This window comes from Massilia aurea (genome assembly GCF_040790145.1).
GTDB classification, from domain to species: domain Bacteria; phylum Pseudomonadota; class Gammaproteobacteria; order Burkholderiales; family Burkholderiaceae_D; genus Telluria; species Telluria aurea_C.
In genome coordinates this window covers 56,432-114,102 of record NZ_JBFMMP010000006.1, presented here as the reverse complement: position 1 = coordinate 114,102, position 57,671 = coordinate 56,432, and the positions used below count along the sequence as shown (strand labels likewise).

Annotated in this window: 46 protein-coding genes (2 of these 46 running past the window's edge); 7 read left to right on the top strand and 39 right to left on the bottom strand. The window is 63.5% G+C overall.

Annotated features, from left to right (window positions below; all coding sequences use genetic code 11):
- The 18 genes from purF to AB2N08_RS11270 form a co-directional block, all read right to left on the bottom strand.
- On the bottom strand, positions 1-1,065 hold the 5' portion of the coding sequence (gene purF / locus AB2N08_RS11355) for an amidophosphoribosyltransferase (RefSeq protein WP_367610754.1). 456 nt of this gene lie to the left of the window's left edge; the window shows 1,065 of its 1,521 coding nt (coding positions 1-1,065); it begins with the start codon at positions 1,063-1,065; its stop codon lies beyond the left edge, outside the window.
- A gap of 68 nt (positions 1,066-1,133) precedes the next feature.
- Positions 1,134-1,622 carry a CvpA family protein gene (locus AB2N08_RS11350; RefSeq protein ID WP_367610753.1) on the bottom strand — a complete coding sequence of 163 codons (489 nt, stop codon included), beginning with the start codon at positions 1,620-1,622 and terminating at the stop codon, positions 1,134-1,136.
- A 22-nt stretch (positions 1,623-1,644) separates the two neighbouring features.
- Positions 1,645-2,634 (bottom strand): SPOR domain-containing protein, encoded by a 990-nt coding sequence (locus AB2N08_RS11345; RefSeq protein WP_367610752.1) that lies wholly within the window; start codon positions 2,632-2,634, stop codon positions 1,645-1,647.
- 12 nt (positions 2,635-2,646) lie between these two features.
- Positions 2,647-3,945 (bottom strand): bifunctional tetrahydrofolate synthase/dihydrofolate synthase, encoded by a 1,299-nt coding sequence (folC, locus tag AB2N08_RS11340; RefSeq protein ID WP_367610751.1) that lies wholly within the window; start codon positions 3,943-3,945, stop codon positions 2,647-2,649.
- A gap of 99 nt (positions 3,946-4,044) precedes the next feature.
- Positions 4,045-4,917, bottom strand: a complete 873-nt coding sequence (accD, locus tag AB2N08_RS11335; protein ID WP_367610750.1) for an acetyl-CoA carboxylase, carboxyltransferase subunit beta — start codon at positions 4,915-4,917, stop codon at positions 4,045-4,047.
- A gap of 409 nt (positions 4,918-5,326) precedes the next feature.
- Positions 5,327-5,614, bottom strand: coding sequence for a hypothetical protein (locus tag AB2N08_RS11330; RefSeq protein ID WP_367610749.1), 288 nt, complete (start codon positions 5,612-5,614; stop codon positions 5,327-5,329).
- A 310-nt stretch (positions 5,615-5,924) separates the two neighbouring features.
- Positions 5,925-6,725, bottom strand: coding sequence for a tryptophan synthase subunit alpha (gene trpA / locus AB2N08_RS11325; protein WP_367610748.1), 801 nt, complete (start codon positions 6,723-6,725; stop codon positions 5,925-5,927).
- A gap of 115 nt (positions 6,726-6,840) precedes the next feature.
- The gene (gene trpB, locus AB2N08_RS11320; protein ID WP_370662413.1) at positions 6,841-8,121 is read right to left on the bottom strand and encodes a tryptophan synthase subunit beta; all 1,281 of its coding nucleotides are present in this window, start codon (positions 8,119-8,121) and stop codon (positions 6,841-6,843) included.
- On the bottom strand, positions 8,063-8,770 hold the full coding sequence (locus AB2N08_RS11315) for a phosphoribosylanthranilate isomerase (protein WP_367610746.1): 708 nt from the start codon (positions 8,768-8,770) through the stop codon (positions 8,063-8,065). Before AB2N08_RS11315 ends, trpB begins: the two co-directional genes overlap by 59 nt.
- Before the next feature lie 8 nt (positions 8,771-8,778).
- Positions 8,779-9,579: a tRNA pseudouridine(38-40) synthase TruA gene (gene truA / locus AB2N08_RS11310; RefSeq protein ID WP_367610745.1), complete on the bottom strand. Its 801-nt coding sequence runs from the start codon at positions 9,577-9,579 to the stop codon at positions 8,779-8,781.
- Positions 9,576-12,584 (bottom strand): FimV/HubP family polar landmark protein, encoded by a 3,009-nt coding sequence (locus tag AB2N08_RS11305; protein WP_367610744.1) that lies wholly within the window; start codon positions 12,582-12,584, stop codon positions 9,576-9,578. The genes truA and AB2N08_RS11305 overlap by 4 nt, the downstream gene beginning before the upstream one ends.
- Positions 12,585-12,872: 288 nt before the next feature.
- Complete coding sequence (gene asd, locus AB2N08_RS11300; protein WP_367610907.1) at positions 12,873-14,000, bottom strand: aspartate-semialdehyde dehydrogenase; 1,128 nt, start codon at positions 13,998-14,000, stop codon at positions 12,873-12,875.
- A gap of 27 nt (positions 14,001-14,027) precedes the next feature.
- Entirely contained in the window at positions 14,028-15,098 is a 1,071-nt protein-coding gene (gene leuB, locus AB2N08_RS11295; RefSeq protein WP_367610743.1) for a 3-isopropylmalate dehydrogenase, read from the bottom strand.
- Between the two features lie 27 nt (positions 15,099-15,125).
- Positions 15,126-15,773: a 3-isopropylmalate dehydratase small subunit gene (gene leuD / locus AB2N08_RS11290; protein WP_367610742.1), complete on the bottom strand. Its 648-nt coding sequence runs from the start codon at positions 15,771-15,773 to the stop codon at positions 15,126-15,128.
- A gap of 14 nt (positions 15,774-15,787) precedes the next feature.
- Positions 15,788-15,910, bottom strand: coding sequence for an entericidin A/B family lipoprotein (locus AB2N08_RS11285; protein WP_367610741.1), 123 nt, complete (start codon positions 15,908-15,910; stop codon positions 15,788-15,790).
- 41 nt (positions 15,911-15,951) lie between these two features.
- Positions 15,952-17,352: a 3-isopropylmalate dehydratase large subunit gene (leuC, locus tag AB2N08_RS11280; protein WP_367610740.1), complete on the bottom strand. Its 1,401-nt coding sequence runs from the start codon at positions 17,350-17,352 to the stop codon at positions 15,952-15,954.
- Positions 17,353-17,622: 270 nt separating this feature from the next.
- The gene (locus AB2N08_RS11275) at positions 17,623-19,506 is read right to left on the bottom strand and encodes a chemotaxis protein CheA (RefSeq protein WP_367610739.1); all 1,884 of its coding nucleotides are present in this window, start codon (positions 19,504-19,506) and stop codon (positions 17,623-17,625) included.
- A complete protein-coding gene (locus AB2N08_RS11270; protein ID WP_367610738.1) occupies positions 19,506-20,384 on the bottom strand; it encodes a protein phosphatase CheZ in 879 nt (292 codons plus the stop codon). Before AB2N08_RS11270 ends, AB2N08_RS11275 begins: the two co-directional genes overlap by 1 nt.
- A 384-nt stretch (positions 20,385-20,768) precedes the next feature.
- On the opposite strand from AB2N08_RS11270, the gene AB2N08_RS11265 reads away from it, so the two are divergent.
- From AB2N08_RS11265 to AB2N08_RS11255, 3 genes are all read left to right on the top strand, one after another.
- Positions 20,769-21,233, top strand: a complete 465-nt coding sequence (locus AB2N08_RS11265; protein WP_367610737.1) for a universal stress protein — start codon at positions 20,769-20,771, stop codon at positions 21,231-21,233.
- Positions 21,234-21,376: 143 nt separating this feature from the next.
- A complete protein-coding gene (locus tag AB2N08_RS11260; RefSeq protein ID WP_367610736.1) occupies positions 21,377-22,021 on the top strand; it encodes a response regulator in 645 nt (214 codons plus the stop codon).
- 423 nt (positions 22,022-22,444) lie between these two features.
- The gene (locus AB2N08_RS11255) at positions 22,445-23,239 is read left to right on the top strand and encodes a Crp/Fnr family transcriptional regulator (protein WP_367610906.1); all 795 of its coding nucleotides are present in this window, start codon (positions 22,445-22,447) and stop codon (positions 23,237-23,239) included.
- Positions 23,240-23,304: 65 nt separating this feature from the next.
- Here the strand turns inward: AB2N08_RS11255 and AB2N08_RS11250 are convergent, their stop codons facing one another.
- The 20 genes from AB2N08_RS11250 to AB2N08_RS11155 form a co-directional block, all read right to left on the bottom strand.
- On the bottom strand, positions 23,305-24,066 hold the full coding sequence (locus AB2N08_RS11250; protein WP_367610735.1) for a hypothetical protein: 762 nt from the start codon (positions 24,064-24,066) through the stop codon (positions 23,305-23,307).
- A gap of 242 nt (positions 24,067-24,308) precedes the next feature.
- Positions 24,309-24,959 (bottom strand): ligase-associated DNA damage response endonuclease PdeM, encoded by a 651-nt coding sequence (pdeM, locus tag AB2N08_RS11245; RefSeq protein WP_367610734.1) that lies wholly within the window; start codon positions 24,957-24,959, stop codon positions 24,309-24,311.
- Positions 24,956-27,415 (bottom strand): ligase-associated DNA damage response DEXH box helicase, encoded by a 2,460-nt coding sequence (locus AB2N08_RS11240; protein ID WP_367610733.1) that lies wholly within the window; start codon positions 27,413-27,415, stop codon positions 24,956-24,958. Before AB2N08_RS11240 ends, pdeM begins: the two co-directional genes overlap by 4 nt.
- Positions 27,412-29,046, bottom strand: a complete 1,635-nt coding sequence (locus AB2N08_RS11235) for an ATP-dependent DNA ligase (protein ID WP_367610732.1) — start codon at positions 29,044-29,046, stop codon at positions 27,412-27,414. The genes AB2N08_RS11240 and AB2N08_RS11235 overlap by 4 nt, the downstream gene beginning before the upstream one ends.
- Positions 29,039-30,121: a ligase-associated DNA damage response exonuclease gene (locus tag AB2N08_RS11230; RefSeq protein WP_367610731.1), complete on the bottom strand. Its 1,083-nt coding sequence runs from the start codon at positions 30,119-30,121 to the stop codon at positions 29,039-29,041. Before AB2N08_RS11230 ends, AB2N08_RS11235 begins: the two co-directional genes overlap by 8 nt.
- Positions 30,122-30,132: 11 nt before the next feature.
- Complete coding sequence (locus tag AB2N08_RS11225; protein WP_367610730.1) at positions 30,133-31,839, bottom strand: RecQ family ATP-dependent DNA helicase; 1,707 nt, start codon at positions 31,837-31,839, stop codon at positions 30,133-30,135.
- A gap of 472 nt (positions 31,840-32,311) precedes the next feature.
- Positions 32,312-33,880, bottom strand: a complete 1,569-nt coding sequence (gene ahpF / locus AB2N08_RS11220) for an alkyl hydroperoxide reductase subunit F (RefSeq protein ID WP_367610729.1) — start codon at positions 33,878-33,880, stop codon at positions 32,312-32,314.
- A 102-nt stretch (positions 33,881-33,982) separates the two neighbouring features.
- A complete protein-coding gene (ahpC, locus tag AB2N08_RS11215; protein ID WP_258835175.1) occupies positions 33,983-34,546 on the bottom strand; it encodes an alkyl hydroperoxide reductase subunit C in 564 nt (187 codons plus the stop codon).
- 148 nt (positions 34,547-34,694) lie between these two features.
- On the bottom strand, positions 34,695-35,897 hold the full coding sequence (locus AB2N08_RS11210) for a hybrid sensor histidine kinase/response regulator (protein WP_367610728.1): 1,203 nt from the start codon (positions 35,895-35,897) through the stop codon (positions 34,695-34,697).
- A complete protein-coding gene (locus tag AB2N08_RS11205; protein WP_367610727.1) occupies positions 35,894-36,499 on the bottom strand; it encodes a chemotaxis protein CheB in 606 nt (201 codons plus the stop codon). Before AB2N08_RS11205 ends, AB2N08_RS11210 begins: the two co-directional genes overlap by 4 nt.
- Positions 36,496-37,287 carry a CheR family methyltransferase gene (locus AB2N08_RS11200; RefSeq protein ID WP_367610905.1) on the bottom strand — a complete coding sequence of 264 codons (792 nt, stop codon included), beginning with the start codon at positions 37,285-37,287 and terminating at the stop codon, positions 36,496-36,498. The genes AB2N08_RS11205 and AB2N08_RS11200 overlap by 4 nt, the downstream gene beginning before the upstream one ends.
- Before the next feature lie 35 nt (positions 37,288-37,322).
- The gene (locus tag AB2N08_RS11195; protein ID WP_367610726.1) at positions 37,323-40,832 is read right to left on the bottom strand and encodes a response regulator; all 3,510 of its coding nucleotides are present in this window, start codon (positions 40,830-40,832) and stop codon (positions 37,323-37,325) included.
- Between the two features lie 164 nt (positions 40,833-40,996).
- Positions 40,997-43,531 (bottom strand): excinuclease ABC subunit A, encoded by a 2,535-nt coding sequence (locus tag AB2N08_RS11190; protein WP_367610725.1) that lies wholly within the window; start codon positions 43,529-43,531, stop codon positions 40,997-40,999.
- Between the two features lie 73 nt (positions 43,532-43,604).
- Positions 43,605-43,913 carry a type II toxin-antitoxin system TacA family antitoxin gene (locus AB2N08_RS11185; protein WP_367610724.1) on the bottom strand — a complete coding sequence of 103 codons (309 nt, stop codon included), beginning with the start codon at positions 43,911-43,913 and terminating at the stop codon, positions 43,605-43,607.
- A gap of 108 nt (positions 43,914-44,021) precedes the next feature.
- The gene (locus AB2N08_RS11180; protein ID WP_367610723.1) at positions 44,022-45,269 is read right to left on the bottom strand and encodes a glycosyltransferase; all 1,248 of its coding nucleotides are present in this window, start codon (positions 45,267-45,269) and stop codon (positions 44,022-44,024) included.
- Between the two features lie 19 nt (positions 45,270-45,288).
- Entirely contained in the window at positions 45,289-45,825 is a 537-nt protein-coding gene (locus AB2N08_RS11175) for a pyridoxamine 5'-phosphate oxidase family protein (RefSeq protein ID WP_367610722.1), read from the bottom strand.
- A gap of 144 nt (positions 45,826-45,969) precedes the next feature.
- Positions 45,970-46,863 carry a PIN domain-containing protein gene (locus tag AB2N08_RS11170; RefSeq protein ID WP_367610721.1) on the bottom strand — a complete coding sequence of 298 codons (894 nt, stop codon included), beginning with the start codon at positions 46,861-46,863 and terminating at the stop codon, positions 45,970-45,972.
- A gap of 12 nt (positions 46,864-46,875) precedes the next feature.
- Positions 46,876-47,052 (bottom strand): PIN domain-containing protein, encoded by a 177-nt coding sequence (locus tag AB2N08_RS11165; RefSeq protein WP_367610720.1) that lies wholly within the window; start codon positions 47,050-47,052, stop codon positions 46,876-46,878.
- Between the two features lie 12 nt (positions 47,053-47,064).
- Positions 47,065-47,547, bottom strand: coding sequence for a cyanophycin metabolism-associated DUF1854 family protein (locus AB2N08_RS11160; RefSeq protein WP_370662412.1), 483 nt, complete (start codon positions 47,545-47,547; stop codon positions 47,065-47,067).
- On the bottom strand, positions 47,544-49,823 hold the full coding sequence (locus AB2N08_RS11155; protein ID WP_367610719.1) for a cyanophycin metabolism-associated ABC transporter: 2,280 nt from the start codon (positions 49,821-49,823) through the stop codon (positions 47,544-47,546). Before AB2N08_RS11155 ends, AB2N08_RS11160 begins: the two co-directional genes overlap by 4 nt.
- A 257-nt stretch (positions 49,824-50,080) precedes the next feature.
- Between AB2N08_RS11155 and AB2N08_RS11150 the strand changes: the two genes are divergently transcribed.
- From AB2N08_RS11150 to AB2N08_RS11140, 3 genes are all read left to right on the top strand, one after another.
- Complete coding sequence (locus AB2N08_RS11150) at positions 50,081-52,258, top strand: cyanophycin synthetase (RefSeq protein WP_367610718.1); 2,178 nt, start codon at positions 50,081-50,083, stop codon at positions 52,256-52,258.
- An 87-nt stretch (positions 52,259-52,345) separates the two neighbouring features.
- Positions 52,346-54,919 carry a cyanophycin synthetase gene (gene cphA / locus AB2N08_RS11145; protein ID WP_367610717.1) on the top strand — a complete coding sequence of 858 codons (2,574 nt, stop codon included), beginning with the start codon at positions 52,346-52,348 and terminating at the stop codon, positions 54,917-54,919.
- A 120-nt stretch (positions 54,920-55,039) separates the two neighbouring features.
- On the top strand, positions 55,040-55,834 hold the full coding sequence (locus tag AB2N08_RS11140) for a MaoC family dehydratase (protein ID WP_367610716.1): 795 nt from the start codon (positions 55,040-55,042) through the stop codon (positions 55,832-55,834).
- Positions 55,835-55,855: 21 nt separating this feature from the next.
- On the opposite strand, the gene AB2N08_RS11135 is transcribed toward AB2N08_RS11140, so the two are convergent.
- Positions 55,856-56,917 carry a hypothetical protein gene (locus tag AB2N08_RS11135; protein WP_367610715.1) on the bottom strand — a complete coding sequence of 354 codons (1,062 nt, stop codon included), beginning with the start codon at positions 56,915-56,917 and terminating at the stop codon, positions 55,856-55,858.
- A 263-nt stretch (positions 56,918-57,180) separates the two neighbouring features.
- On the opposite strand from AB2N08_RS11135, the gene mutS reads away from it, so the two are divergent.
- A protein-coding gene (gene mutS, locus AB2N08_RS11130) for a DNA mismatch repair protein MutS (RefSeq protein ID WP_367610714.1) crosses the window boundary here: on the top strand, positions 57,181-57,671 show its 5' end (the start). 2,188 nt of this gene lie beyond the right edge of the window; 491 of the gene's 2,679 nt are visible here — the first part of the coding sequence; it begins with the start codon at positions 57,181-57,183; its stop codon lies off the right edge, out of view.

Genomic DNA, 57,671 nt, shown 5'->3' with positions numbered 1-57,671 from the left:
GGAAATGATCGCGTTGAGCTTCTGGCGCACCGATTTCTTGCGCATGCCCTGCCCCGGCATGATGAAGGTGCGGCCGATGTAGCGGTTCTTGATGAAGCCTTCGCGGTATTCCACGCCCAGTTTCAACGCCAGCTGGATCGCGGCCGGGCGCGACGAATCGGGAATCGGCATGACCACGTCGATGTCTTCCACCGGGATCTCGCTGCGTACCTTGTCGGCCAAGTATTCGCCCATGCGCAGGCGCGTGGCGTAGACCGAGGCGCCGTCGATCACCGAGTCCGGACGGGCCAGGTAGACGAATTCGAAGGCGCACGGATTGAGCGTCGGGTTCTCGGCGCACTGGCGCTCGGACAACTGGCCATCGTTGGTGATGAAGACCGCTTCGCCCGGCGCGATGTCGCGCACGAAGCGAAAGCCCAGGCCTTCCAGGGCGACCGACTCGCTGGCCACCAGGTATTCCTTGCCGCCTTCGGTTTCGTTCACGCCCAGGCACAGCGGACGGATGCCGAACGGGTCGCGGAAGGCCAGCATGCCATGGCCGGCGATCTGCGCGACCACGGCGTAGGCGCCGCGCACGCGGCGGTGCACGGCGGCGACGGCCTTGAAGATGGCGTCGGCGTCGAGCGAGAAGCCATCGGCCGCTTCCTGGATTTCGTGGGCCAGCACGTTGAGCAGCACCTCGGAATCCGAATCGGTGTTGATGTGACGGCGGTCGTTGCGGAACAGCTCATCCTTGAGCTGGGCCTGGTTGGTCAGGTTACCGTTGTGCGCCAGCGTGATGCCGAACGGCGCGTTGACGTAGAACGGTTGCGCCTCTTCTTCGCTCGACGAACCGGCGGTCGGGTAGCGGCAATGGCCGATCCCGGTATTGCCCTGCAGCGAACGCATGTTCCGGGTACGGAAGACGTCACGTACCAGGCCGTTGGCCTTGAACATCGAGAACATGCTGCTGTGATTGGTCGCAATGCCCGCCGCGTCCTGGCCGCGGTGCTGCAGCAGCAGCAATGCATCGTACAGAAGCTGGTTGACGGGAGAGTGCGAAACGACGCCGACGATGCCACACATGAAGTGCTCCTAAAAGCTTGGGTGCTAAATGACAGAAAACTGCGAAAACTACAAATACTGGTACTGGTTCAGTAATTAATGTGCTGCGCAAAGGCAGCGGGCAAGAACGGTTTGACGGTGCGCGCGCCGGTCTCGGCAATGGGCGAGAACAGCGCATCGCGCCAGAACGCCTGCTGCGGGATCGACGTCAGCCCACACAATATGACGGCGGCCAGCACGATTACAATGCCGCGCGCCAGGCCGAACAGGCCGCCCAGGCCCCGATCGGCCAGCGAGAGGCCGGTGGCGGCGACGACCGCGCCAATGGCCATCGACAGCAGGCCCATCAAGATTCGTACGCCCAGGAACAGCGCGATAAAGGCAACCATCAGGCGCGCCGTCGCGCCCGGGATCACTTCGGGCAGCAACGGCGCGAGCTGGGCGCCGTAGGCATTGGCCACCACGAAGGCGACGATCCAGCCCACCAGCGACAGGATTTCTTTCACCAGGCCGCGCAGGGTGCTGATCACGACGGATGCAATCAGCACGAACAGCACCAGGTAATCGAAAATCGTCACGCGCCAGTCGCGATCAAAGCGGTCAGAGCGGCACCATCGTGCCGGACAAACCGATGCCGCCCAGCTTGGCGCGCACTTTCTCTGCTTCTTCCTTGCTGAATGGGCCGACCCGAACGCGGATCAGTTCGCCAGACTTCTGGGTGAACGACGCGACACCGGCGGCGCGCAGGCGGTCTTGCAGTTCGGTGACTTTTTCCTGGCTCGCCAGCGCGGCGACCTGCACCACGAAACGTGGCGCCGGGCCTTCGGCCTTGACCTGTTGCGGCTCCGGCTTGGCGGCCGGCTTGTCTTCGAGGATCGCGATGGCGCGGGCGGCATCGTCCTGGCGGGCTGGTTTGGCGACCTGCTCGGCCTTCGGGTGCGACTCGGCGGGCTTCGTCTCGGCGACTTTGACCGGCTTTTTTTCTGGCTCGGGCTTGCGCTCGACTTTCACGGGCTCGGGCTTCGTGGCCGGCTTCGGCTCGGCCTTGGATTCCGGCTTGACCTCGGGCTTCGGCGTCGGCTTGGCTGCCTCGACCGGCTTGGCCGGCTCGAGCATGCGCATCGGGGGCGGCGGCTCGCTGGCGACCGGCGCGGCGGCAACGACGACCGGCGGGGTGCGCGTGCCCGCGGGCGGCGCCGGGACCGGCTCGATGATTTCTTCGTCGCTGTCGACGCTGGCCGTTGGTGCGACCTGCTCGGACGGCACCGGGAGCGGCGCAGCCTTGTCCTTGTCGGGGATGTGGATGGCGATGTCGGTGGCCAGCGGCTTGGGCTCGGAATCGAGCAGCATCGGCAGGGCCACCACGGCGGCCAGCACCAGCGCGATGGCGCCGACCAGGCGGCGGCGCGCGCGTTTTTTCTCAGGCAGGATCGGATCGCCACGGCTCGAGCGGCGACCGCCCTCACCGGCCGAGCTGGCGCGCTTGGAGCGAGCGCGCTCGGTGTAGGCGGCGTCGTCGTCCTTGACGAAGTGGCCGCTGTCGCGAACAGTTTCTTGCTTGTTTTTAGTGCCGAACGAGAACAAGCCCATGCGATTGAGGTATCAGTGTAGTGAGGATTTACGGGCCGCCATCACGCCAGCAACCGTGTAGAACGAACCAAAGACCACAATTCTATCATTCTCCTCAACCCGGCTCAGCGCATTCGCGTAGGCGTCCTCGGGCGAATCGAACGTGGTGACCGAAAAATCGTCGGCTTTCGCGCCTGCAGGCTTGAGCTCGGCGATCTGCTCGGCCAGCCTGGCCGGGTCGGCCGAGCGCGGCGAATCCAGGCGCGTGACGCACCAGTGATCGACAATCGACGCCATCGGCGCGATCACGGCATCGATGTCCTTGTCGTCCATGATGCCGAACACCGCGTACGTGAAGCGGTGAAAACCCATATTGCCGAGGTTCTGCGCGAGCGTGGCGGCGGCGTGGGGATTGTGGGCGACGTCGAGCACCTGGGTCGGGCGACCGGCCAGCACCTGGAAGCGGCCCGGGAGCTCGACCATCGCGAGGCCCGCGCGGGTTTCCTGGGCGCCGCAAGGCAAGGTCATGCGCAGCGCCTCGAGGGCGGCCAGCGCGGCCGATGCATTGAGCAATTGATTAGCGCCACGCAGCGCCGGATACGCCAGCGAATTGCGGCGCCCGGTGCGGCCGGCGAAGCTCCATTGCTGCTGGTCGCCCTGGTAGTTGAAGTCGCGGCCGAGCAGCCACAGGTCGGCGCCGATGCTGTTGGCGTGGTCGATCAGCGATTGCGGCGGCACCGGGTCGCTGCAGATCGCGGTCTTGCCGGCGCGGAAGATGCCGGCTTTCTCGAAACCGATTTTCTCGCGCGTGTCGCCGAGGTATGCGGTGTGGTCGATGTCGATGCTGGTGACGATGGACACGTCGGCGTCGATCACGTTGACGGCATCGAGACGTCCGCCCAGACCGACTTCGAGAATGGCGACGTCGATCTCGCTCTTGGACAGCAGGTGGCTGATGGCCAGCGTGGTGAATTCGAAGTACGTGAGATCGGTGTCGCCGCGCGCAGCTTCGACCGCGTTGAAGGCGCTGACGAGCACGTCGTCGGACGCCATCTCGCCATTGATCCGGGCGCGCTCGTTGAAGTCCAGGAAGTGCGGCTTGATGTACAGGCCGACGCGGTAGCCGGACTGCAGCAGCACCGACTCGAGCATCGCGCAGGTCGAGCCCTTGCCGTTGGTGCCGGCGACCATGATCACAGGACACGTGAAGGCCAGCTGCAGGCGCTCCTTGACAGCGCGGACGCGGTCCAGGCCCATGTCGATATGGGTTTCGGCATGACGCGATTCGAGCAGGGCCAGCCAGTCGGGCAAGGTAGTCGGAAGTGGGGACATGGTGCTCAGGGAAGAGGAACGTGGCGGGCGGTGCGGAGAAGCTGAAAGGCGACCGCCGGGGCCGCCATCTGGTGCCCGTGCCGGTCGCCTTCGAGAAAATCAGGCCAGGACTTCGGTCGCCTGGTTTTGCAGCAGGGCCAGCAGGCGCGCGATTTCTTCGCGCATCTTGCGGCGGTCAACGATCATGTCGACGGCGCCCTTCTGGACCAGGAACTCGGCGCGCTGGAAGCCTTCCGGCAACTTCTCGCGCACGGTGTTCTCGATCACGCGCGGCCCGGCGAAACCGATCAGGGCTTTCGGCTCGGCAATGACCACGTCGCCCATGAAGGCGAACGAGGCGGAGACACCGCCCATGGTTGGATCGGTCAACACGCTGATGAACGGCAGCTTCTTCTCGGACAGCTTGGTCAGCATCGCGGTGGTTTTTGCCATCTGCATCAGCGACAGCAAGCCTTCTTGCATGCGCGCGCCGCCTGTGGCGGTGATGCAAATGAACGGCACCTTTTGCTCGAGTGCAATCTGGGCGCCGCGCACGAAGCGCTCACCGACAACCGAGCCCATCGAGCCACCCATGAATTCGAATTCGAAGCAGGCAACGACCACAGGCAAGCTCATGATCGAGCCACCCTGGACGATCAGCGCATCGGTCTCGCCAGTGGCTTCCATGGCGGCCTTGAGGCGGTCTGGATACTTTTTGCTGTCCTTGAACTTCAGGGTATCGACCGGCAGGGTATCTTGCCCGATGTCGTAGCGGCCGCCTTCATCGAGCAGCGAATCGAGACGCGCACGGGCGCGGATGCGCATGTGATGGGAGCACTTCGGGCACACGTGCAGGTTGGACTCGATGTCCGCCCGGTACAGCACCGACTCGCACGACGGGCACTTGACCCACAGGCCCTCGGGCATGGTCTTGCGGTTAGCGGCATCGGAGCGCTGGATCCGAGGGGGCAGCAGTTTTTCCAACCAACTCATATTCTCTCCTTTGCGGCAAATCTTACAGTGGGGCGTAGTGTAGCCGCTCAAGCGCAGCTTGTCGAATCGTAGCAAGCCATCAATATTGCCAATCTAACATTCCCAACCTCCCGCCACCCCTTGCTTAGAGTTAACAAAGAAACAATTAGGGTCAGAGTAGAATTGAATGACAACTTTTGAATATTTCCTAATAAATAGCACCGATCCAAAGCAGAATTGGCACAATGATTTATCCGAAAATGAATATTGGGGACAAGGTCAGCGCGGCCATACCGCCGGGAAATTACCCAATAATTAGGGTCAGAGTAAATTTATTGGGCAATTATCCAAAGTTGTCAAACAATTTGACTCCGACCCTAATTAATGAGGTTGAAAATCGTACGCGAAATACACTTCCGACTTTCCTTCTCTACGGCGCGAGTTCGCTTGTCGTGTATTCAAAGCCTCCCAGGCGCGAGGCGACAATGTTATAGACCCACGCACTCAGCACGCCGCCCAAGTACATGAACAACGCATAGATGAGCGGGAAGATAACGAGGAAGCCGACACCCGGTCCGGCGCCAAACGGCGCCTCGTCCTTACCCAGCAACGTGGGGACAAGCAGGATCACGACGATCGGCAATGAAATGACAAAATACATCGCAGCCAACATTTTCCCACACTGCGCCACTGCAATATGCTTAACACGTTTTTTCATTCAAAACTCCTCTCGGTTGACATGCAAAGAAGTCAATTTACCTAAAGAAATTGATGTTTTATTGCGATAGATTAACCTTGGATCAAATAATCAGCAAGACGAATATCGTCTACGCAATTTTCATGTGCATTAAATAGGATCAGGTATTCCTGCAATAATTAAAAAATATAAAGTTATCAAACAATTCGACTCTGACCCCAATTGGATTGCAAGAACCTGCAAGCATTCACAATGAGGATCAGAGTCGAATTAAGTGACAACTTTAATTAGGGACATTGCAAATTAATTCTACTCTGACCCTAATTGGGGGTCAGCGGGTGTCGAGGGCGGCGCGGATGGTGGTGGTGAAGGTGCGGACGGCTTCCACGGCCTGGTCTGGCGGGCTGTTTTCGATTTCCTGGATGATGCGGCTGCCGATCACGACCGCGTCGGCCACTTCGGCCACCGCGCGCGCTGTCGCGCCGTCTCGGATGCCGAAGCCCACGCCGATCGGCAATTTGACGTGCTCGCGAATCGCGGCCACGCGGCGGGCGACGTCGGCGGTGTCGATGCTGCCTGAGCCTGTCACACCTTTCAGGGACACGTAGTAGCTGAAGCCGCCGCCGTATTGGGCCACTTGCTTCACCCGCTCCGTCGTCGACGTCGGGGCCAGCAGGAAAATCAGGTCCAGGCCGTTCTCGCGCATGGCCGTCGCGAACTCGGCGCATTCTTCGGGTGGATAGTCGACCACGATGGCGCCGTCGGCACCGGCTTCTTTTGCGCAGCGGATGAATTCGGCCTGGCCGATGCGTTCGATCGGGTTGGCGTAGCCCATCAGGACGACCGGGGTGTCCTTGTCGTTCTTGCGGAACTCGCGCACGAAACCGAAGACGTCTTTCAGGCCAATATTGAATTTGAGGGCGCGCTCGCAGGCGCGCTGGATGACCGGGCCTTCGGCCATCGGATCCGAGAACGGCACACCCAGTTCAAGGACGTTGGCGCCGCCCTGCACCAGGGCGTGCATGAGCGGGACGGTCAGTTCGGGGCCCGGATCGCCCGCGGTGATGAAGGTGACGAGGGCAGTTTTATTTTGCGCCTTGAGCGCGGTGAAAGTCTGTTCGATGCGGGACATGCTGTTATTCCTGTGAAGATCTGAGGTACGGTGGCTTCAGCCGTGCCAGCGCTGAAGCCCGACGAGATGCGCGGTGACGTTGACACTGAAGCCCGATTGGGCTTCAGCAAGGCCGTCAGCCGAAATCAAGCCCCATCCGCTGCGCCACCGTATGCATGTCCTTGTCGCCGCGGCCCGACAGATTGGCCAGGATGATCTGGTCCTTCGGGAGCGTTGCCGCCAGCTTCACCGCGTACGCGATCGCATGCGACGACTCGAGCGCCGGGATGATCCCTTCGATGCGGCAGCAGTCGTGGAACGCCTGCAGCGCTTCGTCATCCGTGATCGACACGTACTCGGCGCGCAGCGTGTCCTTCAGCCACGCGTGCTCCGGCCCCACGCCCGGATAATCCAGGCCGGCCGACACCGAGTGCGTCTCGATGATCTGCCCGTTCCCGTCCTGCAGCAGGTAAGTACGGTTGCCGTGCAGGACGCCCGGCAGGCCGGCCGTCAGCGAAGCCGCGTGCTTGCCCGAATCCAGGCCCTCTCCCGCCGCTTCGACGCCCACGAGCTTGACGCCCGGCTCGCCGATGTACGGATAGAAGATGCCCATGGCGTTCGAGCCGCCACCGATGCAGGCGACGACGTAGTCGGGCTGGCGCCCCGTCATGGCCGGCATCTGCACGCGGCACTCTTCGCCGATCACGGCCTGGAAGTCGCGCACCATCATCGGATACGGGTGTGGCCCGGCCACCGTGCCGATGATGTAGAAGGTATTTTCGATATTGGTCACCCAGTCGCGCATCGCTTCGTTGAGCGCATCCTTGAGCGTCTTCGAGCCCGATTCCACCGGCACCACGGTCGCGCCCAGGAGCTTCATGCGGTACACGTTCTGGGCCTGGCGCTTGACGTCTTCGCTGCCCATGTAGATCACGCATTCGAGACCGAAGCGCGCGCAGATGGTGGCCGTGGCCACGCCGTGCTGGCCGGCGCCGGTTTCGGCGATGATGCGCGGCTTGCCCATGCGCCGCGCGAGCAGCGCCTGGCCGATCACGTTGTTGATCTTGTGCGCGCCGGTGTGGTTGAGATCTTCGCGCTTGAAGTAGACCTGCGCGCCGCCGGCCAGTTCGGACCAGCGCCGCGCGTGGTACACGGGCGACGGCCGGCCGACGAAGTGGGCCAGCTCGTAGCGGTACTCTTCGAGAAATTCGGGGTCTTGCGCGTACTTCGCATAGGCCTCGCTGAGCTCGGCCAGTGCGTGCGTCAGCGTTTCGGCGACGAACGAGCCGCCGTAGGGGCCAAAGTGCCCGGCCGCGTTGGGCAAGGCGTAATCGGGGGTCTTGAACAGCGGCGCGGCGTTAGGCGCTGCCTTGTAGGGGGTGTTGTGCACGGTATGACTCGCTGAGAATGGTGGCATCGGCTGCCCGCACGGCCGCGACAAACGCGGCGATCTTGCGGGCGTCCTTGATGCCCTTCGCGGCTTCGACACCACTGCTGATGTCGACGGCAAAGGGCCGAACGCGTACCACACCGTCAGTGGTGTTGTGTACGTTCAAGCCACCACTCAAAACGACCCGAGGCGCGAGCTCTTTTGGGATGAGAGACCAATCGAAGACCTTTCCTGCGCCGCCATAAGCGTCAACGTAGGTGTCGAGCAGAAGACCCGAGAACCATGGACTGGCGGTGCGGTATGCAAGCTCGCATTCTAGCAGCGCTGCCGGCTGCGTGTCAGGCTTGATGCGAAACGCGCGCACGAACGGGCGCCGTACGGCGGCGGCTATGGCTGCGCACTGCGCCACCGTTTCGTCGCCATGAAACTGGATCAGCGCGAGCGGCATCGATGCCGCGACTTCCTGTACCTCGGCCAATGAGGGATTGACGAACAGCGCCACGCCGCTGACGAACGGCGGCAAGCCGGCGCACAACGCACCGGCGCTCGCCGGCGTGACATACCGTGGGCTCTTCGGATAGAACACGAAGCCCAACGCATCGGCGCCTGCGGCCACGGCAGCGCTCAGGTCTTCTTCGCGGGTGATGCCGCAGATTTTGATACGGGTACGGTGCATGGGATCGGTTACAGCCAGGGCAACGGCGCTACCGCTTCCTGCGGCAGCTGCCAATGAGGATCGTACTCGATTTTAGCGAAATACAGGCCGTCGGGCATGAAGGTGGGCGCGGCGACATCGCGCGAGCGGCTCTCGAGCACGTCGCGCATCCAGTCCGGCTCTTGTCGACCGAGGCCGACATACACGAGCGAACCGACGATATTGCGCACCATGTGATGCAGGAAGGCGCTGGCGCGCAGCGTGAAGACGATGATGTCGCCGTGGCGCTCGATGCGCACTTCGTGCATGTCCTTGACCGGGGTTTTGGCCTGGCAGCTCGACGCGCGAAACGCCGAGAAGTCGTGCGTACCGATCAGGTGGCGCGCGGCATCGATCATGCGCTCGACATCGAGCGGGCGGAACATCCAGCCGGCACGGTTCGACAGCAGCGCCGACGGCGTCGGGTGGTTGTAGAGCACATAGTGGTAGGTGCGCGAGCGGGCCGAGAAGCGGGCGTGGAATTCCAGCCCGTCCTCGCCCAGCGGTACCTCTTTCGCCCAGCGCACGACGATGGAGTCGGGCAGGAAGGTGTTCACCCCGCGCACCCAGGCCTGCGTCGGGCGCACCAGGTCGGTGTCGAAATGGACCACCTGCTCGATCGCGTGCACGCCGGTGTCGGTGCGGCCGGCGCAGGTGGTGGCCAGCGGCGTGCAGGCGAACTTCTCGAGCGCGATTTCAAGACGGTCCTGGACCGTATTTCGTTCCGGCTGTTTCTGGTAGCCGTTCCAACCGGTGCCGATGTACTGGACACCCAAAACAATGCGCGTCACGCCAGCAGACCTCGCATCGCGCTGGCACGGCCTACCTGCTCCGAGTTACCGCCCTTGATCACTTCGTCGAGCAGTTCGCGTGCGCCTTCCTTGTCACCGATTTCCTGGTAAGCCACCGCCAGATCGAGCTTGGTTTCCATTTCCATGTGCTCGGGCGAGAGCGGCGCCGGTGCGGCGTCGCCTGGCACAGCCGGCTCGACCGGCGCCGGCGCATCGGCAGACGCCGACGCCGGCAGATCCAGGTCGAAGTCGAGCGTGTCGAGCGAGGCGCGCTGCGGCGCCGGCTCGTCAGGCAGCTCTTCTGCCGCCGGCACTGGCGCCGGCGTATCCGGCAGGTCGAACATGTCGAACGGCTCGTCCTGGCGCGCGCTGAAATCTTTCGGCTCGGCGCCGCCCATGGCGCGCGGCTCGGCCGGTGCACCGAAGTCCATCGAATCCAGGTCGAACAGCGGATCCTCAGAGATGTTCGCGCTCGACGATGCGCGCACGGCCGGCAGCGGATCGTTCACCGGCGCCGGCGTGGCTGGCGTGACTGGCGCGCCGAAATCCATCGCATCGAGGTCGTACAGCGGATCGCTCGGCGCGGCGGCGGCGGCCGTCGGTTGCGGCGTGCTGCCCGGCAGCGGCGGCAAGCCGTCGAAGTCCTTGGCCAGGCCGGCCATGTCGACCGGGGTGGCCTGCACTTGTGGCTGCGGCGTCAGGTCGAGCGCGAAGTCGTCGCGCGTATCGGCCAGAGCGGCCGGGGTGGCCGGGGCTGGCTGCGCTGCAGGCGGCGCGTCGAAATCCATGTCGAATTCGAGGTCGTTGACGTCGGTCGACAGCGTCGATTCGGGCGTGGCTGGCGCTGCCGGCGGCAGCATGTCGAAGTCGAGATCCGGCACGGCGGTGGCGTCCGGGTCGGGACGGCTGGCCGTTGCTGGCGCAGCCGTCTCGGCGTGCGTGACAGGTTCGAACGTCAGGCCGCCAAGGTCGAAGTCAAGCGTGTTGTCGTCACTACGCGGCGCAACCGGCTCAGCCGCCGGCGCCGCAGTGCGGTCCGCGTCATCCTTCGACAGCGACATGGCAGCAGCGCCGGCCACAGCGCCGGCTGCAGCCGCGCCAGCGATGGCGCCGGCACTGGAACCAGCACTGGCGCCAGCTGCCGGCTCATCGCCACGCAGCGCTTCCTGGTACTGCTGCGACAGGATCGCCTGCTGGCTGCGTTCCTGTGCCGACGGTGCTTGCGCCGGCGCCGGTGCGGCGTTTGCATACAGCGAATTTTGCGGATCGATGCCCAGGCCCAGTGCCGCCGCTTGCGCCCATTCGTCGCCCTGGCCGTTCGTCAGCGCATGCAGTTCGCGCGCCTGGACTTCAAAGGCGCGCGCATCCTTGCGCGTGGCGTAAATCTCGAGCAGCTTCAGACGTACCGGATGACGGTCCGGATGCGTGCGCAGCGCTTCCTTCAGGATCTCTTCGGCCTGTGCATCGCGACCGTAGGCGATGTACACATCGGCTTCGGCGACCGGATCGACTTCATTGGTGTCGAGCTGGCTGGCCGATGGCGCGAAGCTCGAGTTGAAGACGCTGTTGTTGGTGTCGACGCTCTGGCCGCCGCTTTCGGCGAACAGCGACTGGGTGCTGGCGCCCTGCCCGCCCAGCACCGACGGTTCGGTCGGCACAGGCTTGACCGGCGCGGCATTGCGCTTGCGCCGCTGGGCAATGCCGAACAAGACCAGCAGCAGCAACAGGATCGCCGCAGCGATGTAGAGCATATTGTCCAGCAGCGTGTCGACCAGGCCTTTCTCGGGCTCCGGCGCAGGCACCGGCTTTTTCAGGCGTGGATGCGTGACCGGTTTGGCCGGCGCGGCGACGACAGGCGCCGTCGCAGCCTGCCCGGCCGCTGCGCCCGCGCTGCTCGGCACCGTCATCAGGTTTTCGAGTTCGCCGACGTTCTTTTCGAGTTCCTTGACGCGCGCTTCGGCCTGCTCGAGTTCGCGTTGCTTGGCCAGCGTGTCTTCGACGCTGGCGGTGCCGTCCTGCGGCGTGCCGGCAGTGCCGGGCGTGGCCTTCGACAGGCGCAGCTTGTCCTGCGCTTCGTTGGCGGCGGTGGCTTGTTCTTCGACACGCGCAGACACGCGCCCGGTGGCGCTCTGGCCGCCTTGCGGTGCGCTGCTCGGGGTGCTGGCGGCCACCTGCCCGGCGAGCTTGTTGCGGTAGGCGTCGAAGTCGGCCGCATGCGCGACGACCACGCCGCGCGCTTCGCCCTGGCTCGCGCCGCCGCGCAGCGCATCGCTATCGGGCACACTGAGGATCTGGCCCGACTTCAGGCGGTTCATGTTGTTGCCGATGAAGGCGTCGGGATTGGCGCGGTACAGCGCCACGAGCATCATGTCGAGCGAGATCTCGGCTGGCTTGACGCGGGTGGCGATGCCACTGAGCGTATCGCCGCGACGCACGCGGTAGGTGCTCTCGGCGGCAGCTGCATCGCGCTGCGCGGCCTGGCGCTGGGCGCCTTCGCGTGCAGCAGCGACGCGGGCCCGCTCGGCCGCATCCGACGCGGGGGCGGCGGGAGCAGCAGCAGGCTGCGAGCTCGCGCGCGGGGCCGGGGTGCTGGCCACCTGCGCCGGCTGCGTCGTGCGCAGTTCGGCCGGATCGAGCAGGAACGTGTACTCGCGCACGAGGCGGCCGTTATTCCAGGTCAGCTCGAGCAGCATGTCGACGTACGGCTCGTTCAGCGGCTGGCTCGAATTGACGCGGATGATCTGGCGGCCGGCGCGCTGCTCGACGGCGAAGCGCAGCGACAGCAGCGCCGGATTGAAGTCGATGTTGGCGGTGCGGAAGGCGTCGGGCGAGGCGAGCTTGACAGCCATGCTGGCCGGATCTTCGCCGGGGCTGGTCGTCAGTTCGATCTCGGCGCGTAGCGGCTGTCCAAGTGCTGACAATACGGTCAGTTTTCCAAGCCCGGCCGCGCTGGCGGCGGAAGTGACAAACACTGCGCCGGCGATCGCCGCAGTGAGGGTTTTCAACGCAGGTGCCATGAGCTTAGATTGTTCCGAAAAATGCATAGTGAGCAGCGAGTTAGTTGGCCGAGGGAAAGACGGTTTCCCGGAGTCTCAACATAACATCATGCTCTAGGGCATGCAAGCGATGCGCACGTTTACAGCAGGTAGAACGGTGTGTTTTGTGGCCTGGAAGACATGTCCGCGCGGGGTTCGATAACTACCGGACATGTGAGTTGCAGTTAATACAATCGGTGATAACGCATGATCTACAACGGGCCAGCTGCAAGGCAACCGGCCCGAAACGCAGCGGTTTTAACGCTCCAGCACGATACGCAGCATGCGGCGCAGCGGCTCGGCTGCGCCCCACAGCAGCTGGTCGCCCACCGTAAACGCCGACAGGTAATCGTCGCCCATCGACATCTTGCGCAGGCGGCCCACCGGGATGGTCAGCCCGCCCGTGACGGCCGCCGGCGACAGGTCGCGCATCGACGCTTCGCGGTTGTTCGGCACGACTTTCGTCCACTGGTTGTGCGAGGCGATGATGTCGGTGATCTCGTCGAGCGGCACATCCTTGGTGAGCTTGATCGTCAGCGCCTGCGAGTGGCAGCGCATCGCGCCGATGCGCACGCACAGGCCATCCACTGGGATCGGTTTCGCGTCGAAGCCCGCGCCGCGGCCCAGGATCTTGTTGGTCTCGGCGCCGGCCTTCCACTCTTCTTTCGACTGGCCGTTGCCCAGGTCCTTGTCGATCCACGGGATCAGGTTGCCGGCCAGCGGCACGCCGAACTGCTTCGTTTCGTCAGCCGTCAAACCATGCTGGGTGGCCAGCACGGTGCGGTCAATCTCGAGGATGGCCGATGCGGGGTTGTCCAGCAGCGGCTTGATTGCGCTGTTGATCGTGCCGAACTGGGTGAGCAGTTCGCGCATGTGCTGCGCGCCGCCGCCCGATGCCGCCTGGTAGGTCATGGACGTCATCCACTCGACCAGGCCCGCTTCGAACAGGCCGCCCAGGCCGATCAGCATGCACGACACGGTGCAGTTACCGCCAATGTAGTTCTTCACGCCGCGCGACAGTGCGGCGTCGATCACAGCGCGGTTGACCGGGTCGAGCACGATGACGGCGTCGTCGTTCATGCGCAGGGTCGATGCGGCGTCGATCCAGTAGCCGTTCCAGCCGGCCGCGCGCAGTTGCGGGAACACCTCGCTCGTGTAGTCGCCACCCTGGCAAGAGATGATGATCTCGCATTTGGAAAGCTCGGCGATGTCGCTCGCGCTCTTCAAGGTAGTTTCATTCTTCGCCATCGCCGGCGCGGCGCCGCCCGGGTTCGACGTCGTGAAGAACACCGGCTCGATGTGGTTGAAATCGCCCTCTTCCTGCATGCGCTGCATCAGGACCGAGCCAACCATGCCGCGCCAACCTACCAGACCAACTAATTTCATCATCTTCTCTCAGTGTGATTAAAACTTTTATCCGAGCGCCGCAAGCACCGCGTTGCCCATTTCTTCGGTGCCCACGCGCGTGGACCCTGCTTCGTGAATGTCCGGCGTGCGCAGGCCATCGGCCAGCACGCGCTTGACGGCGTTGTCGATGCGATCCGCCTGTTCGGTCAGGCCAAAGGTAAAGCGCAGCATCATCGCGGCCGACAAGATGGTGGCCAACGGATTGGCCACGCCCTGCCCTGCGATATCGGGCGCCGAACCGTGCGACGGCTCGTACAGGCCCTTGTTATTCGCGTCGAGCGAGGCCGATGGCAGCATGCCGATCGAACCGGTCAGCATCGCGGCGGCGTCCGACAGGATATCGCCGAACATATTGCCGGTCACGAGAACATCGAATTTTTTCGGGGCGCGCACCAATTGCATGGCCGCGTTATCGACGTACATGTGATCGAGTTCGACATCGGCGTAGTCCTTGTGGACGTCGGTCACGATGTCGCGCCAGAACTGGCCCGTCTCGAGCACGTTGGCCTTGTCGACGCTGGTCACGCGCTTGTCGCGTTTTTGCGCGGCCTGGAACGCCACGTGGGCGATGCGGCGGATTTCGCCTTCGGCATAGCGCATCGTGTCGAAGCCTTCGCGCTGGCCCTTGAACGGGCCATCCGGGCATTCGCGCACGCCGCGCGGCTTGCCGAAGTAGATGTCACCAGTGAGCTCGCGGATGATCAAGATATCCAGGCCCGATACCACTTCGGGCTTGAGGGTCGAGGCGCCGGCCAGTTCCGGATACAGGATCGCCGGACGCAGGTTGGCGAACAGGCCCAGTTCGCGGCGCAGGCCCAGGATGGCCTGCTCGGGGCGCAGCGCGCGCTCGAGCGTGTCGTACTTGTAGTCGCCGACGGCGCCGAACAGCACCGCGTCGGCTTCTTTCGCCAGCTTGAGCGTGCCATCGGGCAGCGGGTGGCCGTGCGCGGCGTAGCCGGCGCCGCCGACCTGCGCGGTTTCCATCTCGAACGGCTCGCCGAGCGCGTTCAGTACCTTGACCGCCTGGGCGGTGATCTCCGGGCCGATGCCGTCACCCGGCAGGATCGCAATCTTCATGCTTGTCTTTCTGGTTCTGAGCCGCGATCAGATCGCGTTGGCCAGCCACGGCTGGGCCGCGATATGGCGTTGTTCGAAGGCGCGGATCTCGTCCGCGTGACGCAGCGTCAGGCCGATATCGTCCAGGCCGTTAAGCAGGCAGTACTTGCGGAAGTCGTCGATGGCAAAGCCGAACGACAGGCTGCCATCATGGCTGCCGATACGCTGCTGTTCGAGGTCGATCGTCAGCCGGAAACCCGGCTGGCGTTCAACAGCCTGGAACAGCACTTCGACGTCGTCCTCGGTCAGCGCGATCGGCAGCAGGCCGATCTTGAAGCAGTTGTTGAAGAAGATGTCGGCGAAGCTCGGCGCGACGACGGCGCGAAAACCAAACTGCTGCAGCGCCCACGGCGCGTGCTCGCGCGACGAGCCACAGCCAAAGTTCTTGCGCGTCAGCAGAATCGAAGCGCCGGCGTATTCCGGCTTGTTCAGCACGAAGTCCGGATTGACGGGGCGCGCGCTGCAATCCTGGCCCGGCTCGCCGTGGTCGAGATAGCGCCACTCGTCGAACAGGTTCGGGCCGAAGCCGGTGCGCCGGATCGACTTGAGGAACTGCTTCGGAATGATGGCGTCGGTATCGACGTTGGCGCGGTCGAGCGGCGCCACCAGGCCTTCGTGTACGGTGAATTTATCCATCTTGTCGGTCGATCCTATTTGCCGCCGGCGCCGGTCACGACCTGGCCGACTTTCGAGACATCGCGGCCGAAGCCCGAGATGGTGTTGCAGCCGGCCAGCAGGATGGCCACGAGAGAGAATGCGAGAGCTTTTTTCATGATGTCCTGGTTAGAAGAAATAGCCGATGCGCCTAGACGCATCAGAGCGCGCGTACGTCGACAAAGTGCCCCGCGATGCCCGCGGCGGCAGCCATCGCCGGCGAGACCAGGTGCGTACGGCCGCCCTGGCCCTGGCGGCCTTCGAAGTTGCGGTTCGAAGTCGACGCGCAGCGCTCGCCAGGCTCGAGCCGGTCGGCGTTCATCGCCAGGCACATCGAGCAGCCCGGCTCGCGCCATTCAAAACCGGCGGCCAAAAAGATCTGGTCGAGGCCTTCGCGCTCGGCTTGTTCCTTCACCAGGCCGGAACCCGGCACGACCATCGCCAGCTTCACGTTCGGCGCGCGCTGACGGCCACGCACGACGTCGGCGGCCGCGCGCAAGTCTTCGATGCGCGAATTGGTGCACGAACCGATGAACACCTTGTCGATCGCCACTTCGTCGATCGGCGTGTTCGCCGTCAGGTCCATGTAGACCAGCGCTTTTTCAATGGCGCCGCGGCGCACCGGATCGAGTTCATCGAGGGGATCGGGCACGCGGCCATCGATCGCGATGACCATCTCGGGCGAGGTGCCCCAGGTGACCTGCGGCTGGATGTCTTGCGCGTCCAGTTCGACGACGGTGTCGAAGGTGGCGCCATCGTCAGTGTGCAGCGTGCGCCAGTAGGCCACGGCTTGTTCCCACTGGTCGGCTTTGGGCGACAGCGGGCGGTCCTTGACGTAGGCGATCGTGGTGTCGTCGACTGCCACCATGCCGGCGCGTGCGCCCGCTTCGATCGCCATATTACAGACCGTCATGCGGCCTTCCATCGACAGCGCGCGGATCGCCGAACCACCGAATTCGATGGCGTAGCCGGTGCCGCCGGCGGTGCCGATGCGGCCGATCACGGCCAGCACGATGTCCTTGGCGGTCACGCCCGGACGCAGGCTGCCTTCGACCTTGACCAGCATCGATTTCGACTTCTTGGCCAGCAGGGTTTGCGTGGCCAGCACGTGCTCGACTTCCGAGGTGCCGATGCCGTGCGCCAGGCAGCCGAAGGCGCCGTGGGTCGACGTGTGCGAGTCGCCGCAGACGACCGTCATGCCTGGCAGCGTTGCGCCCTGCTCCGGCCCGATCACGTGCACGATGCCCTGGCGCTTGTCGTTCATGTTGAAGTACGTGAGACCGAAGGCCTTGGTGTTGGCGTCGAGCGTCTCGACCTGCAGGCGCGAGGTCGGATCGAGGATGCCCTGGGCGCGGTCGGTGGTCGGCACGTTATGGTCGGCCACGGCCAGGTTGGCCGAGACACGCCATAGTCCACGGCCAGCGTCGCGCAAGCCGTCAAAGGCTTGCGGGCTGGTCACTTCGTGTACCAGGTGCCGGTCGATATACAGGACGGTGGTGCCATCGGCGTCGGCACGCACGACATGGGAATCCCAGAGTTTGTCGTAGAGCGTTTTTTGCATGGTCAGTCCAATGATGCGGTATGTGGTCGCACAGGAGTGCGCGCGGCCGCCAGGACAGGTTTCCAGGCGACCGGGTTTTCGATTATGCCATAGTTGTGCAGTGCCGCACCATGCCGGGGCGACGCACGTTTATGCCAATGACATTAACATGTGGCAAATAATGTTTGCAAGTATTTTGCTATATGCAAATAAAAAAAGCCCGCGTCAATGACACGGGCTTTTCTCTGCGCTTTTGCCGGACAGCGCACCGCCGTTCGTTCTTGCAGCGGCTTATGCCGCCAAGCGCACGCTGCTGCGGCAGCCGTCCATCAGGAACGACAGGCCCACAACCAGCACCAGCTCGCCTTCGGCCGAGCGCGCCGTGCCGGTGATGCCTTCGACCGTCAGCGCGGTCATCGGCTTGATCACCAGGTCGGCCGTGCCATCCACTGCTTCCATCGCCAGGATGTATGGCTGCGGTGCATTGATGACGATGCCCACTTTTTCGGAGCCGGCCTCGTAGCCCAGCGCCAGCGCCAGCGAGCGCACCGGCAGTGGCCGGCCCTGGTCCTTGAGGACCGGGGCGCCGCCGACGCAGGCGAAATCGTCCGGCAGCTCGACCACGCGCTCGACGACGGCCATCGGCAGCGCCAGTTGCGCGCCCGAGGTCGACACCAGCATGGTCGGCACGATCGACAGTTCAATCGGCAGGCGAATCGCAAAGCGCGTGCCCTTGCCCATTTGCGATTCGATGCGGATGGCGCCGCGGTTCTTCTCGACCGCGGTCTTGACCACGTCCATGCCCACGCCACGGCCCGACACCGAAGAAGCCACTTCCTTGGTCGAGAAGCCCGGCAGGAACACCAGCTGGTACGCGTCTTCGTCGCTCTGGGCGCCGTTTTCGCCGATCAGGCCTTTGCTGATGGCGATCTTGCGCAGGCGGGTCGGGTCCATGCCCTTGCCGTCATCCTGCAGCACGATCATGACGCTGTTGGCTTCTTGCCAGGCTTTCAGCAGGATGTAAGCCTTGGCCGGCTTGCCGTTGGCGACGCGGTCGGCAGGCGATTCGACACCGTGGTCCAGTGCGTTGCGCAGCATGTGCACCAGTGGATCGTACAGGCTGTCCACGACGACGCGGTCGACTTCGGTTTCGGCGCCTTCGATGGTCAGTTCGACGTCCTTGCCCAGGTCTTTCGCCAGCTCGCGCACGAGGCGGGGGAACTTCTGGAACAGGCGGCCCACCGGCTGCATGCGGGTTGCCAGCGTGGCGCGCTGCAGTTCGGCCGAGTAGCGCGAGGCCCGTTCCAGCGTTTCGGCCAGCGTCGCGATCAGGGTCGCGGCCTGGCCTTCGAACTTGAATTGCTGCAGGCGCTCGAGCAGCACGGCGGCCTGGTTGGCGGCCTGCACCGATTCGCCTGCCACTTCGAGCAGCGCGTCGAGCTTGACCGCGTCAATGCGGATGCTTTCATCCTTGGCCGGTGCACTGGCGACCGGCTTGGCCTCGTTGCGGCGCTCGGTGCCATCCCAGCCTTTGCCGGCGGCTGCGGCCGGGGTGGCGACCGCCGTTGCCGGGCTTTCTGCTACCGGCGCGGGTGCAGCGTGTGCGACCACTGGCGCGGCAGCGGATGCGGCCGGCGCGCCGGCAATGGCGTTTGCAGCCGGGACCACGGCGTTGTACATGCCGATCCAGTCCAGGCCATCGTTGCCGGCGGCGGGCGCCGCTGCGGCCACGGCTGGCGCCACTGGCGCGGCCGCGACGGGCGCTGCAACTGGCGCTGGCGCGCTGTTGCCCTTGCCTTCGATCGCATCCATCAGGATGCGCTCGAGGTCGGCCGGCATCTGCGCCAGGCCTTCCGGTGGCGTGCCGTTGTTCAGGTCACCCAGTTGATCGGCCACGAAGCCCGACGCCTGCAGCGCCGCTTCGATCGCGATCGGCGTGACCGGCGCGGCGCCTGTGCGCAGCGCATCGAACAGGTTTTCGGTCAGGTGGCAGGCCGCGACCAGTGCGGGCAGGCCCATGAAGCCAGCGCCGCCCTTGATCGTGTGGAACGACCGGAACACCGCGTTCAGGGTTTCCTTGTTGTCAGGATCGCGTTCGAGGCGCAGCAGGTGCTCTTCTACGTTTACCGCCAGATCCATCGCCTCGACGACGAAATCCTTCAGCATATCGTCCATTAGAATCCCAGATCGGCAAGAAGATCGTCAACGTTGTCCTGGTTCAGCGCCGCATCCGGCACCGAAGGCCCTTGCATCAGCGGTTCGGGTGCGGCCTGCTTCTGCGCCAGCTTTTCCTTCACGTCCGGCGGCGCATTGTCGCGCAGCAGCTGGGCCAGCTCGCCCTCGACCGTCTGCGTGATCTTGACCACTTTCTTGATCAGCTGACCCGTGATGTCCTGGAAGTCTTGCGCCATCATGATTTCGAGCAGGCGGGCTTTTTCGGCCTCGGTGGCCGCCGTCACGCTGGTGGCGAACTGGCGCGAATCGCCGGCCAGCGCCTTGAATTCGTCCAGGCTCAGCTTGCCGTCAAACAGGTCGGCCCAGCGCAGTTCCATGTCCTTGGACTGCTTCGACAGCAGATCCTGGGCCGGCATGCCTTCGTCGAGGGTGTTCAGGACCTTGTTGGCGGCCTGTTCGGTCAGGGTGGCGACGTATTCGAGGCGGTCTTGCGCATCGACGATCTGCGACGAGGCTTCGTTGAGCGCCTTGTCGTAGCCCAGCTCTCGCAGCGAATCGTGCAGCAGGCGCACGATGCCGCCGAGGCGCTCGAACATGCCGCCATTTTCGCTGCCATCGTCGCTGGCAGATGCAGCGTGGGCGGCAGGCGCGGCGGCGGCGGCAGGTGCAGCCGTCGGTGCAGCTGCAGGTGCAGCCGCCGGGGCAGCCGATGCGGCGCTGGCCGACACCTGGTCGAACAGCGAGTCGAGGTCGTCTTCGTCATTGCTGGCGGCGGCTGCCGGAGCAGGCGCGGGGGCAGCAGGACTTGGCGCAGCGCTGGTGCGCTGCGCCGCCACTTCCTCGAATAGTGCGTCGAAATCGTCAGCGGCGTTGGTCATAATCCCTGCTTCTCCATAATATAAATTCGCAATCAGCTCTGCAATACTGGGGGTGCTGCGTCCATCGGGCGGCCGTTTCCGGGTCCATCAATGGGACTGGTGTTGCCTGCGAGTGTAGCAGCGTGGTTGCCGTAGGTAAATCTCAGAGAGGGCAATGCAACAAAATGGGCTTGGAAACTTAGTACCGCGACAATTAAAACGTGTAATTCCTGATCGTTTACATATGATTGGTGTTGTATTTTGTGATCTCGCCGTTGTTTTCCATGAGAAAGTGTCGCATCCGGACGGTCACATGACGTTTGAGCGAACTCAACACTTTGCGTTTTCAACATGCGCCATTCGGCATACTGTTGTCAGAATGGGGATGACCTGAGGAGTATCATCATGTATAGAAAAATTCTGGTTACTACCGACGGGTCCGCCGTCTCTCAGCACACGGCTTGCGCGGGCGTCAAGTTCGCTCAGCAGTTGGGCGCCGAAGTGCTGGCCCTGTTCGTCGCACCCGACTACCAGTATCCAGTGTATGTCGAAATCATCCCGCCTTCCTATCCCAGCGAAGAAGAATACGTGGCGCAAATGCATCGCATGGGTGAGGAATACATGAGCAAGATCACGCGCTCGTGCGCCACCGCCAATCTGGCGCACCGGTGCATGACAACCTTCTCCGACTCGCCGGCGCTCAAGATCGTCGCCGTCGCCGAAGAGGAAGGCTGCGACCTGATCTTCATGGGCTCGCACGGCCGCTCTGGCTGGAACCAGTTATTACTCGGCAGCGTCACGAACAAAGTGTTGTCGCACACGACCAAGCCGGTACTGGTGCACCGCCTGATCGTCGAACCCGTAGTCTAGATCGAGCAAAAACGATGTGTGCGTCGCTTATGGGCAACGTCCAGCACCCCGCAGTACTGATAGTAGGAACCGTCTCGACAAAACGTGTCTAATTGAACAAGGTTTTTCGGGGTAGGAAACCTCTTAATGTGTGAGGAATCGAAATGGTCAGAATTGTAATAGCCGATGATCACACGATCATGCGCGAAGGCCTCAAACGTATCCTTGACGGCGCTGAAGAGGTTGACATTGTCGGCGAAGCAACCAATGGCTTCGAGGTGCTTGCCCTGGTGCGCCAGGGCGGCTTCGACCTGTTGCTGCTCGACCTGTCCATGCCCGGGCGCAGCGGTGTCGACCTGATCCGCCAGGTGCGCAGTGAAGCGCCCAAACTCGCCATTCTCATTCTGACGATGCACGAAGAAGAACAGTACGCGGTGCGCGCAATCCGGGCTGGCGCCCAGGGCTATCTCACCAAGGAAAGCGCCGGCACGCAGCTTGTTGGCGCCATCCGCAAGGTCGCCTCGGGCCGCCCCTATATCAGTACCGAGGTCGCAGAGCAATTGGCCCTGAATATTATGGCCCCTAGTGAGCAAATGCTTCACAAGCAGTTATCCGACCGGGAATTTGAGGTATTTTCCCATCTGGTGAGTGGGAAAACGATCACCGAGATCGCCAACGGACTGCATCTTTCGGTGAAGACCGTCAGCACCCACAAGACCCGCATCATGCAGAAAATGGGGATGAGTTCGCTCTCGGAAATGGTGCAATACGCCGTGGCGCATCGCTTGCTCTCCCCAATGAAAGCGTAGACAAGGATTATTTTTTGACCACATAATGTCGTATCCGTGCACTGTCTCGCAACAAAGCACAGATGAACTCGTTTGTTCAAGAACAATGTTCTGACCTTCCTGTTTCCCCCCTCCGCCATTCGGGCAACACCCCTTGCCAGTAGGAATTTTCCTACAACCCCACCATCTGTCCTACCTACATATTCAGGCAACGCTGATAGTCGTGCCGGGCTCGTGTTGGCATACTGAATTCACCGATTTGACTTGCTCGCGATCCAAGTCACGGCGTCAGCCGCTACCAATCAATGGCACGGCAGATGCGCGACACCATCCGCAGTGCCGCCGGGGTCGCCCGAAACCCTGAGTTCCTTACCGGAGAAGAGCATGCAGTCTCAGCCACCGTCAGAACCACGCAACGCCAACCAGCCGACCCTGCATTCCCCGATGGAGGCCGGTCGCCAGCGCCAGGGACGACTTTGGTCCAACCTCAAGGAAGTCTGCGACCTGCTGCGCATCCCCGCCAGTGTCTCGGTAAGCTCCGAAGAATTGTTGTTCCAGCACGTCCAGTTCAAGACCGGCCAGCGCGTCCACACGATCGGCCAGGCCTTCGACACCCTGTACATCGTCAACTCGGGCTTCCTCAAGACCGTGCTGATCGACGAGTTCGGCAACGAGCAGGTGCTCAGCTTCCCGATGAAGGGCGACATGCTCGGCGTCGACGGCATCCACACGCGCCACTATGCATCCGAGGCCGTGGCCCTGTCCGACTGCGACCTGATCCTGCTGCCGTTCAAGAAGCTGACGGCGCTGGGCCGCGTGCACAACGAACTCGAGAACATGATGTACGGCGTCATGAGCCGCGAACTGGTGCGTGAACAAACCATGATCGGCATGCTCGGCGCGCTCTCGGCCGAGGCCCGCGTGGCGCGTTTCCTCGTCTCGCTGGCCGACCGATTCGCCGCGATGGGCTACTCGAGCAAGCTGTTCAACCTGCGCATGACCCGCCACGAGATCGGCAGCTACCTCGGCCTTACGCTGGAAACCGTCAGCCGCACGCTGTCGGCCTTCAACGAAATCGGCATGATCACCGTCGACCAGCGCACCATCGGCATCAAGGACGCCGAGTCGCTCAAGACGCTGCGCCGCCTGCCGCCATCGCGTTCGCGCATCAAGGCGAGCGCCAAGCAAAAGGCCGAGCTCGATCAACCGGGCGACGACCAGGTGCTGGCCACGGCCTGAAACCGCTGTGCTCCACGACCAACGCCCGCCCTCACAGGCGGGCGTTTTCTTTGGTGCTGCCGCAGCTATTCTTGCTTGTCGAGCGACAGCACGCCATCGTTGACGCGCACGCGGTCGCCCGTCCGGTAGCCGGGATTATTGGCGAACTCCAGCACCTGGGTGGTGTCTGTTGTATTCAGGCGCACCGTCACGCGGTAATACTGGCGTGCTGCGGCGTCGCTCGCCAATGGCCGCGGATTGGGCAAGGCGCCCTGCACCGTTTCCACTTTCTCGATGATGCCGCAGCTGGTGCAATAGCGCGCCACGCGCGGCCGCTCGGTTGCGCGCGGGGCCGGTGGTGGCGATGCGCCGGGCGCGGCGGCGGCGATGCGGGGGTCTTTCGTCGTCAACTGGCGCGTGGTTTCCACGGGCTGCGCCACGTCGCTGCGCACGAGCGGTTCGCGCAGCACGCTCGTGGCGACCTCGTTACCCAGGCGCAGTTCGGCGCTGACGCGGCTATCGGGTTTCAAGCGATCACGGTTGCCGATCACGTAATGGCCCGTGTACTGGCCCGGTTCCACTTCGGTCAGGTGCAGCGCGCGGTTCGCACCATCGAGATTGAGCGTGGCGTTGCCACCCGGCGTGCCGTACAGGTCGAACTGCAGTCGCACGCCCTGGTCGAGCCGCGCCACTTCTTCGACCGTGAATCCATTGATGACGGGCGTGGCGGTGCGGGACTGTGGTGCGGTCTGGGGCGCGGGCTGCGCCTGGGCCATCCCGCTGGCGGTCGACAACACCGCGGCTGGCGCCATGGCGGCGATGGTGCAGATCATGAGGCGTAGTTTCATTGGTACTCTCCTGGCATTGGCTGCGTCAGGCTCGACCTTACGCCTGCGGCAACTTCGGGTCGGTACGCTGACGTACCGAGCTACTAGTGTCCTGAATCGGAAATTCGTTGAGTAATCAATGTGGCGAAGTCGGCCTGAGACAAGGAGCAAAGCACAGCAAGGCCGGGGCCTTGCGCGCATTTGCGACGCAGTATCAGGCAGACGCTCGCCGTATTGATTCAACGAATCTCTGATTCGGGACACTACAACACGCCGTGCACCATATCGCCCGACGTCACATAGATATGGTCGCCCGGCCCGGGCTTGACCGGATGGCCACCCGTGAACGAGCCGAACGACGGCAGGATCAGGCCTTGCGTGCCCACGACAAAGCAAGGCAGGCGCAGCGCGTCGAAGCGCGTGGCCAGCACGTACACCGGATGCACGTGGCCGGCCAGGCCGTAGCCAGGTGCATCGACGCCCGGATGGTGGCAAAACGCGAACGGCCCGATCGCATGCGGCTCGTCGACCAGTTCCATCTCCAGCGCCGCAGCCGGGTCGCCGGCATGCAGGTCGTGGTTGCCGCGCACGAGCGTCAAGGCCAGGTCGGGATGGCGCCTGCGCCAGGCCAGCATCGCCAGCTGGGTCGAGCTGGCATGGGCCGCGCGCGCATGCAGAAAGTCGCCGAGAAAGACGACCTGGCGTGCGTCGTGCTGTGCCACCAGCGCATCCAGGCCCGCAAGGTTTTCCGACGTGGTCCCGCGCGGCACCGGCACGCCCAGCGCGCGAAACGCCGCCGCCTTGCCGAAGTGGATATCGGCGACGATCAGCATGCGCTCGGCCGGCCAGAACACGGCCTTCTCGGGCAGCAGCCACAGCGTCTCGCCGGCCACTTGGACCGTTGCGCGCGTCATGCCGCCGCCTTCTCGAGTTCACGCACCATGCGCGCGACGCGATCGCTCAGCTTCTCGGTGCTGACCTTTTCGCGAAAGCGCTCGACCATCAGCGCGAAGCCGAACGGCGTGGCGCGCTTGACCTCGCGATAGGCCACGTGGCGCGCATGCAATTCAGTCAGCGTGTCGCGCAAGCGCGTCAGTTCCAGCTCCTGCTCCATCACTTCGCGCTCGGCTTGCGTGAGCAGCAGGTTGCCGGCGTCATGCTTGCGAAACACCTCGAAGAACAGCGAAGACGAGGCCTGCAACTGCCGGTTCGATTTCGGCTGGCCCGGATAACCCTGGAACACCAGCCCCGCGATGCGCGCCACTTCGCGGAAGCGCTGCTGCGACAACTGCGTCGCGTTCAGGCTGTCGATGACGTCTTCCAGCAGCCGCTCGGTATCGAATAGCGACACGCCAGAACCCATGGGCGCGGCAAACATCTGCGCCCAGTCCACCGGCTCGGGCGCCATCAGTTCGAAGCCGTAGTCATTGATCGCGATGGAAAACGTGATCGGCTGGAGGCGGCCGACACGAAACGCCATCAGCGAGGCCAGCCCCATGTGCACCGAGCGCCCCGCGAACGGGTACACGAACAGGTGATAGCCTTCGCGGCTCTTCATCGATTCGAGCACCAGCGTTTCACTTGTCGGCAGCGCCGACCAGCGCTGCTGGATCTCGATCAGCGGTGCAATGGCGCGCATCTCCGGACCATCGAACACGCCCTGATCGGCCAGCCGCAGCTCTTCGAGCGCGGCGTGCGCCAGCTCGTTCGACATCGGCATCTTGGCGCCCTGCCAGCGCGCGATGGCGCCGCGCGTGCCGGTGGCGCGCCGCACGAACGCAGTGAGTTCATGCACGCGCACGAATTCGAGGATGCGCCCGCCGAACAGGAAACGGTCGCCCGGTTTCAGGCGCGAGATGAAGGATTCTTCCACGCTGCCGATGCGGCCACCGGACATGTACTTCACCTGGATCGTCGCATCCGACATGATGGTGCCGATGCCCATGCGATGCCGGCGGCCGATGGCGGCGTCCGGTACGCGATACACGCCCTCGTCGTCCGGCAGCACGCGCCGGTATTCGGGATACACGGTCAGGCTCTGGCCGCCGCGCGCGACAAAGTCGAGTGCCCACTGCCATTCGTCAGGCGTCAGGTGCCGATACGACCAGGCCTGGCGCACTTCTTCATACAGTTCTTCGGCGCGAAAGCCGCCGCCCAGCGCCACCGTCACGATGTGCTGGACCAGCACATCGAACGGCTTGTTCGGCACGTAGCGCCCTTCGATGCGGCGCGCCGCCACCGCCTTGCGCGCGCCGGCCGCTTCCAGCAATTCGAGGCTGTTGGTCGGCACCAGCGTCACGCGCGAGACGCGTCCCGGCGCATGGCCGCTGCGACCGGCGCGCTGCAGCAGGCGCGCCACGCCCTTGGCGCTGCCGATCTGCAGCACGCGCTCGACCGGCAGAAAATCCACGCCCAGGTCGAGACTCGCCGTGCAGATGACGGCTTTCAGGATGCCGCTCTTCAGGCCGAGTTCCACCCACTCGCGCACTTCGCGATCAAGCGAGCCGTGATGCAGTGCGATCACGCCAGCCCAGTCCGGGCGGGCCTCGAGGATGTTCTGGTACCAGATCTCGGACTGCGAACGCGTATTGGTAAACACCAGCGTCGCCTCGTGCTTCTCGATCTCGTCGATCACCGGCTGCAGCATCTGCAAGCCAAGATGCCCGCCCCACGGAAAGCGCGAGACATTGGCGGGGATCAGGCAGTCGACGACGATCTTCTTGCGCGTGTCGCCTTCGACCAGCACGCCCGCGTCCGAACCAAGCAGCACCTGGCGTGCCAGATCGAGGTTGCCCATCGTCGCCGACACGCCCCACACGAGTAACTCCGGGCGCCAGCGCCGCAGCCGCGCCAGCGCCAGTTGCACCTGCACGCCGCGCTTGCTGCCCATCAGTTCATGCCATTCGTCGACGATGATCATGTCGAGGTTGCGAAACTGCTCGAGCGCCGCCGCATTGCTGATCATGAGCGTCAGGCTCTCGGGCGTCGTCACCAGCGTGGCCGGCATGCTGCGCGTCTGGCGTGCACGCTCGCTCGCTTTCGTGTCGCCCGTGCGCGCGCCAATGCGCCACTCGGGCATCAACTCGGCTGCCGATTCTTCCAGCGCGCGCTGCGTGTCGGCGGCCAATGCGCGCATGGGCGTGATCCACAGGACACGCAGGCCCGCCTTGTTGCGTCCGGATGCGAGCCCCGCGCGTTGCAGCGCCGCGAACCAGACGGCGAATGTCTTGCCGGCGCCGGTATTGGCATGCAGCAGACCCGATTCGCCCTTGAGCGCCGCCTTCCACACATTGCGCTGGAACGGGAACACCGTCCACCCACGCCCGGCGAACCATGCGTCGACCCTGTCCTTGACTTCGTTGCGACTCATGCCGTTGCCGCCTCCAGCAAACCCTTCAGGGTGTCGAGCGTGTCGGCTTCATCGACCGGTTTGTCGCTGCGCCGCCGCAGGATGCGCGGAAAGCGCACCGCGATGCCGGCCTTGTGGCGCGGCGAGAGCGCGATGCCCTCGAAGCCGATCTCGAACACCATCGTCGGCTTCACCGAACGCACCGGCCCGAATTTTTCAATGGTCGTGCGCCGGATGACATTGTCGACCTGCGCGATCTCGGCATCGGTCAGGCCCGAATACGCTTTCGCGAACGGCACGAGCTTGCGCTCGTCCCCCGCCCCGTCCCACACGGCGAACGTGTAGTCGGTGTACAGCGACGCGCGCCGGCCGCTGCCCGGCTGCGCGTACAGCAGCACGGCGTCGATGGCGTACGGATCGATTTTCCACTTCCACCAGGTGCCGACATCCTTCGTGCGCCCGACGCCATACTGCGCCGTGCGCGCCTTGAGCATCATGCCCTCGACGCTGCGTGCACGCGAGCCGGCGCGCAGCTCGGCCAGCGCTTCCCAACTGGCCGCTTCGACCACTGGCGAGAGGCGCAACTGGCGCTGGTCGAGTTTCGCCACTTCGACCTCGAGCAGCGCGCGGCGCTCGTGCTGCGGCAAGGCGCGCAGGTCGACGCCATCGAGTTCGAGCAGGTCGTAGCAGCACAGCACCGCCGGCAATTCGGCCAGCAGCTTGCTTGATATGGTCTTGCGGCCGATGCGCTTTTGCAGGTCGGCGAAGGCCGACGGCACTGGCGAATCGGGCTGCCAGATCAGCACTTCGCCGTCGAGCACCATCCCGTCCGGCAAGCGCGCGGCGGCGAGTTCGGGAAAGCGCTCGGTGATCAGGTCTTCACCGCGCGACCACAGAAAACTCTGGCCATCGCGCCGCACCAGTTGGGCGCGGATGCCATCGTACTTCCACTCGACGATCCAGTCGGCCGGCTCGCCCAGCGTCGCCGGTTCTGCCGCCAGTTGATGCGACAGGAAAAACGGATACGGCTGCCCGCCGCGCAGCTTGTGTTCTTCGGCGGACTGCTCGGCGATCAGTTGCAGGAAGCCCGCCGCGGTAGGCTTCACGCGCCCGTCGGTCCAGCCCATCAGGCGCTGTGCAATGAGCTTGTTGTCCACCGCCGCAATCGCCGCGAGTGCGCGCGTAACGAGCAGGCGCGAGACGCCGACGCGAAAGCCGCCGCCAATCAGTTTGACGAGCAGGAAGCGCTCGCGCCAATCGAGTTCGTTCCAGTAGCCGAACAGCGCCTCACGGATGCGGCCCGGATCGGCGCCGCGCAACGGCCCGATGCGCTCTTCCATCCATTCGGCCAGGCCGACGTCGGACCGTTCGGTGGGCGGTGGCAGAATGTGCGCGATGGTCTCGGCAAAGTCGCCCACCGCGGCGTACGACTCGTCGAACAGCCACTCGTCGAGCGCCGCGTACTCGATGGCGAACTGGCGCAGCATTTTGGTCGGCACCGCCTGGCGCGGCTTGCCGCCGGCGAGAAAATACACGGCCCACGCCGCATTCTCGGGCGCGGCGCTGGCGAAGTACGCCATCAAGGCATCGAGCTTGCGGGTGGTCGACGTGGTCTCGTCGAGGTCGGCGTACAGGCGGGCAAATTCACGCATCGGCCGCTCCCGCCGTGGTCTCGGCGGCGGCCGACTCCTTGGCCGCAGCAGCGGGCGCAGCATCAGGCGCCGCATCAGGCACCACCTCGCCCTCTTCCTCGGCGCCGTATTCCGTCTCGAAGCCCGACGCATCGAGCCCGTTCTGGTTCAGCCAGCGCACGAGCGTGGGAATCGAGCCGTGCGTGACGATCACGCGCTCGGCCTCGGTGGCCTTGATGGCGCTCATCAGCCCGGGCCAGTCGGCGTGATCGGACAGCACGAAGCCGCGATCCACGCCGCGCCGGCGCCGGGCGCCGCGCAGCAGCATCCAGCCGCTGGCGAAAGAATCGCTGTAGTCGCCGAAGCGCTTCATCCAGGTCGAGCCGCTGGCAGATGGCGGCGCGATCACCATCGCGCGGCGCAGCAGCGCCTTGTCGATCTCGCTCACCAGCACGGTCGGCGGAATATCGACGCCCTCGGCGCGATACGCGCGATTGAGCGGTTCGACCGAACCGTGGCAGACGATCGTGCCGATGCTCGCATCGAGCCCGGCCAGGATGCGCTGCGCCTTGCCGAACGAGTACGCGAAGACCACGCTTGCCCGGCCCTCGTCGGCATTCTTGCGCCACCAGGCGTTGATCTCGGCCATCAGCTCGGCCTCGGGCTGCCAGCGGTAGATCGGCAGGCCGAACGTGGATTCGGTGATGAAGGTGTCGCACCGTACCGGCTCGAACGGCGCGCAAGTTTTATCCGGTTCGACCTTGTAGTCGCCCGATGCCACCCAGACTTCGCCACCGCATTCCATCCGCACCTGGGCCGAGCCAAGCACATGCCCGGCCGGATGCAGCGAGATTTTCACGTCGTTGTGCGTGACGCTCGCGCCGTACTCCAGGGCGTCGACATTGATGTCGCCCAGGCGCGATTTCAGCACGCCTATACCGGGCGCCGCGGCCAGGTAGTGGCCGTGGCCCACGCGCGCATGGTCGCCGTGCGCGTGCGTGATCACGGCGCGCGGCACAGGACGCCAGGGATCGATATAGAAATCACCCGGCACGCAATACAGGCCTTCCTTGCGAACGACAACCATGTCTCCCATATCCAAGGCCCTTACACCGGCTCGAGGAAGTCGACCATGAAGGTCCGGCTTTCTCCATCGGCAAAATCGAGTGTGACCTGGTCGCCGGCGACGGCGGTGACCACGCCCTCGCCATACTTGGCCGAAGCGGCGCGCGCTCCGACCGCAAACTTCGGCGCCGGTGCTTCGATGGCCGGCTCATGGTCGAACTCGTCGTCGCGAATCTCGATGCCCTCGGTGAGCAACAGCGCGGGAGGATTGAGGCAGTTGTCGCACTTGCAGCAGTTTTCGAAACCGGCCACCTTGTCGTCGAAGTAATCGAGGATGAGCTTCCAGCGGCAAAGGCCACTGACCGCATAACCCACCATCTGTTCGAGCGCCTGCTTGTCGTGCTCCTGCTTCTGGATGTACACGGCGGCGAGCTTGTCGAAAATGCCGGCCCTGGGCTGGGCGCTGCTGGCAATGAATTCGAGCTTGCGGTTCTGGCGCACGAGCTTCGCATCCTTGAGCAGCTTGATGCACACCTTGATGCTCGACTCGGCCAGGTCTTCAAGCGCTTCTTCCAGCCGCGCCGATGTCACCGGGCCAGCGTCGCCCAGGCCGCGCACCGCGCCGTGCACCAGTTGCAGCTCTTGCGCGCACGGGTAATGCTTCATCAGGAAGAACTGCTGCAGGCGCTTGTCGTCCTGCAGGTACAGCAGCGTGCAGGTGGCGTCCAGGCCATCGCGCCCGGCGCGGCCCGATTCCTGGTAATACGATTCGAGGTTGGGCGGAATCTGCAGGTGGATCACGAAGCGGGTATCGCACTTGTCGATGCCCATGCCGAACGCATTCGTCGCGACCATCACGCGGCGCTCGCCGTCCATGAACAAATCCTGGTTCAGTTTGCGCTCGGCCGCCGGCAGCTTGCCATGATAGATGGTGACCGATTCGCCGGCTTCTTCCAGCACGGCCAGCATCTCTTCGGCTGCTTTCACGGTGGCGGCGTACACGATGCCGACGCCTTCAGAGGCCTGCACCAGCCGCAGCGCCGCCTGGTATTTTTCGGCCACGTTCGTGACCTGTTGCACCGCGTAGTGCAGGTTCGGGCGGTACACGCCGGTATTGATCACATTGAGCTTGCGGTCCAGCTGCTTGCTGATGTCGGCAACGACTTCTTCGGTGGCGGTGGCGGTGAGCGCCAGCACCGGCGGGCGGCCGATGGCCTCGATCGCGGCGCCCAGGCCGATATACGCCGGGCGGAAATCGTGGCCCCATTGCGAGATGCAATGCGCCTCGTCGATCACGACGATGTCGAGCGTGACCTTTTGCAGCACGGCGATGAATTCGGGCGAGACCATGCGTTCCGGCGTGCAGAACACGATCTCGCAGGTCTCCTGTTCGATGGCGGCGATGGCCGCATGCTCTTCTTCAGCGTTCAGGCTGCTGTTGACCTGGACCGAGCGGATGCCGAGTTCTTCGAGCTTTTCCAGCTGGTCTTTCATCAGCGAGATCAACGGCGAAATGACAACCGTGATCCCCTCCAGCATCTTGGCCGGGATCTGATAGCACAGCGATTTACCGCCACCGGTTGGCATGATCGCCAGCGTGTCCTTGCCGTCGAGGACACTGTCGATCACGCGTTGCTGGCCGTCGCGCAACTTGGCGATGCCGAACACGGCGTCGAGAAGGCGTTGGATGGTGTTGCGGCGCACGGCCAGCAGGCCGCGATGCATCAGGGTGGGGTCGTGTCGTGTCATGGTGATATCGACTGTAGGTTGCCGCACCCGACTCGACTATAGGACGCCACCTACTGCGGGCGTAGGAGCGTCACCTCCGGACGATCATGTTGAAAACTTTCAGATTCGTGTCAATTGTGCGACACATTTTTCTCACAAGGTTTAGTCCTACAATGCGACGGAGTATTTACCGATGCGCACGGTGCAAACGGCGACATACCATGTGATCCACACTCACATCACTGTCACCACCCAGGAGATTTTCCATGCGCCGCCACCCAATGACCTGGACTGCCGTCCATCTGGCCCTCGCCAGCGCTGCCACATGGTTCTTGCTGGAATCCGGCGCCCTCGCTTCGACCGTGCTGTTCTCGCTTCACTAAGTTTTCTTGCTTCACTAAATTTAGCTTCACCAAGTAAAAAACGCCATCTTCCACTGGGAAGACGGCGTTCATTATCACTGTGAGCAGGCCTTTCGGCCCGCTCCAATTCATCAAGCAGCTTTCTGCTCTTCTTCTTCCACCGGCTGGCGGATCAGGTAATCGAAGGCTGCCAGCGATGCTTTCGCACCCTCGCCCACCGCAATCACGATCTGCTTGAACGGCACCGTCGTCACGTCGCCGGCGGCAAACACGCCCGGCATCGAGGTCTGGCCACGGGCATCGACTTCGATTTCGCCGTGCGCCGACAGGTCGATCGAACCCTTCAGGAACTCGGCATTCGGCACCAGGCCAATCTGCACGAACACGCCTTCCAGGTCGATGCGGTGGATCGCACCAGTATTGCGATCCTTGTAGCTCAGGCCGTTGACGATCTTGCCGTCGCCGTGGATCTCGGTGGTCTGCGCCGACTTGATCACCTTCACGTTCGGCAGCGAGGTCAGCTTGCGCTGCAGCACCGCATCGGCCCGCAGTTCATTGCCGAACTCGATCAGCGTGACTTCCTTGACCAGGCCGGCCAAGTCGATCGCCGCTTCCACGCCCGAGTTACCGCCGCCAATCACCGACACGCGCTTGCCCTTGAACAGCGGACCGTCGCAGTGCGGGCAGTACGCCACGCCGTGGTTCTTGTACTCTTTCTCGCCCGGCACATTGATCTCGCGCCAGCGGGCGCCGGTGGCGATGATCACCGACTTCGATTTCAAGACCGCGCCGCTCTCGGTGTGCACTTCGATCAACTGCCCGCGCACGATCTTGCTGGCGCGCTGGGTATTCATGATGTCGACCTCGTAATCCTTGACGTGCTCTTCCAGTGCGACGGCGAACTTCGGTCCATCGGTTGCTTTCAACGACACGAAGTTCTCGATCGCCAGCGTATCGAGCACCTGGCCGCCGAAACGGTCGGCCAGCACGCCGGTACGAATGCCTTTGCGGGCGGCGTAGATTGCCGCAGCCGCGCCGGCAGGACCGCCGCCGACGATCAAGACGTCGAAGGCTTCTTTCTCGCTCAATGCAGCGGCTTTCTTCGCGCCGCCGTTCACGTCGATTTTCGACAGGATTTCTTCGACGCTGGTGCGGCCCTGGCCGAAATGCTCGCCATTCAGGAACATCATCGGCACGGCCAGGATCTGCTTGCTTTCGACTTCTTGCTTGAATACACCGCCATCGATCGTCACAACCTTGATGCGCGGGTTAATCACCGACATCGTGTTCAGTGCCTGCACGACTTCCGGGCAGTTATGGCACGACAGCGAGATGTAGGTTTCAAAAACGTAATCACCATCCAGGGCGGCGATCTGGTCGATGACCGCCTGCTCCAGCTTGATGGTGTGGCCGCCCACGTGCAGCAGTGCCAGCACGAGGGAGGTAAATTCGTGGCCCAGCGGGATGCCGGCGAAACGCACGCCGATATCGGTACCGACGCGATTGATGGCGAACGACGGGGTGCGCTCATTGGCTTCCTGGCGCACGGTGATCTTGTCGCTCAGCTCTGCGATTTCGCGCAGCAGCTCGTCCATTTCACGCGCTTTCGGCGAATCGTCCAAGGATGCAACCAGCTCGATCGGCTGCACCACTTTTTCCAGATAGGCTTGCAACTGTTTCTTGAGGGTCGCGTCAAGCATGATGTTTTCCTTAAACTCTCGAATAGATAAAATTGGTACGTCCAGAATTGCACCGGGCCGCCGCAGCGGCCCGGTCAGGGGGCTACTTAATTACGGAACAACTCAGATCTTGCCGACCAGGTCCAGCGACGGGGTCAGGGTTTCAGCGCCTTCGGTCCACTTGGCCGGGCAGACTTCGCCTGGGTGGGCAGCGACGTACTGGGCAGCCTTGACTTTGCGCATCAGTTCCGATGCATCGCGGCCGATGCCGTTGTCGTGCACTTCCATGACCTTGATCTGGCCTTCTGGATTGATGACGAAGGTACCGCGCAGCGCCATGCCTTCTTCTTCGATCATGACTTCGAAATTGCGCGACAGGGTGCCGGTCGGGTCGCCGATCAGCGGGTAGTTCACTTTCTTGATCGCGTCCGAGGTGTCGTGCCATGCCTTGTGGGCAAAGTGGCTGTCGGTCGACACGCCGTAGACGTTCACGCCCAGCTTTTCGAATTCAGGCTGGAACGAGGCCAGATCTTCCAGTTCGGTTGGGCAGACGAAGGTGAAGTCGGCCGGGTAGAACATCACCACCGACCAGGTGCCCTTGAAGTTTTCTTCGGTCAGGTCGATGAATTTGCCATTGGCGTATGCGGTGGCTTTGAACGGCTTGATCTGGGTATTGATAAGGGACATGTAAGCTCCTGTTTTGTGGTTGATGAAACGTATGACAAGCAGTGTACCGCTCAGCTCGCCTTTTGGGAAATTGATTGATTGGATACTGTTGATTGATTTTGACTATCGCGCGGCCAGCACGCTGCCAACGGCGCCTGCCACTATGCCGTCAAACGCAGACAGGCACGGCGCTGCATGGTAGCACCAGACTGAAGGTCGAGCCTTCCCCGGCGCTGCTGGTCACGCGCAACTCACCGCTGTGCGACATGGCCAGCTGGCGCGAGATATACAGGCCCAGCCCCAAGCCCTTCGGCTCGCCATTGCGGGCGCCCCGCTCGTAGGGCTCGAAAATGCGCTCCAGGTCGGCCGGCGCGATACCCTTGCCGCCGTCGCGCACATTGATCTGCACGCACTCGCCAATCTGCTCGACGCTCACCTCGACCGGCTGGCCGCCGCCATAACGCAGCGCATTGGTGAGCAGATTCACGATCACCTGCTCGACGCGGAATTCGTCCCAGCAACCGCTGACCGGATCGTGCGGCCGCAAGGTCAGCGAACTGCCCGTGGTCGCCGCCTGCAGCGACAGGTCGCTGACGACCCGCTCCAGCAAGCTCATCAGTTCTACGTTGGTCGGCCGGATCGACAGCTTGCCGCTACGCATGCGCGAGACGTCGAGCATGTCGTCGATCAGGCGGATCATTGACTTGATCTGGCGCTCGTCGCGCTGGACCATCGCTTCCATCTGCTGCGGCCCGAACGCGGCCGCGTTGCCGCGCTTGACCTGCAGGCTGCGCATCTGGGTTTCCAGGAACAGCGTGTTCAGGGGCGTGCGCAGCTCGTGCGCGACGAGCGACATGAATTCGTCGCGCATCTTGAGCGAGCGCTGCAGCTCCTGCTGGGTCTGGTTCAGCTCGCGCAGCAATGTTTCTTGCTCTTGCCGGCTGCGCTCGAGCGCCAGCATCTGGCGCCGCGTCTCGCGGCGCTGCTGGTCGAGCGCCACGAACACGGCGACCTTGCTGCGCACGGCGCCCGGATCGATCGGCTTGTACAGGAAATCGACCGCGCCGTTTTCATACCCCTTGAAGGCGTAATCGAGCTCGCGCCCGGCAGCCGAGACGAACACGATCGGAATGTGGCGCGTGCGCGAGGTCGAACGCATCACCTCGGCGAGCTCAAAACCGTTCATGCCCGGCATCTGCACGTCGAGAATGGCCAGTGCGAATTCGTGCTCGAGCAGCAGGGCCAGCGCGGCGTCGCCCGAGCTGGCCTGGTGGATGATGCGCTGATCGTGACGCAGCAACGCCTCGAGTGCCTGCAGGTTTTCGGGCAAGTCGTCGACGATCAGGATTTTGCTTAATTCTTGGGCGCTCATGGGGTCTCCAACAGGGGCAGCGCGGCGCGAATATCGGCCAGCGGCAACACCAAATGCGGGGCGCAGCGCCGGATGGCTTCTCTCGGCATCGTACTGGCGTGCGCTTCTTCAGGATCCTGGACAATGGTCAGTCCGCCGTGTTCGCGGATGCTGCATATGCCTTCGGCGCCATCAAAGTTGGCGCCGGTCAAAAGTATACCGGCCATTGCCGGGCCGTACACGCTGGCGGCCGATTCCATCAGGATGTCAATCGACGGTCGGGCAAACTGGACAGGCGCTTCGCAGCTGAGCGAAAAGCTGCGATCCTGTTCCACCGACAGATGGTAACCCGAGCCGGCAAAGTAGACGATACCCGGCTCGATCGGCTCCTTGTCGCGCGCTTCGCGTACCGGCAGCATCACGCGCGCATCGAACAATTCGGCCAGCCGGCTTTCGCGGTCGCCCGGCACGTGCAGGATGCACACGACAGCGGGGGTATAACCGGGCTGCAGCGCCGGTAGCAAGCCCAGCAGCGCATCGACACCGCCGGCCGAGCCGCCGATCAGCACCATCTCGATCCGGCGTGTGCCCAGCGCCGCCGCTACTTGCTGGTTCAAGCTCATGGCGCGGCCTTGCGAAACACCCGTTCCCGCCGCGCCAGCGGCTCGAAGCGCTCGGCGTAACTGGAAAAGTCGATGCTTTCCTTGCTGCCCAGGCCGAGGAAACCCCGGTGGCACAGCGATTCGTGGAACAGCCCGAACACGCGGTCTTGCAGCGTACGGTTAAAGTAGATCAGCACATTGCGGCAACTGACGAAGTGCGTCTCGGAGAACACGGTGTCGGTGGCCAGGCTGTGGTCGGCAAAGGTCACGTTCTCGATCAGGCTGCGCTCGAACAGCGCGCCGCCGTAGGCCGCCGTGTAATAGTCGGAGAACGCGGCCTTGCCGCCGGACTTCTGGTAATTCTCGGTGTACAGGCGCATGCGGTCGATCGGATACACGCCACGCCGCGCCGTCTCGAGCGATTTCGGATTGATGTCGGTGGCGTAGATGATGCTGCGCTCGAGCAGCCCTTCTTCTTTCAGCAGGATCGCCAGCGAATAGACTTCTTCGCCGGTGCTGCAGCCGGCCACCCAGATCTTCAGCGACGGATAGGTCTTGAGGAACGGCGCCACCTGCTCGCGCACGACCTGGAAGTATTCCGGGTCGCGGAACATCTCGGTGACGGGAATCGTCAGGTATTGCAGCAGCTGGGCAAAGCCGTTCGGTTCGTGCAGCACGCGCGACTGCAATTCGGAGACCGTGTTGCACGCCATCTCGCGCATGGCCACCAGCACGCGGCGCTTTTGCGACGCGCCCGTGTAGTCGCGGAAGTCGTAGTTATATTTCAGGTACACGGCTTCGACGAGCATCCGCAGCTCGATGTCGAAGTCGCTCGGCGTTTGGCTCAAATGCGCTCCAGGGTCGGCATCCAGACCCGCAACAGGGAATACAGGCGGGACAGGTCAATCGGCTTGGCCAGGTAATCGTTGGCGCCGGCGGCCAGGCACTGTTCCTGGTCGTCCTTCATCGCCTTGGCGGTGATCGCGATGATCGGCAGGCGGTCGAAACGGCCATCGGCGCGGATGCGACGCGTCGCTTCCATGCCGTCCATCCCCGGCATCATGATGTCCATCAGTACCAGGTCGATGCCCGGCACTTCATCGAGTTTCGCAATCGCCTCAAAGCCATTGCGGCCCACTTCGACCTTCGCGCCGCGCTGCTCGAGCGCGGCGGTGAGCGCGAACACATTGCGCACGTCGTCGTCGACCAGGAGGATCGTGCGGCCTTCGAACACGCGGTCGCGCCCGCGCACGGCTTTCAGCATGCTCTGGCGCTCGGTCGAGAGCTCGGACTCTACCTTGTGCAGGAACAGCGTGACTTCGTCCAGCAGGCGCTCGGGCGAACGCGCGCCCTTGATGATGATCGAGCGCGAGTAGCGCAGCAGCTGCGCCTCTTCGTCGCGGGTCAGGTTGCGGCCCGTGTAGACGATCACTGGCGGGAACGAGCACAGTTCTTCCTGCGACATGCGCTCGAGCAGCTCGCCGCCCTGCATGTCGGGCAGCTTCAGGTCGATGATCATGCAATCGAAGACTTCGGCCCGCAGGAGCTTGAGCGCTTCGCTGGCCGTGCCCACTGCCGCGATCTGCACGTCGTCGTCGGCGATCAGCGCCACCACGCTCTCGCGCTGGCGTTCGTCATCCTCGACCAATAGCACGCGCTTGATCTTCTGCGCCGATTTCTCTTGCAGTTTGCGGAACACGTCTTCCAGTTCTTCGCGGCTGGCCGGCTTGAGGGCATACCCGATGGCGCCCAGGTGCAGCGCTTCGCCGCCGTTCTCGATGCTCGAGATGATGTGCACCGGGATGTGGCGCGTGGCCGGGTTGTCCTTCAGTTGCTGCAGCACGGTCAGGCCCGAGCGGTCCGGCAGGCGCACGTCGAGCAGTACGGCGTCCGGCCGCTGGCTGATCGCCAGCGCCAGGCCTTCTTCGGCGCTCATCGCCACCAGGCAGCGATAATCGAGTTCGCGCGCCAAGTCGTACAGGATGCGCGCGAACGCCGCTTCGTCTTCGACCACCAGCACGCTGCGGCGGCCATCGGCGGCGCGGTCGCGGTCGTCCGGGAAGCTTTCGTAGTGATCGGTGACGACCGGCGCCGGGGCCGGCGTTGGCACTGACGCTGGCGCGGCCGACTGGGCAGGCCAGGCCGGCGCGGTCGCGTAGTGCGGCTGCGCGGTCGTGACCGGCGCTGCCGCCAGCGACGACTCGGGCGCATCGGGCAAGCCGCGCGGCAGCGTCAGGGTGAACACGCTGCCCTGGTTCGGCGCGCTCGACACCGAAATGCCGCCGCCGAGCAGGCGCGTGAGGTCGCGCGAAATCGACAGGCCCAGGCCCGTGCCGCCAAAGCGGCGGCTGGTGGTGCCGTCGGCCTGGTGGAAGGCATCGAAAATCTTGTCCTGCTGGTCGGGCGCGATGCCGATGCCGCTGTCCTGCACGCGGAAGGCGACGGCGCCATCGAGCGTATTGAGTACCGTCAGCGTCACCGCGCCCGTATCGGTGAACTTGACGGCGTTCGACAGCAGGTTCTTGAGGATCTGTTCCATGCGCTGGCGGTCGGTATTGATCGCCGCCGGCACGTCGGGCGCCACGTTGATGCGGAACTCGAGCGACTTCTGGCGCGCCAGCGGCTCGAACGTGCGCGCCAGGCCTTCGACCACGCGCCGCACCGGCACGTCTTCAGGCACCAGTTCGAGCTTGCCCGCTTCGACCTTCGAGATGTCGAGGATATCGTTGATGAGGTGCAGCAAATCATTACCGGCCGAGTAGATGGTCTGGGCGAAGCGCACCTGCTCGTCGCTCAGGTTGCCCGGCGTGTTATCCGACAGCAGCTTGGCGAGAATCAGCGAGCTGTTCAGCGGCGTGCGCAGCTCGTGCGACATATTGGCCAGGAACTCGGACTTGTAGCGGCTGGCGCTTTCCAGTTCGACGGCGCGCTGCTGCAGCTGCTCCTGCGCCGAATGCAGCGCCGAATTCTTCATGTCCAGGCTCAGGGCCTGCTCGGCCAGCTGGTCGTTGGTGGTACGCAGCTCGGCCTGTTGATTCTCGAGCGCCGACTGCGATTCTTCCAGCGCGCGCGATTGCTCTTCGAGTTCTTCGTTGGCGGTGCGCAGCTCTTCCTGCTGCACCTGCAGTTCTTCGTTGAGGGTCTGGCTTTCTTCGAGCGCATCCTGCAGGCGCTGGCGGTACAGCACCGCCGCCATTGCCGCGCCGACGGCCTGCGCGATAAAGCCGAGGAACTCGCGGTCGCGCTTCTCGATCGGGCGCAGGAAGGCGATTTCGAACACGCCCTTGACCTTGCCGTGGTTGTAGAACGGGGCGATGATCAACGCGCGCGGGGCCGCTTCGCCCAGGCTCGATGCGACCTTCATGTAACCGGGTGGCAGCTCGTCGAGCACCATCAGGCGGTTTTCCATCGCGGCCTGGCTGGCCAGCGAGGCGCCGGGCTGGATGATCTCGGCGCGCTCGGTGTCGGAATGGGTGAACCCATAGGCGCCGATGCGGCGCATGAGGCCATCTTCGCTGCGCACGTACATCGCGCCCACGACGCCGTCGAGATACTTGACCACATACGGCAGCACGGCCTCGGCCAGCGGCTCCAGGTTGTGGATGCCGGCGCTGCGCACGGTCAGTTCGTTCTGGCCGGTGCGCAACCACTCTTGATGGCGCAGCTTTTCATTGTGCTCGGCCTCGTGGCCCAGCACTTCGTTATAGGTATTCGACAAGTGCACCAACTGGCGCCGGCCAAACGCGGCCAGGCCACCGCCGACCAGCGCGGACAGCAGCAAGAACGACGCGACCGACCAGAACGTGACGTTGCGCGCGCCATCGCTGCGCTCTTGCAGCAGGCGCGCCTCGGACGCCAGCACCAGGTCGAAATTGCGCCGCATCTCGTCGCTCAGCAGCTTGCCGCGGCCGCTGCTGACGGCTTCGATATACGTGACATCGTTGGCGCGACGCTTGGCGATCATGTCCTGCGCAAATTTTTCCCACTGCTTCTGCACCTGGGAGATGCGCGTGACGCGGTCCAGCTGGGCATTGTTATCCCTGACCAGATCTGCAAGCGAAGCAAGGCTGCTATCCATGCGCTGGGCCGACAGCAGGTAGGGCGATAGAAACTCTTCGTCGCCGGCCAGCAGATAGCCGCGCATGCCCGATTCCATCTCGGCCGACAGCTTGCGAATTTCGTGGGCATTGCCGATCACCTTCTGGGAATGCTCGACCCAGGTCAGGTTGTTGATCAGGTACGCGATGATCCCGACGAACACGATGGCACTGATGATGCTCATGCCTAACGGCAACGCAACATTACGGGAAAGGATGCGGCGAAACTCGCTGTTTTCGATGGTTGGACCGGCCATGCCTGTTGTTCTGTTAGAAAAAAAATATCCTAAGTGTAACGCAAATGTGTCACCACGCCCACATCGGATGCGAACGGTCGTGCGCAAGCACGACCGTCAATGACCGCTTGCGATCTTAGCAAAATGGATAGATCAACGGCGCACCGCTCCACGCGCTACCGGCATCAGGCCAGATGCGGTTTCAGGTACTGCGCCGTGCGGCTTTTCTTGTTGCGCGCGACATCGGCCGGTGGTCCGGCCACTACCACGTTGCCGCCCAGATCGCCGGCGCCCGGTCCGACGTCGATCACCCAATCGCTGCCGGCCACCACGCGCATCGTGTGCTCGACCACGATCACCGTGTTGCCGGCATCGACCAGGCGATTGAGTTGCACCATCAGACGGTCGGCGTCGACCGGATGCAGGCCGGTGGTCGGCTCGTCCAGCACATACAGCGCGTTGCCACGCGTGGCGCGCTGCAGCTCGGACGCCAGCTTGATCCGCTGCGCCTCGCCGCCCGACAGCTCGGTGGCCGGCTGGCCCAGGCGCAGGTAGTCCAGGCCCACCTCGTTCAACACTTCCAGCGAGCGTTCGACCAGGGCTTCGTCCCGGAAGAAGCCGATGGCTTCGCCCACCGTCATGCCCAGCACCTCGGCGATGTTCTTGCCGCGGTAAGTCACCTCGAGCGTCTGCGCGTTGTAGCGCGCGCCGTCGCAGGTCGGGCATGGCGCGTACACACTTGGCAAAAACAGCAGTTCGACCATCACGAAGCCTTCGCCCGCGCAGTGTTCGCAGCGGCCCTTGGCGACGTTGAACGAGAACCTGCCCGCGTCGTAGCGGCGTTTCTTCGCATCTGGCGTGGCCGCGAACAGCTTGCGCACCTGGTCGAAAAGGCCGGTATAGGTCGCCAGGTTCGAGCGCGGTGTGCGCCCGATCGGCTTCTGGTCAACCCGCACCAGCCGCCGCACGCCTTCCATGCCGGCCACGATGCGCCCTTCGAGCGGCAAGGCTTCGTCACGTTCGAGATCGGGTTCGTCCGCTGCTTCTTCCACGACCGGGCTGCCCTGCCCCAATGCCGCGCTGACGAGTTCCACCAATACTTGGCTGACCAGGCTCGATTTGCCTGAGCCCGACACGCCCGTCACGCTCGTCAGCACGCCGAGCGGGAACGCGATCGCGAGATCCTGCAGATTATTCCGGCGTACGCCCTCGAGTTCGAGCCAGCCGGTGGGTTCGCGCGGCGTGCGCGACGCCAGCGCCGCCTCATTGAAGAGGTAGCGCCGGGTTTGCGATGCTGCCACGTCACGCAGGCCATCCGGCGCGCCGCTGTACAGCACCTGGCCACCGCGTTCGCCGGCCAGCGGGCCGACGTCGACGATCCAGTCAGCCTGGCGGATCACGTCCAGCGCGTGCTCGACGACAAACAGCGAATTGCCGGCGGCCTTCAGTTGCGCCAGCGCGTCGAGCAAGGCTTCGGTATCGGCCGGATGCAGGCCGGCCGACGGTTCATCGAGCACATAGACCACGCCGAACAGGCTGGAACGCACTTGCGTGGCCAGGCGCAGGCGCTGCAGTTCGCCGGGGGAGAGGCTCGGCGTGCTGCGATCGAGCGCCAGGTAGCCAAGGCCCAGCGCCAGCAGCACCTCGATGCGCGCGGCCAGGTCGTCGGCAATGCGACGGCGGACGATCAGCTGTTCGGCGTGCAGGCCTTTTCCCACCTTGTCTTTCTGCTGCGCGTACGGCGCCAGCAGCTCGGCCAGGCGTGCCAGCGGCAGGCGTGACAGCTCGGCGATGTCGAGGCCGGCAAACGTTACCGACAGCGATTCGCGGCGCAGGCGCTTGCCGTCGCATTCCGGACACGCGGTGCTGACCATATAGCGCGCCACGCGCTTTTTCATCGACGCGCTCTCGGTATTGGCAAAGGTCTGCATCACGTAGCGGCGCACGCCGGTGAACGTGCCCTGGTAGCTGGGCGTGTCCTTGCGCCTCAGGGCCGCGCGGGTTTCCTTGGGCGTGAGGCCCGCGTAGACCGGCACGCTCGGGCTCTCGTCGGTATACAGGATCCAGTCGCGGTCTTTCCTGGGCAGGTCGCGCCATGGCGTATCGACGTCGTAGCCAAGGGTGACGAGGATATCGCGCAGGTTCTGGCCGTGCCAGGCCGGCGGCCAGGCAGCAATGGCGCGCTCGCGGATCGTGAGGCTGTCGTCGGGCACCATCGACTGCTCGGTCACCTCGAACACGCGCCCCATTCCCGAGCAGCGCGGGCAGGCGCCCTGCGGCGTGTTGGGCGAAAACGACTCGGCGTACAGCAGTTCCTGGCCTTCTGGATAGTCGCCGGCGCGCGAATACAGCATGCGCAGGGAGTTCGACAAGGTGCTGACGCTGCCGACCGACGAACGGGCGGTGGGCGTGCCGCGCTGCTGCTGCAGGGCGACGGCCGGCGGCAAGCCTTCGATGGCGTCGACTTCGGGCACGGGCATCTGGTGAAACAGGCGGCGCGCGTAGGGCGAGACCGATTCGAGGTAGCGGCGCTGGGCTTCGGCGTACAGGGTGCCGAAAGCGAGCGACGACTTGCCCGAGCCCGAGACGCCGGTGAACACCACCAGTTGCCCGCGCGGGATGTCGAGGCTGACGTTTTTGAGATTGTGTTCGCGGGCGCCGCGGACGTGGACGAAGCCGTCTTCGGCAGCGTTGGCTGGGGTGGTTTTCTTGCTGGGCATCTGCCCTCCGACATCAATAGCGATCAGACATTGAACGCTCGTGGACGGATGGCGTCGGTGCGGTTGTCAACAGTTATCCGGTTTCTTCAGGCGCGCGACCTGGCGAACCGTACTTGGCTTCCATAAAGCGTCCGTAAGCTCTTTTTCGCGCTGCATTTGGCTTAGGCGGAGCATCGAGCAGCTCAAGCAGCATGACGGCATCCGTATGCGTCATGAAGAAATGGCTCTCACGATCCATGACTTGCCGAGCTTTTTGAAAAGCTGCTTGCACAATAAAGTCATTCAACGTCGTGCCTGACAACATCGCTGCAGTCCTGAGTTTTTGCCCAACGGCGCCGCTAAACCTTACACTGAGTCGCGTTTTTTTCAAGACAGGATTCATGGTATGGATTCCCTCTGACGTCGAATACTCGTTCACACGAAGACACCCCCACTCTATCACCCCCGCTGCGCCATTGCAGCTAGCGCCTGAACTGCGCGAGGTACAACCTTAATCACGTTGAACCAGCGTCTCCAGCTGGTGACAGATGTCGTTTGCTTCGCCACCCCTCCTGCTGAATGATGCGATTTCAGCGCACCGCCGTGCCAGCGCAGAGGTGCCAACGATGCTACTTAACGCCTCGCCCATACGTTGCGGCGTCACGCGCCTGGCATGCAAGCTCGCACCCGCCCCCAGCGCCACCACCCTCGCTGCGTTATCGAACTGATCATGCGCCAGCGGCACCACCAGTTGCGGCGTGCCGGCGCGCAGCGCTTCGGCCGTCGTCCCGATGCCGCCATGGTGCACCAGCGCCGCGACGTGCGGCAGCAAGGCCTTCAGTGGCACGTAGTCCTGCCAGCAGATCGTGGATGGGAGCGAGCCCGGCAACTGCTCGCGGTGCGGCGTGAGAAAGATCGCGCGCAGACCGAGTTGCGTGACGGCTTGGGTCGCTGCCTCGAAATAGCGCCCCGCCTGGCGGTTGCCAGTACCTGGCGTGAACACCACGGGCGGCGCGCCGGCATCGAGAAACGCCCGCAGCGCGGGGCCTGGCGCTGCATCGGGATCGGGGTCGTATAAAGGGAAGCCCGACTGATGCAGCGGCTGCGGCCAGTCGGGAACCGGACCCGCGAACCATGCGGGAAACAGTGCCAGCGACAGGTCGGGCACGGTGCGGATGTAATCGATCAGGCTGCGCACGCGGGGCAAGCCACGTGCTTCACGCGCTGCATTCAGGCCGGGCAAGGCGACCGGATCGATGAAGCGCGCGGCGAGCGATCGCCACAGCCAGCGCCGCACGCCATGGGGCACCCAGGTGGGCACCGGCCACGGGCCGAGCAATAGCGGATCGTGCACAGTGGGTAAATTCGATGGCGCCAGCCAGGTGGCCGCGACCTTCAGGCCGGGCCGGTCGAGACGGCACAGGTCGGCCTCGGGCAAGGCCAGCGGATGCACCAGAAGCACGGTGTCCTTGCCGGTATCGAGCGCCGCCACCACGGACGGCAGTTGCGCCATCGCCGGGCGCGTCGCCTCCCACACCACGGCCAGGCCGCGCGTGGGATGCCACAGGTCGGGATGGTCGAGCACGGCCGGGTCGGCCGGCAAGCCGTGAAAGGTCAGGCCGGCCGCATCGACGTACAGGGCATGCTGCTCGGGGCCGAGAAAGTCGACGCGGTGGCCGCGCGCTCTCAAAGCCCGCCCGATCCACAGGAACGGAAACAGGTCGCCGGCCGAGCCCATCGTCACCAGAATGACATGCATCGGCCCGCGCTCCGTTGGGTTAGAAGGTCAAGGTGCCTTCGATGGAATCGTCCAGCGTCTTGCCGATGACGGCGCCAATGGCCATCTTCGCGCCGGCCACAATGCCGCCGTGCTTGTTATCCCAATAATAACCGGACGTCGGGGTCACCTTGATCACGATGATGCGCGGGTCGTCCTCGCCCTCGGTGAACCAGGTCTTCAGCAGCGGCTCCCACAGCTGCTTGATGCGGGCCTTGTCTTGCGACACTTCGGCGTGGCCGTCCAGTTCAAGGAAGCCGGCGTTTTCGCCAGCCTGGAAGAATAGTTTGACGGTCGGATTGGCCTGCAGTTCCTGGGCGGTGTGGCTGTCGATCGCGCCCAGGTACCAGATGGCGCCATTGTCGTCGGTCTCGCGCACGCTCATCGGCCGCACGCCGCGGCTCGCGCCGGTGCCGCCGCCGGTGATGAAGAAGCCCGTCTCGGCATCGTCGATGATGTCCTTGATGCGCTCGATGGCATCAGCGCCTGCCAGATCGCGGCGGTTTTCTTCGGGTTGGTTGCGGTTGATCGAATCCATGGTGTTCTCCAATTTTGAATAGATTAACCTAAGTTAGCAAAAAAACGTTTAAACCTTTGTTAGGTGACACACAGATAACGCCCCTCGATAAAAAATACCAACCCTTTCAATATTTGAAGAAAACATTAATCATAAAATATACGACTAAATCCGAAAACGTAATCCTGCGACTGTAAACCTCTCATAATCTTCTGTACGGGGACTGTAGATGCAACTAATATGGAAATATGCGCGAATGCATAGCTCAGCTGAAGTAGAATCACCTTCATTTTCGAAATTAATTAATTCCGCGTCAAATATTTGCTTATTTGCCAGATAAACTGTTGTCGAAAAATGGAACTTTAAAACTAAAATTCTTAGATCAAAAGCGAACGCTAGAAACACTTCGTCCTTCCCCAGAACTTCATAGTCCAGCAAGTCACAGTCCTCAACACCCTCCATAATATCAGCTTCAACAGAGACTATTTCGTTAGCAATAATCGATGGCAAGCCGGCTTTAATGATCTCTTGCCGGTACTGCGAAGGATGCACACTCTCGATATACTTAACTGCATTTTCCTCTAAAAATTCATCAGCGTCATAGCGCGTTTTATTCCTATCGATTGCATGATCCGATTTATCAACAAAGTCTTGAATAAATTTGAATAATGTTTCGTAAGGGCGAATTTTAACCGAAACACCAAAAAAATTAATATCATCAATAAGATCAGGATGAAGTTGCAATCCATCCGCTCCATTTGCAAAAAAATCATTTTTATTATTAGTAATGAAAGCTACATCACCTTCAACTGAATGATCCTTCACATGCATCAGAAAAGACAACCAAATCAACGCATCACGAAAACCTTTTTCACCATCAGAAAAGGGTTTTTTCAACTTTAGCGCTTTCTGCACCACATATTCATTCGGGACTTTATCATATCCAATTTCGATAACACTTTCGCATCGATCACGCAAAATTCCTATCAAATTATAATTTGAACAAACAGGAATAGGTATAGGCGACCCAATGTTTGTTAATTTTTTTACCTGTCCCATTTGCTTGTCAATTTAAATACACAGCTTTTCATACTCACGTAATCGGATATTTTCAGCCTCTTGACAGACCAGTTTAGAAACCAATAAGTTTCCATCTTCGTTGCTAAGGTAGTGGAAAAGGTAACGAAAATTCGCGTTATTTAAAAACCAATCGTTATAAAATACATTGGTGTCCAAGAAAATGTTCATGATGATTAAATTTTAAAGAAACCGGTCCAGGATCTTGCGGCTGTGCTTGTCGATCTTGAACATGTCGCGCACCAGGAAGTTGATGCCGTGGCTGTCGGCCACCAGCAGCGACGCTTCGCCGATGCGGCGAATATCTTCGTCGAGCTTGAGCACGAATTCGGTCTCGCCCCGGTCGGTCGTCACATACCAGGTGCAGGGCGTGGCAAAGCTCGACACGTCCTTGATCGCGATGATTTCCGGGATGAACTCGCGCCCGCCAATCTCATCGCTGACCAGGGTGCGGATATCCTCGGGCATCGTGGCCAGGTCGTCGATCCAGGCGACCTCTTTGCCGCCGTCGCGCACGAGTGATATGCCCTTGGTCGGCGCCTGGATCGGAAACGCGCGCACGGGCGTGACGCCCACATACTCTTCGCCATTCTCGAGCGTGATCACCAGCTTGCCGAAGCTGTTGCGGCGCAACTGGAATGGGGTTGTCGATACGGTACTCATCATGCGTCCTTGTCGTCCAGGTCCTGGTCCACGTTGCGCGCTTGCGCTTCGTACAGGCGGTGGTAGGCGCCTTCGCGCGCCATCAGGTCATCGTGGCTGCCCTCTTCCACCACCACGCCACGGTCGAGCACGACCAGGCGGTCGGCGCGGTGCAGCGTCGACAGGCGGTGGGCGATGGCAATGGTCGTGCGGCCCTGCACCAGATTGTCGAGCGCCTTCTGGATTTCTTTCTCGGTCTCGGAGTCCACCGACGACGTTGCCTCATCCATGATCAGGATCGGCGGATCGATCAACAGTGCGCGCGCAATCGAAATGCGCTGGCGCTCGCCGCCCGACAGGCCCTGGCCCCGCTCGCCGACCATCGAATCGTAACCCTGCGGCAGGCGCAGGATGAACTCATGCGCATGCGCAGCGCGCGCCGACGCGATGATCTCTTCGCGCGACGCGTCCGGCTTGCCGTAGGCGATATTCTCGGCAATGGTGCCAAAGAACAGGAACGGCTCTTGCAGCACGAGGCCGATATTGCGGCGGTAATCGGCCACCGCAAACGAGCGGATATCCTTGCCGTCGAGCAGAATCGCGCCTTCCGACACATCATAGAAGCGGCAGATCAGGTTGACCAGCGTGCTCTTGCCCGAGCCGCTGTGGCCGACCAGGCCCACCATCTCGCCAGCCTTGATATTGAGCGAAATGCCGCGGTTCACGGCGCGATTGCCGTAACGGAAACCAACCTCGCGCAGCTCGATATTGCCTTCGACCTTGGCGACCTTGATCGGGTTGGCCGGATCCGGCACGCTCGAGACGTGATCGAGAATGTCGAAGATACGCTTGGCGGCCGAGGCCGACTTTTGCGTGACCGACACGATGCGGCTCATCGAATCGAGCCGCACATAGAAGCGCCCGCTGTAGGCGATGAAGGCAGTCAGCGTACCGACCGTGATGTCGCCGCGCGAGACTTGCCAGATACCGAAGCACCAGATCACGAGCAGGCCCAGTTCGGTCAGGAACGACACGCTTGGCGAGAACAGCGACCAAACGCGGTTGAGCTTATCGTTCACGTTCAGGTTATGCCGGTTGGCTTCGCGGAAGCGCGCCGCCTCGCGCTTTTCTTGCGCAAATGCCTTCACCACACGGATGCCTGGAATCGTATCGGCCAGCACATTGGTCACTTCGCCCCACACGCGGTCGATCTTTTCAAAGCCGGTACGCAGCTTGTCGCGCACCAGGTGAATCATCCAGGCGATGAACGGCAATGGCGCCAGGGTCACCAGCGCCAGCCACGGGTTGATCGTAAACAGGATCACGCCCGTCATGATGATCATCAGGACGTCGGACAGGAAGTCGAGCAGGTGCAGCGACAGGAACACGCAGATGCGGTCCGAGCCGCTGCCGATGCGCGCCATCAGGTCGCCCGTACGCTTGCCGCCGAAAAATTCGAGCGACAGGCGCATCAGGTGTTCATAGGTGGTCGAGCGCAGGTCGGCGCCAATGCGCTCGGACGCCAGCGCCAGCACATAGGTCTTGGCCCAGCCGAGCGCCCAGGCCAGCACCGCCGAGGCGAGCAGACCGCCCATATACATATACACGAGGGTCGTATCGATCTGTTGCCCGTTCTGGTACGGGATCAGGACATTGTCCATCAGCGGCATCGTCAGGTACGGCGGGATCATGTGCGCGCCAGTCGAGCCCAGCATCAGCAGGAAGCCCAGCAGCAATTGCCCCTGATACGGCTTGGCGAAGCGCCACAGGCGAAACAGCGTCCAGGTCGACGGCGGCGTGTGCAGCACCTTCTCGCAGATCGGGCAATCTTCCTGGTCGGCTTCGAGCGGCGCCTTGCAACTTGGACAAGTGTGCTGCTCGGGCGGCTGGACGGCGACGCCGGTCAGCGCGCTCTCGATCTGGTCGAGGAATGCATCGGCCACGCGCACCGCGTGCAGGTTCTGGCCCAGCGTAAAGCGCCAGCTGGCCAGCAGGCCATGGGCATCGGTCAGCTCGAGATGGCCGACACCAGCGTGGTCGTGGTGCCGCAGCGCCAGGCCTTCGCGGTAAGGCCAGTCGTGCCACGCCGTCTCGCCCGGGGCGCGCGCCAGCAAGCGCTGGTCGGTGACAATAACTAATCCTTTTGAGAAATGTAATTTCGCATCGAGGTCAACCTCCACGCTGCTTAAAACGTTTTCCCCTGATGCAAGCTGTTTCGCGACGTCATTTTGCCAGCTGTCAGGCAAGGAACTGGTAGCGACAGCCAGTGACGACGGATTAGCGAGTTGTTGTGTTGTCATGTAGTGCGCCTGGTAACAGGCATAGGTTCGGTAAGGGTGGATCGCTCCATAGAGCGCTAGAACGTTTTTGGACAGCGTTTGGATGACACGGAACGTGTTTTGGCGAAAATATTGCGGCTAAGTAAGAGCAGCAACAGAATCAGATCAGCGCGTGATGTGCGCTGCGATTGGCGAGGTTTCGCTAACGTAGTGACACCTCAGGCATACAAGGATAAGTCGCCGGTGTGGGAGTAGCGCCAGGCGAACAAAGTATTTACATGACGAAAAAGAACGACATCAAATTCCTGCGCATCACTTATCTGGCAGGACCGAACATCTGGACCTACCGTCCGGTGCTCGAGGCCTGGCTCGACATCGGCGAGCTGGAAGACTATCCCTCGAACCTGCTTCCCGGGTTCACGACGCGCCTGACCACCTGGCTGCCGGGTCTGATCGAGCACCACTGCGGCGTCGGCTACCACGGCGGCTTCATCGAGCGCCTGAACGAAGGCACCTGGGCCGGCCACATCCTCGAGCACGTCGTGCTCGAAGTGCAGAACCTGGCCGGCATGAAGACGGGCTTTGGCAAGACGCGCTCCACCGGCGAACATGGTATCTACAAGATGGCGTTTCGCACGCGCGACAATGTCGTCGGCCGCGCCGCGCTCGACATCGCCCATCGCCTGATGATGGCGGCCATTAACGACGAGCCATTCGACCTGCCCGCCGCCGTCGCGACGCTGACCGACATGGTCGACCGCCTGTGTCTGGGCCCATCGACCGCGCACATCGTCGACGCCGCCACCGACCGCCGCATCCCGTCGATCCGCCTGACCGACGGCAATCTGGTGCAACTCGGCTACGGCGCCGCGCAGCGCCGCATCTGGACCGCCGAGACCGACCGCACCAGCGCGATTGCCGAAGGCATCGCCAGCGACAAGGACATGACCAAGAACCTGCTCGCCTCGTGCGGCGTGCCGGTGCCCGAAGGGGCGATTGCGCGCAGCGCAGAAGCGGCGTGGGACGAAGCGCAGGATATCGGCCTGCCGGTAGTCGTCAAGCCGGTCGACGCCAATCACGGCCGTGGCGTCTCGCTCAATCTCACCACCGAAGCCGAAGTCAAGGCGGCCTACCTGATCGCATCCGAAGAAGGCGAAAGCCGCTCGGTGCTGGTCGAGCGCTTCATCACGGGCAGCGAGCACCGCCTGCTGGTCGTGGGCCGCAAGGTGGTCGCGGTCGCGCGCGGCGAATCGCTGTGGGTAACGGGCGATGGCCGCCAGAACGTGGCCGAGCTGTGCAACAGCCAGATCAATATCGACCCGCGCCGCGGCGAAAGCGAAGAATTTCCGCTCAGCCCCGTCGAGCCGCGCAATAGTGACGAAAACAAGCTGCAACTGCAGCGCCAGGGCCTCACGCCCGACTCGGTGCCGCCCGCCGGCCAGAAGGTGCTGATCCAGGTGAACGGCAACGTCGCCGACGACGTCACCGACCTGCTGCACCCTGATGTCGCCCACGCCGCAGCCCTGGCCGCGCGCGTGGTTGGCCTGGACATCGCCGGCGTCGACCTGGTGTGCGAAGACATCAGCCGCCCGCTGCTTGAGCAGCGCGGCGCGATCATCGAAGTCAACGCCAGCCCGGGCCTCCTGGCCCACACGAAACCAGCCAGCGGCACCGCGCGCAACGTCGGCAAGGACATCATCGAGCACCTGTTCGCGCCCGATGAATCGGCGCGTATCCCGGTGGTGGGCGTGACCGGCTCGCTCGGTTGCAGCCTGATCACGCGCCTGATCGGCTGCCTGATCAACATCACCGGCAAAGAGGTCGGCGTGGCCAACGGCGAAGGCCTGTACCTGAACGCGCGCGTTGTCTCGAACCGCGACAGCACAAGCGTCGAAGCCGGCCAGCGCATCCTGATCAACCGCAACGTGCAAACGGCGGTGTTCGAATCGAACGCGCGCTCGATCCTGCAAGACGGCCTGCCGTACGACCGCTGCACGGTGGGCGTCGTCACCGACATGGAAGGCATGGCGGACGTCGCAGAATTTTATATCCGCGACGAAGACGCGATGCGCAACGTGATCCGCACGCAGGTCGACGTGATCCTGCCTGACGGCGTGGCCGTGCTCAACGCCGCCAACGCACAGGTAGCAGCGTTGGCCGAACTGTGCGACGGCGGCGTGATCTTCTACGCCTTCGACGAACACAATGCCGTGATGGCGGCGCACCGCGCGAGCGGGCAGCGCATCGTGTTCGCGCGCGACGGGCGCATCATGCTGGCCGAAGGCGACGTCGAGACGCCGCTGAACACGCTGGACACCATGAAGCCGTCCACCGTGAAGTACCCCGAAAACGTGCTGGCGGCAGTCGCTGCAGCGTGGGCCCTCGGCGTGCCGAGCGACCTGCTGTGCGGCGGCTTGCGCGCCTTTGACGCCACGCCGAAACAAGCAACCCATTGAATGACACTGCCCGGCAAAGCGCCGGGCCTGGCGCCCGCTCCCGCGCATGTGCGCCGGATGCGCGGCCCGCGAAAGGAATGACGGTTTATGGAAGTATCTCGCGTACGGGCCCTGCGTGGCCCCAATCTCTGGAGCCACCACACCTCGGTCGAGGCGATCGTGACGTGCACGCCGCAGGAACAGTCGATCGGCGAACTGGCCGGTTTCGAATCGCGCCTGCGCGTGCGGTTCCCGCAGATCGGCGGCCTGCAGCCGTTCGGCCACTACGAAACGATCCCGCTGGCGCACGTGCTTGAACTGGTCGCGCTGCACCTGCAGGCCGAAGCCGGCTGCCCGGTCACCTTCAGCCGCACTACGGCCACGCTCGAAACCGGCATCTACCAGGTGGTCGTCGAATACAGCGAAGAAGACGTCGGCCGCCAGGCGCTGGAACTCGCGCAGCAGCTGATTGACTCGGCCCGCAACGACACCCCGTTCGACGTGCAGGAAGCATTGGCGCAACTGCGCGCGACGGACGAAGACGTGCGCCTGGGCCCATCGACCGGCGCGATCGTGCAGGCCGCCGTGGCCCGCAACATCCCGTTCCGGCGCATGACCGAAGGCAGCATGGTGATGTTCGGCTGGGGCAGCCGCCAGCGCCGCATTCAGGCCGCCGAGATCGACGCCACCGGCGCGATTGCCGAATCGATCGCACAAGATAAAGAGCTGACCAAGAAGCTGCTCGACGCGGCCGGCGTGCCGGTGCCGCAGGGCCGCGGCGTGACCGACCCCGATGACGCGTGGGCGGCCGCCATGGAGATCGGCCTGCCGGTGGTGATCAAGCCAAAGGACGGCAACCAGGGCAAGGGCGTGACGGTCAACGTCACCACGCGCGAACAACTCGATGCCGGCTACAAGGCGGCCAGCGAATTCCGCGACGATATCCTGGTCGAACGCTACCTGCCGGGCCACGATTACCGCCTGCTGGTGGTGGGCGACAAGCTCGTGGCCGCCGCGCGCCGCGAGCCGCCACACGTGGTGGGCGACGGCCAGCACAGCGTGCGCGAACTGGTCGAACAGGTCAACCTCGACCCGCGCCGGGGCGATGGCCACGGTTCGGCGCTGACCAAGATCCGCTTCGACGACATCGCCATCGGCACGCTGGCCCAGCACGGCTTGACCCCGGAATCAGTGCCCGCCATCGGCGAGCGCGTGGTCTTGCGCAATAACGCGAACCTCTCGACCGGTGGCTCGGCGACCGACGTCACCGATGATGTGCACCCTGAAGTCGCGGCGCGCGCGGTCGCTGCCGCCCACATGATCGGCCTGGATATCTGCGGCGTCGACCTGGTGTGCGACAGCGTGTTGAAGCCCATCGAAGCCCAGAACGGCGGCATCGTCGAAGTCAACGCCGCACCGGGCCTGCGCATGCACCTGGCGCCGTCGTTCGGCAAGGCGCGCCCGATTGGCGAAGCCATTGTCGACACGCTGTTCAAGGATGGCGACGACGGCCGCATCCCGATCGTGGCCGTCACCGGCACCAACGGCAAGACAACCACCGTGCGCCTGATCGCGCACCTACTCACCGCCTCGGGCCTGCGCACCGGCATGACCAATACCGATGGCGTCTACATCGAAGGCCGGCGCATCGACAGCGGCGACTGCAGCGGCCCGCGCAGCGCGCGCAACGTGCTGCTGCATCCGGACGTCGACGCGGCGGTATTCGAAACCGCGCGCGGCGGCTTGCTGCGCGAAGGCCTGGCCTACGACAAGTGCCAGGTCGCGGTGGTGACCAATATCGGCTCGGGCGACCACCTGGGCCTGAACTACATCACCACGCTCGAAGACCTGGCGGTACTCAAACGCGTGATCGTGCAGAACGTGGCCGTGGGCGGCATGGCGGTGCTGAATGCCGCCGATCCGACCGTGGCGGCGATGGCCGAAAAGACGCGCGGCGAAGTGACCTTCTTCGCGCAGGACGTGGGCAACCCGGTCATGGCGATGCACCGCGCCCAGGGCCGCCGTGTCGTGTTCGTCGAAGAAGGCTATCTGGTGGCGGCGCAGGGTTCGATCGTCGAACGCATCGACTTGAAGGCTGTGCCGATCACGCGCGGTGGCGTGGTGGGCTTCCAGGTCGAGAACGTGATGGCGTCGGTCGCCGCCGCGTGGGGCGTGGGCACGGCGTGGGATGCGATTCGACTGGGCCTGAAAACCTTTGTCGGCGAAAGCGACAATGCGCCGGGACGCTTCAATGTATTCGATTATCGCGGCGCGACCGTGATCGCCGACTACGGCCACAATCCGGATGCCATCGCGGCGCTGGTCAACGCCGTCGAGAGCATGCCGGCCAGGCGCCGCTCGGTGGTGATCAGCGGCGCCGGCGACCGGCGCGACCAGGACATCACGCAGCAGACCGAAATCCTGGGCGCAGCGTTCGACGACGTGCTGCTGTACCAGGACCAGTGCCAGCGCGGGCGCGCCGATGGTGAAGTCATCGCGCTGCTGCGCGCGGGCTTGAGCAATGCGACGCGCACTGGCCATGTCGAAGAAATCAATGGCGAATTCGTGGCGATCGATCGCGCGCTGTCGCGGCTCGAACAGGGCGACTTGTGCCTGATCCTGATCGACCAGGTCGATGAGGCGCTGGCGCATATCACGGCGCGCGTCAAGGAAGCGGCCTGATATCTCTCTGTGATGGCGGGCGGGAAGTGACTGGCAATGCGTTATCCTGACGCAATGCCCAATCAGCCTTTGCCCCCGCCGACACCATTTCCTCTACTGCCGGCGGCAAGTCCCTGGCTGTTGCTGCAGACCGTATTCAAGGGGCGGGCCCGATCCGCCGCACTGCCCCCAGCCACGCACTACCGGCTCGACCGGATCGATGCCGGGCACGTGGCGCGCTACCGGGCGGCGTTCGGCTTTCCGGCCGAAGGCGTTCCACTGACCTATCTGTACCTGCTGGCCCAGCGCGCCCAACTGGCGAGCATGCTCGCCTGGTCGCTGCCGTTTCGCATTCCTGGCCTTATCCACATCGAGAACACGCTGGCCTTGCACGGCCCGCTACGGCCGGATGCGGCGCTGGTCTTGCGCACGTCGCTGTCGTTGCCGCCGCCGGCAGCCAACGGGGCCGTCCACGCCGTACTCAGGACCGAAGCGTGCGATGGCGCCGCAGCCATCTTCGACTGCGAAAGCGTGTATCTGATCAAGCGCGGCCAGCGCAATGGACCCGGCGCCGGCCCGCGCCCTGCCCCGCCATCCGGGACGGCGCGCGCGCACTGGACACTCGCCGCCGATGCCGGCCGGCGCTACGCCGCGCTGTCGGGCGACTTCAATCCCATTCACCTGTGGCCGTGGTCGGCCCGCCTGATGGGCATGCGCAGGCCGATCATCCACGGCATGCACACGGTGGCGCGCGCCTGCGCCGCGTTCGAACAATCCCAACCAACCCAGGGCAGCGTCACGATGCTGCAGTGCCGCTTCACGCAGCCGGTGCCGCTCGGTGCGACAGCGTTCCTGCACGACAGCGCCGCACCGGGCGGCTTCGTCGTGGTGTGCAACGATCGGGTGGCGCTGGAAGGCACGCTGGCACGGGCCTGAGATCGACGGAGCCTGCCGGCGTCAGGCGCGCTCGGATGCCAGGGCCACCGGCGTGGTCGTGCGCAGCCAGGCGCTCAGGCGCTCGATCCGCGCCCTGAGCTCGACCGCCCGCGCCGGCAGGGCCGCACTGCATTCGGCGCTGATGCGTTCCCATTCGGGATCGCCCACGAGCCAGGCCAGCACGATGTCGTCCATGTAGTGGACGTGGGAATGCTTCGGACTGCGGATGCGCGAGGCGCGGTTGACATGGCGCTCGAGGCCTTCCAGGCTCTGGCACTGCGCCATGAGCGGCGCGAGATGGTCGCGCAAGACGGCGTCCAGCGCACTGAGCTCGGCGTAAAACTGCAGGAGTCCGTCGACTTCGATCCGGTCGATCCCGGCGGGATGGATGTCGTCCAGGTGGATGATGGCGCATGCGCCCCGGCCCCGGTATTCGGGGGCGACATCCTCGAATACCTCGACGATGTCGACACAGCGCGCATGCCGGATCGAACAGAACAGCGAGAACGAGAAACTCGAATGGTGCTCCCAGATGGCCACCCCGATATCGACAAACCCGTGCGGCAAGACCAGGCGGTACGCCTCGCCGTCGACGCTGTCGCGGCGCAGGTAACCGAGCGGCGCGAACACCTTCTGCAGCAGGCGGCGCATCCCGCCGTGCACCTCGGCCCTGGTCAGGCTGTCGCCACCCGACGGCGCAGGCAGGCGCGCCCCGGTCATGACCGGCCCCGGCGTGCCGAATACCCGCCGGTCCGGCAACACCGCGAGGCCCTGCTGCATGTCGAAGACGCACAGCCCCAACCGGATCGCCTGGCGCACGACGAAGCGGATGACGCGCTCATGCTCGGCGCTGATACCGATGGTCCAGGCCCGCCGCTCCGTCTTGCCATCGACCGGGCCGGCCCAGACACTGGTGGCCGGCGCCACGCTCGGGCACGGATAGCGCGACGTCAGGCGGCCAGCCAGGACGATGAACCCCGGATTCTGGCCAACCACATCACCGCCCATTTCCAGGGCGGCCCTGGCTGCGCCGGCCAGCGAATCGGGAACCGGGGCTTCCCACACGTGCAACACGTAGCTCATGCGTCTTGTAACAATCGTCGAGACATCGAGTATAGGATAAGTATTGCGCTACAGAAAATTTTCACGGGTCGCTTGGCGAAATGTTGCTGCCGTGCCACTGTCGTGCGTGGGCGGACCGGCGCAAGACACCGAATCCGCCCCGAGCATGCACGCGTGCATCTGGCGCCGGCGCCCGGGTCATCTTTGCAAGGCCGCGCCGGGACGATCGCGGTAAAATACCAAGCTCTGGCCAGCACCTGCCTCGCCGTACCCAATTCAAAGAAATGACCACCGTCCCCACCGAAATCAACGCCGCAGCCGTCAAGAACAGCGCGACCGAAAAACACACCCCCATGATGCAGCAATATCTGCGCATCAAAGCCGACTACCCAAGCATGCTGGTGTTCTACCGCATGGGCGACTTCTACGAGCTGTTCTTCGACGACGCCGAAAAAGCCTCGCGCGTGCTGGGCATCACGCTCACCGCGCGCGGCAAGTCCGAAGGCAATCCGATCAAGATGGCCGGTGTGCCGTTCCACTCGCTCGATGGCTACCTGGCCAAGCTGGTCAAGCTGGGCGAATCGTGCGCGATCTGCGAACAGATCGGCGACCCGGCGCTGTCGAAAGGCCCCGTTGAACGCAAGGTGATGCGGGTCGTCACCCCGGGCACGCTGACCGATTCCGACCTGCTGCCCGAGAAAGCCGAGCGCCCGCTGCTGGCCCTGTGCCTGCAAACCCAGCGCAAGACCGTCACCGCCGGCCTGGCGTGGCTGTC

Coding starts and splice junctions, on each gene's coding strand:
- AB2N08_RS11345 (WP_367610752.1), bottom strand. CDS start 2,634: ATGGGCTTGTTCTCGTTCGGCACTAAAAACAAGCAAGAAACTGTTCGC.
- folC (WP_367610751.1), bottom strand. CDS start 3,945: ATGTCCCCACTTCCGACTACCTTGCCCGACTGGCTGGCCCTGCTCGAA.
- accD (WP_367610750.1), bottom strand. CDS start 4,917: ATGAGTTGGTTGGAAAAACTGCTGCCCCCTCGGATCCAGCGCTCCGAT.
- AB2N08_RS11330 (WP_367610749.1), bottom strand. CDS start 5,614: ATGAAAAAACGTGTTAAGCATATTGCAGTGGCGCAGTGTGGGAAAATG.
- trpA (WP_367610748.1), bottom strand. CDS start 6,725: ATGTCCCGCATCGAACAGACTTTCACCGCGCTCAAGGCGCAAAATAAA.
- trpB (WP_370662413.1), bottom strand. CDS start 8,121: ATGCCACCATTCTCAGCGAGTCATACCGTGCACAACACCCCCTACAAG.
- AB2N08_RS11315 (WP_367610746.1), bottom strand. CDS start 8,770: ATGCACCGTACCCGTATCAAAATCTGCGGCATCACCCGCGAAGAAGAC.
- asd (WP_367610907.1), bottom strand. CDS start 14,000: ATGAAATTAGTTGGTCTGGTAGGTTGGCGCGGCATGGTTGGCTCGGTC.
- leuB (WP_367610743.1), bottom strand. CDS start 15,098: ATGAAGATTGCGATCCTGCCGGGTGACGGCATCGGCCCGGAGATCACC.
- leuD (WP_367610742.1), bottom strand. CDS start 15,773: ATGGATAAATTCACCGTACACGAAGGCCTGGTGGCGCCGCTCGACCGC.
- AB2N08_RS11285 (WP_367610741.1), bottom strand. CDS start 15,910: ATGAAAAAAGCTCTCGCATTCTCTCTCGTGGCCATCCTGCTGGCCGGC.
- leuC (WP_367610740.1), bottom strand. CDS start 17,352: ATGCAAAAAACGCTCTACGACAAACTCTGGGATTCCCATGTCGTGCGT.
- AB2N08_RS11275 (WP_367610739.1), bottom strand. CDS start 19,506: ATGGACGATATGCTGAAGGATTTCGTCGTCGAGGCGATGGATCTGGCG.
- AB2N08_RS11270 (WP_367610738.1), bottom strand. CDS start 20,384: ATGACCAACGCCGCTGACGATTTCGACGCACTATTCGAGGAAGTGGCG.
- AB2N08_RS11265 (WP_367610737.1), top strand. CDS start 20,769: ATGTATAGAAAAATTCTGGTTACTACCGACGGGTCCGCCGTCTCTCAG.
- AB2N08_RS11260 (WP_367610736.1), top strand. CDS start 21,377: ATGGTCAGAATTGTAATAGCCGATGATCACACGATCATGCGCGAAGGC.
- AB2N08_RS11255 (WP_367610906.1), top strand. CDS start 22,445: ATGGAGGCCGGTCGCCAGCGCCAGGGACGACTTTGGTCCAACCTCAAG.
- AB2N08_RS11250 (WP_367610735.1), bottom strand. CDS start 24,066: ATGAAACTACGCCTCATGATCTGCACCATCGCCGCCATGGCGCCAGCC.
- pdeM (WP_367610734.1), bottom strand. CDS start 24,959: ATGACGCGCGCAACGGTCCAAGTGGCCGGCGAGACGCTGTGGCTGCTG.
- AB2N08_RS11240 (WP_367610733.1), bottom strand. CDS start 27,415: ATGAGTCGCAACGAAGTCAAGGACAGGGTCGACGCATGGTTCGCCGGG.
- AB2N08_RS11235 (WP_367610732.1), bottom strand. CDS start 29,046: ATGCGTGAATTTGCCCGCCTGTACGCCGACCTCGACGAGACCACGTCG.
- AB2N08_RS11230 (WP_367610731.1), bottom strand. CDS start 30,121: ATGGGAGACATGGTTGTCGTTCGCAAGGAAGGCCTGTATTGCGTGCCG.
- AB2N08_RS11225 (WP_367610730.1), bottom strand. CDS start 31,839: ATGACACGACACGACCCCACCCTGATGCATCGCGGCCTGCTGGCCGTG.
- ahpF (WP_367610729.1), bottom strand. CDS start 33,880: ATGCTTGACGCGACCCTCAAGAAACAGTTGCAAGCCTATCTGGAAAAA.
- ahpC (WP_258835175.1), bottom strand. CDS start 34,546: ATGTCCCTTATCAATACCCAGATCAAGCCGTTCAAAGCCACCGCATAC.
- AB2N08_RS11210 (WP_367610728.1), bottom strand. CDS start 35,897: ATGAGCGCCCAAGAATTAAGCAAAATCCTGATCGTCGACGACTTGCCC.
- AB2N08_RS11205 (WP_367610727.1), bottom strand. CDS start 36,499: ATGAGCTTGAACCAGCAAGTAGCGGCGGCGCTGGGCACACGCCGGATC.
- AB2N08_RS11200 (WP_367610905.1), bottom strand. CDS start 37,287: ATGCTCGTCGAAGCCGTGTACCTGAAATATAACTACGACTTCCGCGAC.
- AB2N08_RS11195 (WP_367610726.1), bottom strand. CDS start 40,832: ATGGCCGGTCCAACCATCGAAAACAGCGAGTTTCGCCGCATCCTTTCC.
- AB2N08_RS11190 (WP_367610725.1), bottom strand. CDS start 43,531: ATGCCCAGCAAGAAAACCACCCCAGCCAACGCTGCCGAAGACGGCTTC.
- AB2N08_RS11185 (WP_367610724.1), bottom strand. CDS start 43,913: ATGAATCCTGTCTTGAAAAAAACGCGACTCAGTGTAAGGTTTAGCGGC.
- AB2N08_RS11180 (WP_367610723.1), bottom strand. CDS start 45,269: ATGCATGTCATTCTGGTGACGATGGGCTCGGCCGGCGACCTGTTTCCG.
- AB2N08_RS11175 (WP_367610722.1), bottom strand. CDS start 45,825: ATGGATTCGATCAACCGCAACCAACCCGAAGAAAACCGCCGCGATCTG.
- AB2N08_RS11170 (WP_367610721.1), bottom strand. CDS start 46,863: ATGGGACAGGTAAAAAAATTAACAAACATTGGGTCGCCTATACCTATT.
- AB2N08_RS11165 (WP_367610720.1), bottom strand. CDS start 47,052: ATGAACATTTTCTTGGACACCAATGTATTTTATAACGATTGGTTTTTA.
- AB2N08_RS11160 (WP_370662412.1), bottom strand. CDS start 47,547: ATGATGAGTACCGTATCGACAACCCCATTCCAGTTGCGCCGCAACAGC.
- AB2N08_RS11155 (WP_367610719.1), bottom strand. CDS start 49,823: ATGACAACACAACAACTCGCTAATCCGTCGTCACTGGCTGTCGCTACC.
- AB2N08_RS11150 (WP_367610718.1), top strand. CDS start 50,081: ATGACGAAAAAGAACGACATCAAATTCCTGCGCATCACTTATCTGGCA.
- cphA (WP_367610717.1), top strand. CDS start 52,346: ATGGAAGTATCTCGCGTACGGGCCCTGCGTGGCCCCAATCTCTGGAGC.
- AB2N08_RS11135 (WP_367610715.1), bottom strand. CDS start 56,917: ATGAGCTACGTGTTGCACGTGTGGGAAGCCCCGGTTCCCGATTCGCTG.